We start from the raw sequence: 57,452 nt of genomic DNA on the forward strand, positions 1-57,452 counted from the left end.
CCAAAACCCGGCAATCGGGGGTCGATGCGGCTGTGCAGTCAAAAAAGTGTATAAGGGTAAACGCGTAAGTGATCCAAATTACTTGCTTTCTTCTCCCGCTTGCTCTTTTGTTTCAAAGAGCGATTCAGTGCGACGGGAGGCGCATTTGCATCTACTTTAAAATCCACTGATTTCACGCTGATGGTGGTCTCCTTTGCGGGGCCGGCCCAATATTGACGACAAGAAACGACTACAACAGAAAACTCGGAGGAGACTAAATGGAACGTCGTAAGTTTTTGAAAGGCGCCGCTCTTGGAGCTGGCGCAACCGCATTGGCAACACCGGCGCTGGCGCAAGGTGGCAAGCAGATGACAATCGTGTCGACCTGGCCGCGGGATTTCCCGGGTCTGGGTGTTTCGGCCCAGCGTCTGGCGGCCAATATCGCAAAAGTTTCCGATGGCGCGTTCAACGTTGAATATTTCGCAGCCGGTGAGCGCGTTGGCGCGTTTGACAGCTTTGACGAAGTGGCCAGCGGCAACAGCCAAGCCTATATCGGTGCTGACTACTACTGGGGCGGCAAGCACCCCGGCTGGAACTATTTCACATCCGTGCCGTTCGGCATGTCGACACCGGAATGGCAAGCATGGATCACCTTTGGTGGCGGTCAGGAACTGTGGGACGAGCTGGCGGGTGAATTCGGCCTCAAGAACGTGATGTGCGGTTCGACCGGCACGCAGGCCGGTGGCTGGTTCAACAAGGAAATGAACAGCCCCGACGACTTCAAGGGTCTGAAAATGCGTATGCCGGGCCTTGGCGGTCAGGTTCTGACCAAAATGGGCGCGTCGACTGTTTCGCTTCCGGGTGGCCAGATTTATGAAAACCTTGTGTCGGGTGCGATTGAAGCGACCGAATGGGTTGGCGCCTATAACGACTACTTCATGAAGTTCTATGAAGCGGCCAAATACTATTACACTGGCGGTATGCATGAGCCGGGTGGTGGTCTTGCGCTGGGCATGAACAAATCCTGGTGGGAGTCGCTGAGCGAAACCGAGCAGGCGATCATCACAACCTGTGCACAGGAAGAGCAGCTTCTGTCGCATTCCGAAGCATGGGCGAAAAACGGCGAATACATGGGCAAGCTGGTCAATGACCACGGTGTTCAGGTTCGTGCGTTCAACGACGACATCTGGGATGCGTTTGGTGACGCGGCTGCGGAAGTCTTTGAAGATGTGCGCGACCATTCGGATCTTGCCAAGAAGATTGACGACGGCTTCCAAGGCAAGCTGAAGGAAATCGGTGGCACGCTTGCTGCGTTTGAAGGCACGTTCATCAACCAGCGTAACCGTGTGCTTGGGCTGACATAAGTCGGCTTTGCACGAAGACTATGAGCGGGGCTTTGCATTGGCCCCGCTCTTTCTGCATATAGACGCCATAAAATTCGGCGCGATTGCCTTTTCAGGTTTGCAGCAGGGACGGGAGATTCAATGACAACCGCAAGTGATGTGTCGGCCATACCCAAAGAGGGAGACCCGGCGCCGATTGCCAGGCTGTTCGCCTGGTGTATGTTAGCGGTTCTTGCCGCATTTTGTATTAACAACGTGCTGATCATAGGCTGGGGTGTGCCGAGCCTGAGAGATGTGTTTGCAGGGAACGCAGGCGCGTCCGGGATCATTCCCGCTGCAAGCTATGTGATCTGTCTTGTGGTGGCGGCGGGCTATGTCCTTGGCACCGCGACGCGGGCGATGCGATGGGACGCGATGCTGATCCATCGGTTCAATTGCTATATCATCCGGGCGTGTTTCTGGACCGTGTTGCTGGTGGGGGTTACGGATGCCTTTATCGCCGTGATGCGGGTGGAAAGCCTGTTTGACGGGTTGCTGAGCGAACAGGTCGTGAAAGACATGGGCCGGGTGCAGTTCGTGGCGCCCAATATTCACATTCCGCTGGTGATTGTTGCGCTTGTCGTGGCGCTGTTCACGCGGACATTGGGATTTCACTGGCTGGCGCTGATGATTGTGGCGGCCGAGCTGGCGATCGTGATTTCGCGCTTTGGCTTCTCGTATGAGCAAGCTTTGATGGGCGATCTGGTGCGCTATTGGTATGCGGCGCTTTTCCTGTTTGCCAGCGCGTTCACGCTGTTTGAGGACGGCCACGTGCGGGTTGATGTTCTTTATGCCGGGTTTGGTCCGACCAAGCGCGGTTTTGTTAACGCTTGGGGGACGATCCTGTTGGGGATGTCGACGGCGTGGGTCATCATTTACATCGGTTTCAACGGCAAGCAGTCGATCATCAACAGCCCGGTGGTGAATTTTGAAATCACCCAATCGGGCGCGACCGGGATGTTCATCAAGTATCAGATGGCCGCGTTTCTGGGCATTTTCGCAATCACCATGCTGATTCAGTTTGTCAGCTATTTTCTTGAATCCGTCGCCGATTGGCGCGACCAGCCGGGGCACCGCGAAGTGACCCCGACAGGTCACTGAGGGAGGAACAGGACAGATGGAACTTTATTTCCTCGCTCTTTTGATTTTTGTCATGGCGATTGCGCTTGGCTCGGGCTTTCCGGTGGCCTTTGCGCTGCCGGGGGCGGCGATCATTTCGATCGGTGCAGCGGCTGGGGCTGGCTATCTCTTTACCGGGTCGACGGACGCGTATTTTCATTCCGGCGGGCCGCAGCAGTGGCTGTCGGCGGGTGTGACCAACCTGAGGGGGGTCTATTGGGAGGTTGAGCGAGATACGCTGATTGCGATTCCGCTGTTTATCTTCATGGGCATCATGCTTCAGCGATCGAAAATCGCGGAAGACCTGCTTGTCACTATGGCGCGGCTGTTCGGGCCGGTGCCTGGTGGGCTTGGGATTTCGGTGGTGTTTGTGGGCGCTCTCTTGGCCGCGACGACCGGGATTGTGGGCGCGACTGTTGTGGCGATGGGGTTGATCTCTCTGCCTGCGATGTTGCGTAACAACTATTCGCCCAGCCTTGCCACCGGCACGATTGCGGCCAGCGGCACCTTGGGGCAGATCATTCCGCCGTCGATTGTTTTGATCATCCTTGCTGACCAGTTGGCCAGCGCGACAGATCAGGCATCGACCGCCCGTAAAGCCTTGCACAAGGTGTCGACCGGCGAGTTGTCGATGCCATCCGAATTTGATGTGGCCTCGACCAGCGCGGGCGAGATGTTCCTTGGGGCGTTTGTGCCGGGCATCCTGCTGGTGTTGATCTATATGGCGTATATTCTGGTCTTTGCCATGTTGAACCCCAAGGCGGCACCGGCGGTGCGGACCTCGGGCGGGTTTGACGGCAAATTCTGGGCGGAAGTTGCGCTGACGCTTATTCCGCCGCTGACGCTTATCTTCTTGGTTCTGGGGTCGATCATCACCGGTGTGGCCACTGTGAATCAGGCGGGTGCGATTGGTGCGGCAGGTGCGCTTGTCATGGCGGGGTACCGGCTGACCGAGGATAGCGGCAAGCTTACTTATGTTCCCGCTTTGCTGGGCATGGCGGCATTGGGTTTGCTGTCATTCGCGCTGTCGAATTATGACATGAACCTTAAATCCGCGAGTTCCGCCGAGGATTGGGCGGGCATCTGGATCGGGCTGATTGCCAGTGCGATGCTGCTTGTCTCGTTGGTGTGGAGTGGTTTGCGGGTTCTGAAGATCGAGAACACCATGCACGGTGTGATGATGGAAACGGCGAAGACGACATCGCTGGTGTTCATCATTCTGCTGGGGGCTGCGATGCTTACGGCAGCGTTCCGGGCGTTTGGTGGCGAAGAGCTTGTGCGGGACTTCCTCAATAGTTTGCCGGGCGGGTTTTGGACCCAGTTCATCATCGTGATGCTGGTGATCTTCGTTCTGGGCTTCTTTCTCGATTTTATCGAGATTGCGGTTGTTGTGGTGCCGATTGTTGCGCCGATCCTATTGATGGATCCGAGCGCGAACATCACCGCGGTTTGGCTGGGTGTGATGATCGGTCTGAATATCCAGACGAGTTTCCTTACGCCGCCCTTCGGCTTTGCGTTGTTCTATTTGCGAGGGGTTGCGCCGCAGAGCGTTAAAACCGTGCAGATGTACAAGGGCGTTATTGCATTCATCACGCTGCAGCTTGTTGCGTTGGGAATTGTCGGGGCCTATCCGCCGTTGGTGAATTACCTGCCGAGCCGGGTGTCGTTTCTTTCGGAGACGGCTCCGCCGCCAAGAAACCCCAAGCTTCAGTATTGCATCGAAGAATACACCGGTGGTGTTTTCGCGGATGGGGCCGGACCGGGTGCTGCGATTGCGACAGCGCGGGAGCTTGATCTGAGTGTTTTGCCGAAGAATTTGGCGAAAGACCTGACAAGCAGCTTTGACAGCGGTGACGTGGCGATTGCGAGCCTTAACGAAGCATTCGGGGCTGAAAAGGCTGTGAATGCGGCGGCGGTGGAGTATCGCCCGCTTCAGATCGAAGTGCGTGCGCTTGAGAAAGTGGTGCGTAAGCTTGAGGAAGAAGCGGATGAGCTGCGTGTGATCATTGGGCGGATGCACGATGACTCGCAGGCGGAGCGTCGCGCCGAGCTTGAGGCGAAGCGCGAGGCATTGCTTGCCGAGGCGGAGCAGCTGAAGGGCGAGATTCCGGGCAACTGGGAAGAGGTGCATAAGGTCTTTGCCGAGTTGACCACCAAAGAGCAAAAGGCGCGCACGACCTATCGTCGTCAGGCGGACCAGTCATGGCAGGCCGCTGATGAGGTGTTGCAGGTGTTGCAGTCGAACGAGGCCTATGCCGCGTTGGAAGGCGATTTGACGGCGATGGGGGATTACATTCGCACCGTGCCGGATGCCGACCCCCAAGCCGAGGACACGGTCAAGGCGCTTGAGGCCAAGTTCAGCGATGTGGCCGGGTCCGGGGACGTGAAGTCGGCATTGGGCAAGGCGCGTCGGGCGCTTCGGGCGAAACGCTTCGATCGTGAGAAGGCGCTTGCGGAGTTCGCCAAGGCCGAAGCGGCATATGCCGAGCAAAAGGCGTGGCGCGCAGATGCGGCCGGGTTGATCCCCGGTTTGCAGGCCTATCACGATGGTATCCGCAGCACCTTGGGTATCCGCTCGCAAGATCGGCTGAACCGCGAGCAGGCGCTCTATATGGCGGCCTGTAGCGCGAAGCACCGCGATATATCGCTGAACTTCTAAAGATGCGTTGCGGCCCCGGAGAAATCCGGGGCCGTTGCCTTTTTGGGCGGGCCCAAAAGCAATTTTTTCGTGAAATCGAGGGTGGTTTGCGGTCTAGCCGTCGGTGCGGAAGGCGGCGGCGAGGGGCTTTGGCAGGTCGAACTCTTGCAGAACACGCGCCCGGCCTTGGGCGGACATTTTGAGGGCTGTGCGATCAACGATCCGCTGCAGCCCCTCGGCTGTTTTGTCCGCAGCGAAGGGCGAAAAATACCACGTGAGAAAGGTAAAACAAATCACGTCCTCAAGGGCTTGGACCTCAGGGTCGCGCTTGATGCCTTCTTTACGCAGGAGCGTGGCAACGCGGGCTTGATCGGCGTCGCAATAGCCCGCGTCAGCCATTAGCCCGGCGAGGCGTTCGCCGTGCCGGCGCCCTTGCTCTTTGCGCCATGCAAAATAGCCGGGGCGCGTTTTGGGATAGTCGGCACGAGGCAGCAACCAGCGTTCGATATGCTGTCCACGCGCCGCGATTTGCAGCACCTCGGAGGCGTCGGGAAAGAGGCGCGACAGTTGGGAAGTCATCCGCTCGCCATACAGGAGCGCGGCTGGGCGGCCGTCTTCTGTATTTGGGTCGGCGGCGTTTGCCGCGTCGATTGCGGCGATGACATTGCCCAACGGGTCAGACATCAGAAATCGAGGTTCTCAACCGACAGGGCGTTTTGCTGGATGAACTCGCGCCGGGGTTCGACCACGTCGCCCATAAGCTTGGTAAAGAGATCATCCGCTTCGACCATGTCGTCGACCCGCACTTGGAGGAAGGTGCGCGCATCGGGGTCGAGCGTGGTTTCCCACAGCTGTTCGGGATTCATTTCCCCCAGACCTTTATAACGCTGGAGCGCGAGCCCTTTTTCACCCTCTTCGAGAATGGCTTTGAGCAGGTCAAGCGGCCCTTGGATCAGTTGTTCGCGCTCTTTGCGCTGAAGCCGGGCGGTGGTGCCGTAGATCTCTTGCAGGCTTTCGGTGAAGGTGCCGGATTTGCGGGCTTCACCCGAGCGGAGCATGGGGCCATCAAGCGTGCGCACCTCTTCGACGCCGCGCAGGATGCGGGCGAGGCGGATGCCGTGGTCTTGGGTGATGCGGCCTTGCCAGCCTTGCTCATACTCCAGCGCGATCAGGTCGAGACGGGCCGCGACCTTGTCGGCGACGCCTTGGAGGTCGGCATCGACCGCGCCGGGCACGAAGGCCCCGGCGATGGCGGCCTGTTCGAGGATGTGGCGCGGGTAATGCGTTGGGAAGGCTTCGAGAACGCGGCGCAGTTGGCGGGCCTCGTCCACCACGCGGGCGAGGTGCCCTGACCGGCGATTTCCGAGCCGTTGCCGAGTTTGAGCACGGCGCCGTCGATGCCTTGTTGGATGAGGTAGTCATCGAGCGCGGCCTGATCCTTGAGGTAGACCTCAGACTTGCCGCGCGACACTTTGTAGAGCGGCGGCTGGGCGATGTAGAGGTAGCCGCCTTCGATGAGTTCGGGCATTTGCCGGTAGAAGAAGGTCAGCAGCAGCGTGCGGATGTGCGCGCCGTCAACGTCGGCATCGGTCATGATGACGATCTTGTGGTAGCGCAGCTTGGAGATGTCGAATTCATCCCGCCCGATCCCGGTGCCGAGCGCCATGACGAGGTTGCCGATTTCCTGACTGCCGAGCATTTTGTCAAAGCGGGCGCGTTCGACGTTCAGGATCTTGCCGCGCAGGGGCAGGATGGCCTGGGTCTGACGGTCGCGGCCGGTTTGGGCAGAGCCGCCGGCGCTGTCACCCTCGACGAGGTAGAGTTCGGTTTTGGAGGCGTCCTTTTCCGAGCAATCCTTGAGCTTGCCGGCGAGGAAGTTCACGTCCATCGCGGTTTTGCGGCGGGTGAGTTCGCGGGCTTTGCGGGCTGCCTCGCGGGCGAGGGCGGCTTCGATGATCTTGCCGACGATGATCTTGGCCTCGGTGGGGTTCTCTTCGAACCACTCGCTGAGCTTTTCGCCAACCAAGCTTTCGACTGCGGGGCGGACCTCGGAGCTTACCAGCTTGTCCTTGGTCTGGGACGAGAATTTCGGGTCGGGGACCTTGACCGAGAGCACGCAGGAGAGCCCTTCGCGCGCGTCGTCGCCGGTGAAATTGACCTTCTCTTTCTTGGCGATACCGCTTTCTTGAGCGTATTTGCCGATGGTGCGGGTGAGCGCACCGCGGAAGCCGGCCATATGGGTGCCGCCGTCACGCTGTGGGATGTTGTTGGTAAAGGGCAGAACGGTTTCGTGGTAGCTGTCGTTCCACCACATCGCCACTTCGACGCCGATGTCATCACGCTCGCCTTTGACATAAATCGGCTCGGGCATCATCGCGGTTTTATGGCGGTCAACGTATTTGACGAATTCTTTAACGCCCCCCTCATAGAACAGCACGGATTCGAGCGGTTCGGCCGGGCGTTCATCGCGCAGGATGATGCGGACGCCGGAATTGAGGAAAGCCAGTTCGCGCAGACGTTTTTCCAACGTCTCAAACGAGTATTCGAGGTTGGAAAACGTATCGGTCGAGGCGAGGAAGCGGACTTCGGTGCCTTTGCGGCCATTGGCGTCGCCTACGACGCGCAAATGCTCGGATGTGTCGCCGTGTTCGAACTTGGCGTAATGTTCTTTGCCGTCGCGCCAGATCCGCAGTTCAAGCCAGACGGAGAGCGCGTTCACCACCGAGACGCCAACGCCGTGCAGACCGCCGGAGACCTTGTAGGAATTGCTGTCGAATTTCCCGCCAGCGTGGAGCTGAGTCATGATGACTTCGGCGGCGGAAACGCCTTCTTCTTCGTGGATGCCGACGGGAATGCCGCGGCCATTGTCCGAGACAGAAACGCTTGAATCTGCGTGAATTGTGACGCTGACATGATCGGCGTGACCGGCCAAAGCTTCGTCGATGCCGTTGTCGACGACTTCGTAGACCATGTGGTGCAGGCCGGAGCCGTCATCGGTGTCACCGATATACATGCCGGGACGCTTGCGGACCGCTTCTAAGCCTTTGAGAACTTTAATAGAATCCGCACCGTATTCGGGGGAGTTCTGCTCGGTGTCTGACATGTTTGCTGACCTGTTCTTTTTCCTGTTGATTTATACAATTTCCGGGGGGGATGTCACGCGTGGACGCCATGTTTTGTGGGCCAGCAGAAAATGAAAATGCGCCTTAGTTTTCACGCTATCGCCACATTGTTTCCCCGGTTCAAATTCATAGAGGTTGGTAAGATGCGAAGACGAAAAAGGGCGACCGATATGGCACTGAAGAACGCTGGTGTGAGCAACCCTGCATTTGGCGCGACGGAACAGCTTTCTGGCGAGGCGCCAGCGCAAGGCAAGGTCAAAATGAGCCGCACGGAGCGATTGGGCCATGCGTGGCGCGTGCGCGATGATGCGCTTTGGAACCCGTTTGAAGTGATCGCCTTCCTTGTGAACATCATTTTCGTGTTTGGATTTGTTCTGGGGCAGAGCCACTATTTGTTCGTGGCGGAGTTGTTCTTTCCGGTGATCCTTTTGTCGGTTTGCGTGCTTGTCTATCAGGCCATCGCGCGGCGGCGTTCCGGCGAAAGCGGTGCGCTTGAAGTGATGCGTGACAGGATCGGATACTAGCGGGGCTAAAAGGCTGTGCGTGTCAGCCGGTAAGCATCAGACAGCGGGTTTGTGCGCGGTTTCAGAGAGGCCATTGGTTTCGGTGACTTCGAGGTATTGCGCCTTGTCACCCAGCTCTGCGAATAGCTCCAATCCGGTGCCGGTCATCCACGCCTGGGCGCCGAGGGTGCAAATCTCGTCATAGAGCGCCGCGCGGCGGGTGGCGTCGAGGTGGGCGGCGACTTCATCAAGCAACAACAGCGGCGGCGCGCCGAAGTCTGCGGCAAGGGCGCGGGCGTTGGCGAGGATCAGGGAGACAAGCAGCGCCTTTTGCTCTCCGGTAGAGCAATCACGGGCGGGCACGCCCTTGGCCGCGAAAACGCCGTAGAGATCGGTGCGGTGGGGGCCGACGAGGGTGCGCCCGGCGGCAAGGTCGCGAAAGCGCGACTCGGCCAGTGCTTCGGCAAGGTCGGTTTCGGTCTGGGGCATAGCGCCCTCGCTCTGTGTGAGCTCGAGATCGGCGGTTGGAAAGGCGGTTTCGGCTTGGGTTTGCGCATCGGTGAGTTGGTCCAGCGCGGCGATGCGGTTGGCGTGAATGGCGGCGCCAGAGGTGGCCATTTGGGTTTCGAGCGCGCCATACCAATGCGGGTCGCGGACCTGATCCTTGAGCAGGCGATTCCGCTCGCGCATGGCTTTTTCATAGGTGAGCGAAAGCTCGGCGTGGGTGGGAAAGAAGCTGAGCGTCATGCGGTCAAGGAACCGGCGGCGGCCTTCGGCGCCTTCGATCCAGAGGCGGTCCATTGACGGAATGAGCCAGAGCACGCGGGCGATGCGCCCTAGGGCGGTTTGCGGGGCTGGTTTAGAGTCGATCCGTGTTTGGCGGGCGTTGCCGCCTTCGGACCAGATTTCGACCTCATGCGTTTGATGCAGGCTGGTGAGTAGGCCGGTGAGTTTCCAACCCAGAGACTCAGGTCGGCGGGCCATGTCCTGTGCCGCGGCGCGCCGTAGGCCGCGACCGGGGGAGAACAGCGAGACGGCTTCGAGGATGTTGGTTTTGCCTGCGCCATTGGGACCGTAGATGGCGACGGGGCGGGTGTCACATTCGATAAACGCGTGTTTGTGCGAGCGGAAATGCGAGAGGGTGAGTTGCGAGAGTGACAGCGTCATGACGGCCACGCAAACTGTGGGCGGCGCGGGCAGAAGCGGGGGGCCAGCCCCCGCACCCCCCGGAGTATTTCCGGCAAGATGAAGGGGGCGGCTGTATTGGTTGCGGCAGCGGTTCTGTCAAACCCGCATCGGCATGACGACATAGACGGCGGAGGTGTCATTGCCTTCGCGCATCAGGGTCGGGTCGCCGGCGGAGTTGAACATGAAGACCGCATTTTCGCGGTCAACCTGACTTGCGATTTCCAGCAGGTATTTCGCGTTGAAGCCGATTTCGAGACGTTCGTCGCCATAGGCGACCGCGAGTTCTTCTTCGGCGGCGCCGCTGTCGGGAGCGTTGACCGAGAGCGTGAGCTTGTCCTCGTCGAGGGAGAGTTTCACGGCGCGCGACCGCTCGGAAGAGACGGTGGCCACACGATCCACCGCTTGGGCAAATTCGGCGGCGTCAACTTCGAGGCGGCGGGTGTTGCCGGAAGGAATAACCCGGGTGTAGTCCGGGAAAGTGCCGTCGATCACCTTGGATGTCAGGGTGATTTCCGGCGTGGCGAAGCGGATCTTGGTTTCGGAGACGGACACAGCGATCTGGGTTTCGTCATTGTCGAGCAGTTTGCGCAGCTCGCCCACTGTTTTGCGGGGCACGATGACGCCGGGCATGTCGGCGGCGCCGTCGGGCAGGTCGGCGTCAATTCGAGCGAGGCGGTGGCCATCGGTGGCGACACAGCGCAGCACTTTGCCGCCGTCGGAATCGGAGATATGCATATAGACGCCGTTGAGGTAGTAGCGCGTCTCTTCGGTGGAAATGGCGAATTTCGATTTGTCGAACAGGCGGCGCAGCATTGGCGCGGGCGCGGAGAAGTTCGAGCTGTATTCCGAGCTTGCCATGACCGGGAAGTCTTCTTTCGGGAGGGTGGCAAGATTGAAGTGCGAGCGGCCTGCTTCGACCGAGAGGCGACCGGCGGTGCCATCATCGGAGAGTGTGACCAGAGCGCCATCGGGCAGCTTGCGCACGATCTCGTGCAGGGTGACGGCGGACACGGTTGTGGCACCGGCGCGTTCGACCTGAGCGGGGGCTTTGTCGACCACCTCGATATCAAGGTCGGTGGCGCGGAAATGCACGTCGGAGCCTTCGGCCTCGATCAGCACATTGGCGAGGATAGGGATGGTGTTGCGCCGTTCAACGACGGACTGCGCCTGAGCGACAGCCTTCAGCAATACGCTGCGTTCAATGCTGAGTTTCATGCCCTCTCACTCCTGATCGTGTGCCGGGAGGGGCACCCTAGCGGGTTCCGCCTTTGACACAAGTGTTTTGTAGAGTTTTCGGGCCTAATGCGGGGGAGGTCAAGGGGCTGTTCGGCCTTTGCCGGTGACCCTTCGTAGATTGCGGGGGCCTGCCGACAAAATGGCCACGTCTCAGGCTTCGAGCGAGCGGCGCAGAAGTTCGAGATCTTCTTCGATCTGGGCGTCCTGGGCGCGGAGTTCTTCGATCCGGCGCACGCCGTGCATCACGGTGGTGTGGTCGCGGCCACCGAAGCGGCGACCGATTTCCGGCAAGGAGCGCGAGGTCAGCTGTTTGCACAGATACATCGCCACCTGACGCGGGCGGGCAAAGCTGCGCACGCGTTTGGGGCCGACCATATCCGACAGGCGGATGTTATAGTGGCTGGCGACCTGCTTTTGGATTTCATCAATGCTGATCTTGCGATCGGAGGCGCGCAGGATGTCGGCGAGACAATCCTGGGCCAGGTCGAGGGTGATTTCGCGGCCAACGAGGGAGGCGAAGGCAAACAACCGGGTGAGCGCCCCTTCGAGGACGCGGACGTTTGTGCTGATCCGGTGGGCGAGGAATTCGAGCACGCCATCGGCGAGTTGCAGCGTCGGGTATTGCTCGCGTTGCTGGACCACTTTGGATTGCAGGATACCGAGGCGCAATTCGTAGTCGGTTGGGTGCAGGTCAACCACGAGGCCGCATTGCAGGCGGCTCTTGATGCGGTTTTCGAGGTCCTTGATTTCACCGGGCGCGCGGTCGGCCGAGATGACGATCTGGCGGTTCTGATCCACGAGAGCGTTGAAGGTGTGGAAGAATTCTTCCTGAGTTGAGTCCTTGCCGGCGATGAATTGCACGTCATCGACCATCAGGACATCGACGGAGCGGAACAGTTCCTTGAAATCCATCATCTTGCGTTCGCGCAGGGCCTGAACAAAGCGATACATGAATTGTTCAGCGGATAGATAGAGCACATTGAGATCGGGGCGACGGGCTGAAAGCTCGTGCGCTATGGCGTGCATCAGGTGCGTTTTGCCGAGGCCAACGCCGCCGTAGAGAAACAGCGGGTTGAAGGTGACCGGGCCACCTTCGGCGACGCGTTTGGCCGCGGCGTGGGCCAGTTCGTTGGGTTTGCCGACGACGAAGCTTTCGAAGGTGAAGCGGGAATCGAGCGGGGCGGCGGGCAGGAGATCGTCGCGCGCGGGAGACTGGAACGCATTGGAGGCGCTGGCGGTGGCGGCAACGGTTTGCGGGGCGGGTGTTGCATTCGGCTGGGCCGCTGGCGTGTTCTTGTTCGCCGGTGCCTTGCCCGACATGGCGGGCACGTCAAAGCGGATGCGGCGCACATCGGCGCCTGCGGAGGTCATCTGATAGAGCATCACCTCGCCAAAATTCTGGCGCACGTAATTTCCCAGAAAGCTGGTGGGGACATGAAACGTCGCGACGCCATCACTGCTGATGTTGTCGAATTCAAGCGGTTCGATCCAAGTCTTGAAATTGTTCTTGCCGAGCGAGTTAAGCAGAGCTTCTTGAACCTGACCCCATTGTTCCTGCGTCATCTTTTCCCCGTTTCACTTTCATCGTTCTAACGCCTAGGCCAACAACACGTCACGGATGCCATCCCGGACGCGGCGTGCTTTCACGATCCAAACAGCAGCACGCCACCATCATCGTTGATGACGTGTGTTGCTGCCCCCAAAAGGACCGCCTTAAACGGTGTTTGCATCCCCAAGTGGACGCGCCGGACCTTCCCAAAGGGTCAGGCGCAGGGAATGCGCAACCGCACAAAAACTAAGATGGACAAGGCAGCGCCGACAGATCGGCATAGCGATTTCGCGACCTCAAAAGGTGAGGCGGAAATTAGCAGTTTCTAGGTCTTGTCCCCCAAGTCGAAGCGACTCGCAGGATCGAAATTAGCAACTGCTTGCGGTGCTGGGCAATGAAACTTCGCGCTTGACTCGGATTTTTACGACAAAGAATCTCTGAAGTGCTTATGGGCCAAGGAAATAAGGGGTCACACAGAAAAAGAGGCGCTCTGGCTGGAGCGCCTCTTTTTTATAGCTTTAACAAGAATCGCTTTAGCCGAGGCTTTTGACCCGTGCCGAAAGACGCGACATTTTGCGCGATGCGGTGTTCTTGTGGAAGATGCCTTTGGAGACGCCGCGCATCAGTTCTGGCTGAGCTGCGCGAAGCGCGCTGGTTGCGGCTTCTTTGTCACCAGAAGCGATTGCTTCTTCGACGGTGCGCAGGAAGGTGCGGATACGCGAACGGCGCGCTTTGTTGACGGCGAGGCGACGCTCATTCTGGCGTGCGCGTTTCTTGGCCTGGGGCGAATTTGCCATGGGTGGCCCTTTCTCTGGTTCGGTTCAAACGGTGTCGCACGCAATACCCCGAGCGGGCCCCCGTCGTACGGGGCATGATTCTTGCCTAAGCGGGCATCACGCGCATATCTGGGCCGCTTAATAAGGATTTGGCGCGGAAATGCAATTGAGAATATGCAACGCGTCAGAGTTTGCGCGCGCGGGGTGGTGGCGTTTGCGAAGGTGAGTGTGGTAGCGAGAGGAAAAGCCGGGCAGGAAGGCAGATGTTGCATAAAGAGATCATCGTCCAATCGGCGGCGTTGCTCAGGACCTTGAACGAGGCCGGGTTTGATTGCGAAGCCGAAGATGATTTTGCGCGCATCACGCGATGGCTTGCGCAGGAAGAGAAGCTTTCCCAGAACCCGAAAATCTCGCTTGTGCGCAACGATTTCGTCGCGGGGTCGGCGTTCTGGACGTTTCTGCTTCAGGGGGAGGACCGCGTCGGGCGGCTGGCGGCGCGATACTATGATCTAAATGGCGAGACGCTTGGCAGCTATCTTGAGCGCACAAGCAATGCGCAGTTTGGCGGCGGGCGCGAGGTGGTTGATTACATTGCCCCGTCGGTGTCACAGCTTATTGGTGGGCGGCTGATTTTTTTTGGCGATCTGGAAGTGTCGTTGCGGACGCGCACCAGTCGCAAGACCTTGTCGGCCTATGCGCGGCTGACCATGGTGCTGTCGGGCATGACGTGGCCGGATTTTGATTGGATGTACGGCTTTGTGACCAAGCAGCACGCGCGTCAGGCCGAGCTTTATGGGTTTACCTATCGCGTGCCGCGCGTGGTGACGTGGAAAAAGCCAATACCGGAAGGGCGCGAGGATACGCATGTTCTGGTCGCGATCCCGGCGGCGGACTTCTGGCATATGCTACGCACGGGGGAAATGAGTGAGCTTTGAGAAGGAAAGCGTGAGCTTGCGCCCGTCAGTGTCGGTCACCGGTGCGAGCAGGCGGCGGTAGGTGCCCTTGACGCGAATGCCTTTGGAAACGGTGTCCACCTTGCGATCGGTGATCAGGTAAGGTTTGTCGGCGCAATCGAGATGCGCCTGAACGATGGCGCGGCGCGTGTCCTCGTCATAGCATTGTATGATCTCGTTATAGCTTTCGACGCTGAGAATGCTAAAGAACTTGGCCGAGAGGCTTTTGGGGCCGATGCGGTAAGGTGTTGGCGCCGTGTCGCCCGGCTTGATGGGCAGGAACAGGTTGAACCAGTCGATCAGTTCCTTGCAGTTCACCAGTTGGCTGTTGTTGGCCATCAGCCAGTCGAGCATGTCATCAATGTTTATTTGACGGCTTCGCTTGGTCGGTCGCGTTTGTTTGAGCACAAGATCGGACATGATGCGCGCCGTTTCGATCTGCTCGTCGTTGAACAAATCGACGGGCTCAAAGGTGAAGGGCGCTGCGTTTTGTGAAAAGTGGCTGATCGGGAGCGCCAGAGCGGTGGCGAGCCTGTCGATTGTCGAAAACGGAATTTCGCGGCGGTTGTGAATCTGGGCGTGCAGAGTAGAATACCGCAGGTCAGCCTTCTTACAGGCCGCTGCGAGAGACAGGTCGCGCATTTTGCATGCGCTCAAGATATGCGTGCCAAGATCCAATCAGCTATCCACGTCCGTGTATTCTCGCTTTGGTTGAATTGACAAAATTGAATGTGTCGGCCAATCCGGTTCAGGACATGATGTTTTTCATGGAAGTTTGTGTTTTTTAGGCTGAAAAAGTGACAGAATTGAACGACATTGGCGAACAGGTTGGCAAAATTCTGACGGAGGAAGATCCGCAGAAATGCATCGCACTATCGCGGCGGTTGCGCTGTGATCTGTGGTATCGACTTGATCGGGAAGACCGTAAAAAGCTGTGCGATCTAGGCGTTGACCTGTCCATATTGCAAGGCGGCTTGCGCGAGGCGTGATGGGCAACTTGTAAAAAAAACACCCGGTCTCTGGTGAGCGCCGGGTGTTCTTATTGTGGCAGAAACTTGTGTTTAGCGGTCGCGGAACTGGGCTTCGCGCTTTTCCATGAAGGCGGCCATGCCTTCTTTTTGATCTTCGGTCGCAAACAGGGAATGGAACACGCGGCGTTCAAAGAGCAAGCCTTCGCGCAGGGTGGTTTCATAGGAACGGTTAACCGATTCCTTGACGGCCATGACGGTGATCACGCTTTTCTCCGCGATTTTGGCGGCGGCGCCCATCGCTTCTTCCATGAGCTTTTTGGCGGGAACCACACGCGAGACGAGCCCGGCGCGTTCGGCTTCTTCGGCGTCCATGAAGCGGCCGGTCAGGTTCATGTCCATCGCCTTGGATTTGCCGATGAGACGGGTGAGGCGCTGGGTGCCACCAATGCCCGCCATAACGCCGAGATTGATCTCGGGCTGGCCGAATTTCGCGGTGTCGGCGGCGATGATGAAGTCGCAGAGCATCGCCAGTTCACAGCCGCCCCCAAGCGCATAGCCAGCAACAGCAGCGATAATGGGCTTGCGCACGCGGCTGATCGTGTCTGTTTCGTTGGTGAAGAGGTCTTCGGTGAATACGTCGGCAAAGCTCTTTTCGCTCATCATCTTGATGTCGGCCCCGGCGGCGAAGGCCTTTTCGGATCCGGTCAGGACGATGCAGCGGACTTTGTCGTTTGCCTGTGCTTCGGTCATCGCCCGAGCCAGTTCGCTGAGCAGCTGATCATTGAGCGCATTCAGGGCATCGGGGCGATGAAGTTTTATGAGGCAGATATGATCTTCTACTTCGACGATGATCGTCTCAAAGGCCATGATGATAGCTTTCGGCTGTTTCGCATGAACCTGATTCCTTACCATTGTCGGTGATTGGTTCAAGCTATCTTTGGCATTGCGGGCAGTAGAAACTTGATCGTCCGGCTTGGACGATTCGGCGAATCTCTCCGCTGCATTGGGGGGTGGGGCAGGGTGCGCCTTGGCGATCGTAGACGTCAAAACGGTGTTGAAAATACCCCAGCTCGCCGCTTGCCTGGCGAAAATCCTTGAGGCTTGAACCGCCTGCGGCGATGGCTTGGGTCAGCACGTCGCGGATGATCGGGACAAGGGTTGCAACACGCGGCGCACTTATGCGGCCAGCCTTGCGGGTCGGCGAGATGCGGGCACGGTAAAGTGCTTCACAGACATAGATATTTCCCAAGCCGGCGATGATGCGTTGATCCAGAAGGGCCGTTTTGATCGGAGTGTTTTTGCCGGCAAGAGCGCGTATGAGGTAGGGTTCATCGAAGCTGTTGCCCAAGGGTTCGGGGCCAAGTTTGGCGAGAAGCGGATGGCGTTCAGCGTTGTCGGTTGAGATGAGGTCCATCGCGCCGAAGCGGCGGGGATCGTTGAAGGTGATGCGCGCGCCGTTCGCCATATCGAGAATGACGTGATCGTGTTTTTCCTGAGCCGGGTGGTGATGGACAAATTGCCCCAGAGGGTCGCCCGAAACGGTCATTCGGCCGGACATTCCGAGATGGATCAGGAGCGATTCTCCCTGATCGAGATCGGCGAGGATGTATTTCGAGCGACGGCGCAGACGGGCGATGTGGCGTCCGGTCAGGCGCTCTGCGAAATGGTCGGGGAACGGCCACCGCAGATCGGGGCGGTTGACCGTGGCGGTTGCAATTACCTGTCCCTCCATCGAAGGGGCGAGGCCACGGCGAACAGTTTCGACTTCGGGCAGTTCGGGCATCGGAAATTCCGGTCATTACGGCGCATTGTGTGCGTCTTGCACCCGTTATAGAGAGGGGCATGGACCCGGTAAGGCAAGACCCATGAGCGACAAGACCACACATTTTGGATTTCAGGACGTTCCCGAAGCGGAAAAAGCCGGGAAGGTGCAGGGTGTTTTCGGCTCGGTTGCGTCGAAATATGACGTGATGAACGATGCGATGAGCATGGGCATCCACCGCATTTGGAAAAATGCGATGATGGATTGGCTTGCGCCACGTCCGGGGCAGCGGCTTTTGGATGTTGCGGGGGGCACCGGCGATATTTCGTTCAAGTTTCTGAAACGTGCGGGGCAGGGTCATGCCACCGTGCTTGATCTGACGGAGCCGATGTTGATCGCGGGGCGCAAACGGGCCGAGGCCGACCGCATGGCCGATAGTCTGGATTGGGTGGTTGGGGATGCGATGGCTTTGCCGTTCCCTGACAATACGTTTGATGTTTACACGATCAGCTTTGGCATTCGGAATGTGACGCGCCCGCAGGAGGCCTTGAACGAGGCGTTCCGGGTGTTAAAGCCGGGCGGGAGGTTGATGGTTCTGGAGTTCAGCCAGATCCCCAATGAGTTGATGCAGAAAGTGTATGATTTGTATTCGTTCAACATCATTCCGCAGATGGGGAAGATGATTGCGAATGATCGGGATAGCTATCAGTATCTTGTTGAATCCATTCGCAAGTTTCCTGACCAATATACGTTCCTTGGGATGGTCAGGGACGCGGGTTTTGAGCAGGCGAAATATCGCAATCTGTCGATGGGCATTGCCTGTTTGCATTCGGGTTGGAAGCTGTGAGGGGGCCGCATAATATCATCCGGCTGATCCGCACGGGGGCCACTCTGGAGCGGACCGGAGCGATGAAAGTCATCCTTGATGCCTATCAAGCGCCACCGTTGCTTAGGATGGTGATGCGCGGGCTGGTCTGGCCGGTGCAGTGGCTGGGCGACAAGGGGGACGCGTCGATGCCGCCTGCGACGCGGGCGTTGACGGCTCTTGGGCCGGCTTATGTAAAATTCGGGCAGATATTGAGCACGCGGCCAGATGTTGTGGGCGACGAGCTTGCTGTGCAGCTTAGGGTCTTGCAGGACAAGCTGCCACCGTTTCCCACCGAGCTTGCCAAGGCCGAAGTGCGCGAAACGCGCGGCGTGGAAGTTGACGAAATTTTCGAGGATTTCTCGGATGCGGTGGCGGCGGCGTCGATTGCACAGGTGCATCGCGCGCGGTTGAAGGAAACGCAGGAGGACGTGGCCGTCAAGGTGCTGCGGCCCGGAATCGAGCGCGCGTTTCAACGTGACATAGACGCGTTTTACTTTGCGGCGGATGTCATCGAATTTCTGAGCCCGGCCTCGCGCAGGTTAAAGCCGCGCGATGTGATCACGCATTTCGAAGGTGTGGTAAAAGGCGAGTTGGACCTGAGGCTGGAGGCGTCGTCGGCCAGCGAATTCGCTGCCAACACGGTAGACGACGAAGGGTTCCGCCTGCCTCAGGTAAAGTGGGCCTATTCGAACCGTCGGGTCATGACGATGAGTTGGGCCGAGGGCATTCCGCTGGGCGACAATGCCGCGCTTGAGGCGGCGGGGCATGATTTGACTGCGCTGGGAGAGCGGGTGTTGCAGCTTTTCCTGAGCCATGCCCTTCGGGACGGATTTTTTCATGCGGACATGCATCAGGGCAACCTGAAGGTCGCGCCGAATGGCGATATCATAGCTTTTGATTTCGGTATTATGGGGCATATCGACGAATACACGCGGCGGGTTTATGCAGAGATCCTGTTCGGCTTTATCCAGCGTGATTACAAGCGCGTGGCAGAGGTGCATTTCGAGGCGGGATATGTGCCTGCTGATCGTGATGTTGATGATTTCGCGCGTGCTTTGCGGGCCGTTGGTGAGCCGATTTTCGGCATGGACGCCAGCCAGCTTTCGATGGGGCGGTTGTTGTCTTATCTGTTTGAAGTCACAGAGCGTTTCGGGATGGAGACGCGCACCGAGCTGATCCTATTGCAGCGCACGATGGTTGTCGTAGAGGGCGTGGCGCGGTCATTGTCGCCGCATCTGAATATCTGGGACGTCGCCAAACCGATCGTTGCCGATTACATCAAAGGGTCAATCGGGCCACGTGCCTTTGCGCGGGACATGGCGAAAACGGCGCGTGTTCTGGCGCGGTTTGGGCCGCGGCTTCCTGGGATAGTGGAGCAGGCGTTGGTGCGGCAGGGACAGGTCCGGATCAAACAATACACAAGCGGTCGCGCTTTGGCTGGCTGCTTTGGCTGGTGTTGGGCGCAGGTTTGGGCGGCGGGGCGGTGGCTCTGTCGATGATGGTTTGAGGCTGAATGGCGGGCGCTAAGAATCCCTATTACGAGGGGCCGGTAAGCGACCATTTTGATGGTGTTCGGTTTTTTAACCCCGGTGGCGTTCAGCCAAAACAGCTGCGAGACGTTTTGAAATGGCAACTGCAAGGCGGGCGTGAGCGATGGCCGAAACATCACCCCAGCCCGTTTGAAAGTGCAAAGCCTGTTGCGCGATTGGGCAAGGGCGATTGCGAGGTGACGCATATTGGCCATGCGTCGTTTCTTTTGCAGGCGGGCGGGCTGAATATCCTGATTGATCCGGTGTTTTCAGAGCGCGTTAGCCCGTTGAGCTTTGCCGGACCCAAACGGGTGAATGCGCCGGGAATTGCAGCCGGTGATCTGCCTGAAATTGATCTGATCCTGATCACGCATAACCACTATGACCATCTTGATCTATTGGCGCTGAAAGCGATTTGCGCCCAGTTTGATCCGAGGATCATAACCCCGCTTGGCAATGATACGATCATCCGCAAGGCCATTGGGGCGGCGCGTGTAGACGCGGTGGATTGGGGCGATGTGATTGAGGTGAAGGGCGTGGCCATTCACACCGAGCCGACGCACCATTGGTCGGCGCGTGGGGTGGGTGACAGGTGCATGGCGCTTTGGGCGAGTTTTGTTATCGAGACTGCGACGCACCGGATTTACCACGTTGGGGACAGCAGTTTTTTTGAAGGGCGCAATTTTAAGGATGCGGCGGTGCGTCACGGGGCGTTTGATTTGGCGATCTTGCCGATCGGTGCCTATGAGCCGCGCTGGTTCATGAAGGATCAGCATATGAACCCATTGGAGTCGGTAGAAGCGTTCCGTCTGCTTGGCGCGGAGCGCGCCGTGGGGCATCATTGGGGCACATTTCAGCTTACCAATGAAGGTATTGAGGTGCCGCGCGAGGCGCTTGTGCAGGCTTTGGATGAGGCGGGCGTGTCGCAGGAGGCGTTTTTGCCGCTCTCTCCGGGGCAGCAGATACGCATTTGAGGGACGTCATGCAATATTGCGACACTGACTAACGGGTTGCATGCCCGCTTGGTATCGGCCCTGTTCAAATGGGGTAGAAGCCCATAAAATCGACACAAAGAGGCTTATAAGGCAGGCGGCAGACAGATGCAGTTGATCAGAAAGTCAGCACTTGGCGTGCTAATTTCAATGGTTCCGGGGGCTGCTTTGCCCGAAACCCTGCTGACCTATTCCAAGAATATGTATGGCACGCCCGGTGGTCTTGTGGATATGCCGTCCGCGGAAATGGCGCGGGATGGCGAGTTGAGCACCACGATCTCGCATTTTGGCGGCACGACGAAGACCACGCTGACGTTTCAGATATTGCCGCGCCTGACCGGGTCATTCCGCTATTCGGCGCTTAAGAACTATAAGCCGGGCCGGGGTGGCGCGAATGCCTATCCGAACTCAAGCTATTATGATCGCTCGTTTGACTTGAAGTATCTGCTTGTGACTGAAGGAAAATATCGCCCGGCTGTTGCGGTGGGTTTTCGCGACTTTATCGGAACCGGGCTTTATTCTTCGGAGTATTTGGTGGCGACAAAATCCATCGGTCCAAGGCTTAGGCTGACGGGTGGTTTCGGCTGGGGCCGACTTGGCAGTTTTGACAGCTTTAGTTCGACCGGCACGCGCCCTGCATCAGGGGCGATCGGGTCGGGTGGGAACCTGCGGACAGACCGGTGGTTTCGCGGCCCGGTTTCTGCCTTTGGCGGGGTAAGCTATCAGGCGACTGATCGATTGAAGTTTACGGCCGAGTATTCGACCGATGCCTATGTCGAGGAACAGGGCGGCGGGCAAGACCCGGGCGCGACCATGTTTCAGCGCAAGAGCCCGTGGAATTTCGGGGTCGATTACAAGCTGGGCGATATGGTGAATTTCGGGGCCTATTACCTGTATGGGTCTGAAATTGGCATGCGGGTGACGTTGGCTTTGGATGCCAAGGGGTCGCCCGTTCCCGGTGGGTCCGAAACTGCGCCTTTGCCGGTTGCGGTAAGGCCTAAGTTTTCGGCGCGTGATCTGGGCTGGACCACGACGCCGGGGCGCCCCGAAGCTGTGCGCACGGATGTCGCCAAGGCGTTGTCAAACGAAGGTATGGTTCTCGAAGGTATGAAGCTTGACGGGAACCGAGTTCGGATTGTGATGCGCAATCCACGCTATGATCGGGACGCGCAGGCGTTTGGACGTGCGGCACGGGTTTTGACACGGGTTTTGCCAAACTCTGTCGAAGAATTCACCATCGCGCAGAGCTATAACGGGATGCCCACTGGCGCGGTGACCATGACGCGCAGTGACATCGAAAAGCTTGAAAATGCGCCAGCCGTAAACATGCTGGACCGGGTGACATTCAGCGGCGGTGCGGGGTCGTGGGACGGAATAACCCCAGTTGAGGGCGCCTATCCCAGATTGGCGTGGAGTTTTGGCCCCTATACCAAGTTGAGCGTATTTGACCCCGACAACCCTGTGCGGGTTGATTTGGGATTGAAGCTGGACGCGGATTACCACATCGCGCGGGGTTGGGTTTTGTCAGGTGCGGTGACCGTGAAGGGCGCAGGCAACGTGGGCGATCAGGTGCCGGGGCGAAACACGACAGGTGCGGGACCGGGAACGCTTCCGCCTGTGCGCTCTGATGCGGCATTGTATTCGCGCGGCAACGACCCGCGGATCGAGTATCTGACCTTGGCCAAATACGGACGGTTGGGCGAAGATTGGTACACTCGGGTGACAGTTGGATACCTCGAGTCGATGTACGCTGGGGTCTCGGGTGAGGTTTTGTGGAAGCCGGCCAGCAGCCGCTTGGCCTTTGGCGCAGAGCTTAACTATGTGGCCAAGCGCGATTATGATCAGTTGTTTGGCGTGCAAAGCTATAACATCGCGACCGGCCACGTATCGACCTACTACGATTTCGGCAACGGGTTTCATGGTCAGCTTGACGTGGGACGTTATCTTGCCGGGGATTGGGGCGCGACCGTTGCGATTGATCGCGAGTTCGGCAACGGTTGGAAGGTTGGTGCCTTTGTAACCAAGACGAATGTGTCCGCCGCCGCCTTTGGCGAAGGATCGTTTGACAAGGGTATCCGCTTTACGATGCCGATGAGTTGGGCGATTGGCTCGCCGTCGAAGAAAACCAACAAGATTATTGTCCGATCGCTGTCGCGAAACGGCGGGGCGCGTTTGAGTGTAAACGGTCGTCTGTATGAGGCGGTGCGTGGCACCCATCGGCCGGAAATGGCCAAAACATGGGGGAGGTTCTGGAGATGAGCAGCATGTTGCGAGCGATTACTGTTCTTGTCGCGCTGGCTGTGCTGGCCGGATGCGGGAACCGAACGGATCAGGGCGTGTTTCTGAAAACGGCACGCGGTGGCGGGCTTAAGAAAGCCGGTCAGGGAAGTGCACCCAGTCAGGAACAGTTGGCGGCGGCGATACAGGGCGCTTTGACAGCGACCGACCTTCCGGTGGCTCTTGCGGTGGTGGAGGGGCGCAATGCGACCGCGCTTTTGACCCGGATTGAGACGAATGGGGCCTATCAGACATGGGGCACGCCGGACCGGCGGACGGTGACAACGCGCGGCGGTGTCGTGACGGCGACGCGTGGGCTGGGCAACGATATTATGTCGTCTACGGTTTCGGACAGTCTGGCCTTGATCTCGGCGCGCAAGGCGGGCTCGGCGACGCGGATTATGCGATATCTTGACGGTGGGAATGCGACCGTGGAGTTGGTTGCCACATGTCAGTATTCAAAAGGCGGTACGCAGCGTATTTCAGCCGGTGAATTGAAGAACGTTGCCACGACCAAAATCACCGAAACCTGTTCCGCCGGAGAGCGGAGCTTTACCAATACATATCTTGTGGATGGTCGAGGGACGCCGGTTCAGTCGCGCCAGTGGCTGAACCCGGTCAGCGGACACATTCTTTTGCAGCGCCTGCGGTGAGTGTTCATAAAAAAATGGCGGCCTAAAGGCCGCCATTTTCATAGCTTAAACACATCCGGCAAAAGCCGGTGTGAAATTAGCTGTCGTCCGACGTGGTGATCGCGATGGCGAGGGCAACAGCAGCAACAGCTGCAACGCCAGCACCAGCCGCGCCCAGACCCAGGGCACCCTGTGTCGAAACGAACGGATCTTGAGTTTTGGTTTCAGCAGCAACCGGTGCGGCGGTTGCCACGGCCAGAGCAGCAGCAGCTGCAATGATCGAAAGCTTGTTCATAATAATCTCCAAACCACAGTTAAGCCGACCAAAATCGGCACGACCGGCACCTGTATCGCACAAATTGCCCTCAGTTGAAATAGAAATTGAGGTAATCCTGTAGAAATGGGACCTGCTGAGCGAGGCCGAACCCGCTCTGTGCAATCCGTTGAAAAGCATGGACATTGTGTGCTTTTGACGCGCGCTCGCGGTTGCACTTGTTGGAATTAGGATCGTCTTGTTGCTGCGGTGCAACATGGACTTGAAATGGCAAAACGAGGGAGGGCTTTGTGCCGGTGCCGCGGTGTGCGGCCTTACCGATTCGCGCCGGTGGCTGCGCTAAGCCTAGTCTTGAAGGGCAGCTAGTTCGAGCGTCATTGCGGCGTGATACTCCTCTGCTCCGTTTTCGTATCGCCACAAACAATAGGCCGCCATGCGCCAATGATACCAAGGGGTAAGGGCATGGTGGCGTTGGATCAGGTTTGCATCGGTGAAGCTTTTGAGGAAGGATTCCTCTTGGGCTTTGGTCAATACGGCGCCGCGATAGATGAGTTGCATTGCGGGCGACAAAAAGATCGCCAGATCATTCACCGGGTCGCCGCGCATAGGACATTGCCAGTCGATGAAAACAATCCGATCAGTATTGGTGATCAAGTTGCCGGGAACCGGATCGCCATGCAGCAGGCAATCTACCCCGCTCGCGGGAACCTGAGAGGTGGGTCTTAAGTCTGCGATGGTGTGCGCTTTAGCGTGTTTGCAGGCCTTTAGAATTGCCAATGTTTGTTTGGTTAACTCTGCGCTGCCATCGGGCGCGCGGGGGAGTGAGGGCAGCAGGGGGGCATCGTGCAGTTGTTCGAAGGCGCGTGCCGCTTTGCTTGTCTCGTCATGCCAAGTGCTGCCGTCAATATGTGAGTAAACCAACACAGGCCCATGCGGGAGGTGTAGAAAATCCAGCAAGTCGGGCGCAAGCGCCGTGCCGTGAAGGTGGCGCAGAACCCGTTCCTCATCATCGGGCGAGTTTGGGAAAAGTGGGTTGTTGCCCGGTTTTGTGTAGCTTTTGATCACGATAGGGCCGTTGACCGTATCGGCGCGCCAAAGGTGATTTGTTCGTCCGCCAGTCAGGGGAACAACCTTGGATGTGGGAGAAATGATTTGCCGCGAGAAGAGAGCTTCACGCAAGGGAGCGGGCATATTCGGGGAGCCAGCAATTGGTGCTTGTGAAGGCCCGGGCATTGCGGCGTTTCCCTACGCATATCTGGCGACATTGATGCAAGGCGGCGCACGGCCGTTTTGCGAACCTGTATCGACCTACTTGAGTAAGAGGGGCCAATCAATAGCGGGCTTGGGTATGCGCATTCAGATGGGATTGCGAAGTGCGGTGACATCGGAGGCATAAACGGGCACGCCGCCATCCAGCATCAGGACCATAACACCGTCGACGTTTTGCGCCTCGGTCACATTGGCATAATGCTCTACCGGAGTGGTGCCAATGGCTTCACCCTTGGCGAAATTTTCCACCTCGAAGCCATAAACGCCATTCGCAAGAGGGCTGCCATTGGCGCCGACACCGGCCCAGACGATGTCATCACCGCTGAGGTTGATTGCTTCGCGAGAGACTTCTGTGCCGGTTGCGTCGCGCACCACGAGCCATGCTTCGTCGGCAAGCACGGCGGAGCGGGGAGAGAGCGTAACGGGGCTCCCATCGAAGTTGATCGGCGCGGTGGTGCGGGCGTCCATACCAACCCATCCGGCAAGTTGGGAAATGCTTGTGCTGGACATCTGAGAAATCATGCTGGTCAGCAAGTCGTTGGTTAGCACCTGCTGTTCCACCGAAGAGAAGGTGGCGAGTTGCACCGCGTAATCAGAGCTATCAATCGGATTGAGCGGATCTTGGTTTGTCATTTGCGCGGTCATCATTTGCAGAAAGGTCTGGAAATCTGAGCTGATGACTTTTTGGCCCGAGGTCGTGGCGTTAGCAGCGGCGGCTGATTGGGCTGCGGCTGCGGAGGCGGCGGAGGCTGTTGGGGTGACGATGTTGGCCATTTGAGGAGGCTCCTTTCAGGTCGGCTTAGAATCGCAGATCCAGCCCGCTTTGGGTGGGCGATTGAGGGTGAGATCCGCTGATCGATTCTTGTTGTTTGGACCCGGACAGTTCCGGTTTGGGGGTGCCTTGCCCGTCGTCATGCTGAGGGCTGTTCTGATCGGCGTTACCCTGAGGAGATGATCCGAAGGTGAAGGTGACATCATCATACCCAAGCTCTTGGAATTCAGTTTCGAGCTGGCTGATGTGGCGGCGCATCAAGTCGAGAGTTTCGCCGCGTTCTGCCACGATTGAGACAGTCATCGCAGTTTCACCCGGCGACAGAAGCAACCGCACGCGGCCAAGCTCTTCTGGGTGCAGGCGCAGTTCTATAGCGCGGTTTTCCTGCTTCGGGGTGGATGCAATTTGCATCGCTACTTGGCGCGCGAGCTCTGTTTGGCGCGTTGGCAGGGCGCTTGGCTGTGATGGGGTGGGCGTTTCTGACCTAAGTGGTTCTGAGGTCGGTGAAATGCTGAATTCTAGCTGGCTTTGGCTGTCCTTGTTGGGGATGGCGAGAGGGCCGGGGTTCGGGAACGGATTGGGTGGCGTTGTCTCCTTGGGGGTTGTCGTCGCATTGGCCGTTTCCAAACTTCTGCTGGAGTTTGCCATGGGAGAGGGAGAGCTCTTGGACGCGTGGCTACTTTCTGCCGCTACACCAGTTTTTGCGGAAGGTGTCATGCTTGGCAGGGTTGGCTCTGCAAGTAGCGGCAGTTTCTGCGGCTCGACTTTTGGAAGGGGGGCAGCCGTATTAGGCGTGATACTGGCGGGCTGTGGTGTGCTTGGGCCTGATAGCGTTGTTTCGAGCGTGGCGGGCGCATGGACAACGGGTGCTGTTTGCGGGAGTTCAGGTTTGGCTGCGTCGTTTTGAGCGACAATGCTTGTCAACGGCGTGTTCAAGACAGGCGTATTTTGGACGGGAGTATTTGGGACGGGAGTTAATTGAGCTGACGCATTTGGCTGTGCGGCCTTGCCATCGGCAGAGGTGGGCGTTTGAGGGGTGGATTTGCGGGAAGCTTCCAATTGGTTTGGAGGCGGGCGAAGGGCCTTTTCTGTAGGAAGGTTGGCTTGGAGATCGGGACGCGCAGTCGCAGCGTGTGTTTGGCCCAGCTCTAGTGTCGCGGACTGCGGCGCAGAGGTTTTCTGATTGGTTTTCAATGCGGGTAAGTCGGCTTCTAAGAGTTGCTGCGCTTGGGGTGCTGCGGGCGTATTTGCTTTGCTGAGCGGAGTAACGGCAGCGCTAAAGCTCTCACGGTGGTTATTGTGGTGTGCTTGGTCTGCATTGGGGATGGTGATTGGGGGGGCGACGATTGCGGGCTCAACGATCTTCGTCAAAGGAGGGGCTTGGATTTCAGCCTCAAGGGGCTGCTGTAAGGTGGTGTCAGCGTCTTCGATTTCGGAGGGCTGCAAGGCGGTTTCCTGCAGACCTTCAGTGTCCTGTTGATCTGGCTCTGGTGATTGCTCTGAGGCAGATGGCGCCAAAGGCTCAACCTTAGGCGCTGACGAAGGTGCAGTGTGCAGGGCTGCAAAGATTTCACCAAATGCATGTGCAGTCGCCGAGCGTCCGGAAACCGCCGCCAGAGCAACAGGTTGCTTGGCAAGAGTATGCTGTGCATCGGTGGTTTGCAGTAGCTGGATATCGGTCATAGCGGCCTCGAGAATTCTTCCTCAACTTCTCTACTATCGCTGTTTCTGGTTACCGGTTCTTTACCGATATCTGCGCTTATTGGGAAAAGTCCCTTGAATTGGAGGTATTCCCGTGACCGTTTTTTCACCAATCCCGGCAACGCCACCGGCACAGTATAACGGCCAGGGGGCGAGCCCACGTGATTCAAAAATCATGGCGGCAGCGCAAAATTTGGAAGCGACGTTTTTATCGGAAATGCTGAAGGCGGCTGGGTTTGGAAAGTCGCGAGGAGCGTTTGGGGGCGGCGCTGGCGAAGACCAGTTCGCTTCCTTCCTGCGCGATGCGCAGGCGCAGGAAATGGTTAAGGTGTCTGACGTCAGCACCTATGGGACAGATATGAGGATTTGAATAACGGAGGGTTTCTGGTTCATCGTAGCCTTTAAGGAGCGAAGATGAACAAGAAGCCCGGAACATCGAAAGGCGCAGCTGACAAGCTGGTCAAAAACATCCGCCGCAAGACCCGCCAGACCTACTCGGCGGAGGAGAAGATCCGCATTGTTTTGGCCGGATTGCGCGGGGAGGAAAGCATCTCGGCGTTATGTCGCCGCGAGGGTATTTCTGACAGCCTGTATTACACTTGGTCGAAGGAATTCCTTGAGGCTGGAAAGCGTCGTCTTTCCGGCGACACGGCGCGTCAAGCGACATCGCCTGAGGTGAAGGAGTTGAGATCTGAGGCCATGGCCCTGAAGGAATGCGTGGCCGACCTCACCTTGGAAAACCGTCTGCTCAAAAAAAGCATGACAGGGGCTGGGGAGTTCGAGGAATGAGGTATCCAGCAACCGAGAAGTTGGAGATCATTCGCACAGTTGAAGGGTCGCATCTGCCAACCAAGAAGACCCTTGATATGCTGGGCATCCCGCGCACCACATTTTACCGATGGTATGACCGATATGTCGAAGGTGGCTTGGATGCCTTGGCAGATCGTTCGCCACGTCCAAAGTCGGTCTGGAACCGCATCCCTGATATCCGCCGTGACGATCTGATCGAGTTTGCGTTGGAGCATGAGGCACTGACCACACGCGAGCTGGCCGTTAAATATACCGATGAGAAGCGATATTTTGTCTCTGAATCATCGGTTTACCGCATCCTGAAAGCCGCTGATCTGATTACTGCGCCGGACTACGTGGTGATCAAGGCCGCCGATGAGTTCACGGACAAGACCACCGCCATCAACCAGATGTGGCAGACTGACTTCACCTACTTCAAGATCATTGGCTGGGGCTGGTATTACCTGTCCACCATCCTCGACGACTACAGCCGCTACATCATCGCCTGGAAGCTCTGCACGAACATGCGGGCCGAGGATGTGACCAGCACGATCGAGCTGGCGCTTCAGGCATCGGGCTGCGACCAGGCCGTGGTCCGACACAAACCCCGTCTGCTCAGCGACAACGGATCCTGTTACATCTCTGGCGATCTGGCCAAATGGCTGGAGGATCAGAAGATGGACCACGTTCGCGGAGCGCCATTCCACCCGCAAACCCAAGGCAAAATAGAACGATGGCATCAGACCATGAAGAACCGTGTTCTGCTGGAGAATTACTACCTGCCCGGTGATCTCGAGCGACAGATCGGGGCCTTCGTCGACTACTACAACAACCAGCGCTACCACGAGAGCCTGAATAACGTCACACCCGCCGACGTCTACTTTGGACGGGACAAAGCCATTCTGAGAGAAAGGGAGAAGATCAAGAAACTGACGATCCGACAACGCCGCTTGCAACATCAAAAACAAGCCGCATAATCAATCACGCAACCGAACCAGAGCCTCCAATGTTCAAGCCGCTCTGATGTCCCATTTTATATGACGACTGACAATGCGTATTTCGAAGAACTGGAACATTCCGTGCCAAAGGAGACGAAAAATGCCGGTTGAAGAGGGTGCAAACGAGGCGAACAGCAAGGGAAATGGCGGTCTTTTCTCGTCAGTTCCGATTGAAATTACGATTTCCGTGGGCAAGGCACGCCCGCTCATCCGAGATTTGTTGTCTCTGGGGGAAAATGCGGTGTTGCCACTCGACACGAAGGTCGATGATCCGGTGGAACTTTTCGTGGGCGATCAATTGATTGCGCGCGGCGAACTTGAGGAGCTGGAAGGGGAAAGCGAAGGGCAATTGGCAGTCCGGTTGACTGAAGTCATTGAGCTGGGAAATGGGTTGGAATGAGGCCCGGCTTTTGCGTTGTCCGGTTAGGTATGTTGTTCGCGGTGATCGCAGCTGCCTTAGTGCTTCCTCAGGTGGCTAATGCGCAGGAAATAGCGATTTCTCTGGACGAGGGTGGTTCGCTTAGCGGGCGGACGGTTCAGCTGATCATGTTGATTACCGTTCTAAGCCTCGCTCCCGGGCTTGCTATCATGGTCACTTGCTTTCCCTTTATTGTGACGGTTTTGTCAATCCTCCGTCAGGCTATCGGATTGCAACAATCCCCGCCGAATATGTTAATTATCAGCCTAGCGCTGTTTTTGACGTATTTTGTGATGGAACCAGTTTTCGCCGAGGCTTGGACTCAAGGAGTGGCGCCGCTTGTCGCGGAGGAAGTCGAGATTGCAGTGGCTTTCCCCAAGATAATCGCCCCGTTTAAGGTCTTTATGTCCGACCGGCTGGACCCAGAAACATTCGCGGCGATGGCTGCTCTTCGTCCAGACGTGACGGATTTGACCCCTAGTCCCGATGCGGACCTCTCTGTTCTTGTTCCGAGCTTTCTTCTGTCGGAGATTTCCAGAGCTTTCCAAATAGGCTTTTTGATATTTATGCCATTTCTTATCATCGATCTAGTTGTTGCTGCTATCTTGATGTCGATGGGTATGATGATGGTCCCACCGGCCATCGTGTCGCTTCCATTCAAGCTGTCGTTTTTTGTGATCGCGGATGGGTGGAGTTTGATCGCGAGCAGTCTTGTGCGCAGTTACTTTTAGGCTTCCAGGCCGCGTGTCGCGCGGCGTGGTTAACGGCGCCCTTCGCGCAACCACGCCATAATAGTGAGCATCCCGACAAGGACAAAAACCAGCCACTCGGGCAAAAGTGGAACTTGTTCTACACCGGTTGTTTTGTAGGCGCTGCGCGGCGTTAGCCCGAGCCAATTTCGCCCAGATGCGGGCCGGCCCCTGCGCACATGACGTAGGTTTGGAAGGTTGTCGGAAAGGCGCGCGATGCCGCCCCCTGTTTTTTCAACGACGGGTTCGAGCTGGACGGCGCTTGCGACTGTCTGAATGAATTCCCGAGGCGCGCTTGGCCCCAGCCCAATGACCGCCGATGTGTCGCCATTCGTCAATCGGAAGAGGCCGATTTCATTACCCTTATAGGTGCCTTCAAACCGACCCGGCTCAACTTCGGATAAAGTAAGCTCAGTTTCCACACCGGATGGTGAGGTCACGGTTACTGTACCGACCTCGCTTGAAAGAGTTCTACGGATGATGCGCAGCGTTTGACCATTTGGCTCTGCCCACAAGGCTTCTTCTTCGAGTTCGGGCTCTTTCATCATCCAGTGGGCCAAGCGCCGTAGCAACTCTAGCTGAGGCCCGCCGCTTTCAAACCCACGGCTCCAAAGCCATGCGTGATCTGATGCCAGAAGCGCAACGCGACCTTCACCGACTCGATCGAGCACGAGAAGGGGGTTTCCTCAAAGCCTGACATAACCACATTGCCACTCTGCGCAGTGACTTCGATTTGCCGCAACCAGCGCCCCCAAGTTGCTGCATCCCGTCCCGGACTCAGATTGGAGGTGACCGGGTGCCGGTCGCCAAGATCTGTTACGGTGGGGCGAAACCCTTGCTCGATAACGCGCGCTGTGGGGCCGGCTGGAATGATCTCGGCCAAGGGAGATCGGTAGATGCTGTCTGCACTCGCAAAATCTGGCCCGGCAGCGATGAGGATCGCACCGCCTTTCTCCGCATATGATTTGACGTTTTCCAAGTATATCGACGGCAAAATGCCACGGCGCTTGTAGCGATCGAATACGATCAGATCGAAGTCGTCAACCTTTTCGAGGAAGAGTTCGCGCGTGGGAAAGGCAATGAGAGATAGCTCGCTCACTGGAACGCCGTCTTGTTTTTCGGGGGGCGGAGAATGGTGAAATGGACGAGGTCAACGGAGCTGTCAGATTTGAGCAGGTTGCGCCACGTGCGCCCGCCGGGATGTGGCTCTCCTGAGACCAACAACACGCGCAAACGATCACGTACACCGTTGATTTGCACCAATGCGGTGTTGTTGCGCGAAGTGAGTTCGCCTTCGGATGTCGGCACGGTGAATTGCAAAACGTTGCGTCCGCCGTGTGGGAGAGTCACGGGCAGATCAATTGATTGTCCTATCGGAACTTGGAAAACCATTGGCGCACCGCCATCAACCGCGATTTCGAGCGGTGTGAGCGTTTGGCCCTCAGGCACCTTCCCCTGATCCTCAACCCTTAGCGTTAGCGAGATTTCCTCGCCAAGAATGGCGAAGGCTGGTGCGTTTTCGATGACGATACGGCGGTCCCAATCGTCCGGTTCTCCGGTCAGAATTAGGTGCAATGGTGCCGGAAAGGTAGGGGCGGCGTCGATATCGTGCACGCGTCCATCACTCAGCATAATCAGCCCGGAGATACGCGATGCGGGTTCTTCGGCCAACACATCCGACAATGCAGCGAAGGCAAGAGTGCCTAAATCGCCAGCCCCGTCAGGGAGATTAATCCGTCGCAATTCCGTATTGGGTAATGCCTCGATCTGTTTTGCAATCTCGTCGGCAGCGTCTTTGGTTTGTGCCGCGCGATCACCGAGCTGCTGGCTTGAGGATTGGTCGACCAGTAGAATAGCGATATCTGAAAGAGCTTCGCGTTCCTCTTGCTGCCATACCGGGCGCGTCAACGCCAAGAGGACAATCAACGCGGCGAGCCCGCGCAATGCCCAACCGGACAGCCCCTTGAAGAAGGCAAAAACCGTTGCCGCGAACATCAGGATGCCGAGCGCGGCGATAAACCACCAAGGCATCAACGGGTCGAAGAGGATGGTCGAAGTCATTGGCCTAACCTCTCGAGAAGTGCGGGAACATGAACCTGATCAGATTTATAGTTACCAGTTAACGCGTGCATCACCAGATTGACCCCAAAGCGATAGGCCAATTCACGTTGTCGCTCACCTGCCATGCCCCTGCCGACGGGAAACAGCGTTTTGCCGCTTGCATCCATTGCCCAGGCAGCGGCCCAATCGTTGCCGCCAATAATCACCGGTGTGACGTTGTCATTTAGATTTCGAAACGGCATTCCTTCAACACGCTCAGCGTCGGCAGGGGCGGCTTCGACCCAAACGTCACGCCCATTGTACCTTCCTGGGAATTGCTGAAGCAGGTAGAATGTTCGTGTGAGAACATGATCGGACGGAATAGGCTCAATCGCAGGGATGTCCAAGGGGGCTGCGAGCTGTTGCAACTTGCGACCATTCGGGCTTGCCGATCCAAACCCAGCGATATCTGCATCCCGTGTATCAAATAGGATCATCCCACCGGACCGCAAATACCGGTTAAGCTTGTCATAAGCGGCGGCTGAGGGTGTCGCTTGATCAGGCGTTATTGGCCAATACAGCAGCGGAAAGAACGCCAGTTCATCGGTTTCGATGTTAACCGCCATAGGGGTGGCTGGTTCGATTGAGGTTCGAAAATAGAGGGTTTCGGAAAGGCCAAGCAACCCTGCTTGTGCGGTGTCATCAATCTGACGATTGCCGGTAATGACATGGGCAAGCACCACCTCTGCGGCGGCATCTATGGCTCGGTTGTCATCGGCCCTCAGGTCTGCGGGTGTGAGGGCCAGCGCGAGTAGGATCGTTGCGGCGCGCGCTGCGACGAGGCGGCCCGACAGGGCCAGAGACGCGACAATATCAAGGGCAAGCAAACCAAGAGCGAGCGATAAAAGCCAGCCGCCCAACGGAAGCTCTTTTGCTTCAGTGAAGCCGTTGATGGGTGTTGAGGAGGGCCAAGCCGCGCGAGAGATTTGCTCATCCGAGCGCAGAACGTTTCTAGCGATTTGTCGGTTTGTGCTGCCATATAGGCCGGGTTGTAAAGCGTTACTTATAGGTGCTTCGGCGAGCAGCTCTCCGGGGACGCCGGAAAGAGACGCTCCATCTAGCAATGCGCCAAACCCATCGAGCACTTTGAGCGGTTTCCAGATCGATCCTGCCAGATCTTCAGCAGTTGGCGTGGTTGTCATGGCTGATACGGCCAACCTTTCGAGCATAGACATGAAGAGACCGGACAGCGGCAGGGAAGACCATTCGGCGTTTGCAGTGACGTGGAACAGCACGACCTGCCCCTGACCGATTTTCTTGCGGGTAACGAGCGGGGTGCCATCGCTGAGTGTCGCTATCACGCGGTCCGCGAGTGTCGGATCAGGTTGCGCCAAAACCTGTGCTGTGATGCGCACTTCTTCGGGAACGCTGAGACCAAAAAAGGGGGAATCTTTGTCGAAGGGCGCGAGGGTTTTTGGTGCTCCCCAACTCATTGCACCGCCAACGGTTCGCCCGCCCGCTCGCAACCGGACAGGCATAAGCGGGTCTTCGGTGCGGCGGCTGATTTCGCTTGCAGCGATACGAGGGCCCGCAAAGCGTAACACCATCCCGCCCGCTTCAGCCCATTCTAGCAACGCTGCGTCTTCAGCGGCAGTAAGCTTTGCGATGTCCGCCAATACAATGACGTCGGGGTTCGCGGGCAGCACATCAAGCAGCGAACCTTCGATCAGTTCCGCAGAGGGAGCGAAAGCTTGCCGCAAATAGTGCAAGGGGGACAACAGTTCCAACCCCTCACGGTTTTCCCGACCCGTGATCAGCGCGATCTCGCGTTTGCGGAGGCTGTCATCCGTGAGAGTGACGCCTCCTGCGCCATCAAGCCCTTTGATTTGAAAGCGGGAAAGGCGGTTGCGAAGTTCTGCGGGAAGAACAATTTTGCCTTCCGCTGCAATTGAAGAAGGCGCGAAAACAAGCGGTAATTCTGCCAAAATACGTTCGGTGCCGGATGGATCACGGCCAACGGCTTGCACGACAATATTGCGTTCATGAGCGGCATTGTCGCGTCTGGCGGTGAGCTTCACTGCGCCTTCTGAAAACACGGCGGGTGCGAGCGCCAAAATGGGCTGATCGCTTTGCATTACTGTGAGCGGCCCGGCCTTGGTCAATGCTTGATGAAGCGCTGCGCGCCCGTCGCGTGCGAGCCCGTCTGAAAACCAAATGGTCTCGATAGATTGGTCAACGGGTAGGTTCTGGGCAAGTAGTTGCATGGTGTCGGTGTTCGGAGCCCACGATTTTGGAGTAAGCCCCGGAAGGCGCGCGCGCCAAGCTTGGGCGGCTTGGAATACAGGTGCTTCAAGGTCTGTAAGCATCGCAATGGCAGCGGTGCGCCCGGTGCGGCCAGATTCGTCAAGGATTTGTTCGAGCGCCAACACGCGTTGGTTCCAATTGCGTGCGCTTGCCCAGCTGGCGTCCATAACGATGAGAAGCGGATCGCGAGATGTTGTCGCGCTATTTGAAGGGTTGAGGACCGGCCCTGCAAGGCCAAGGATAACCACCGCCATCGCAAGCATTCGCAACAACAAGAGCCACCATGGTGTGCGATCCGAGACGCTGTCGTCATCGCGCAATCCGAGCAGCAAAGTTACCGCCGGGAACATTCGGCGAATGGGCGCCGGTGGGATTGCGCGTAATAAAAACCACAGAATTGGCAGCGCCAGCAAGACAGCCAACAGCCACGGTGTCGTAAAAGCTACGGACCCGGCGATCATGCCGTTCCTCCTTCGAGTGCTCGATACAGCCAAAGCAGCGCAGCGGTCGCGCTTTCGTTGGTGTGATGGCAGTGGTAGCGCCAGCCTGACGCTGCGCAGAGGGACGTTAATTCGTCTTTTCGCGACGCCAGTCGTTCGAGATATCGTTGGCGAAGGTCACCGGCTTTGAGGGTCTCATGCGATAAAGAACCGCCGACGCTCTGAAAAATGGTGCGACCTCGGTATGGAAACGCCTCCTCGCTTGGATCGAGTACCTGGACCAAAACGCCTTGGACGCCCCGGTCAGAAGCTTTGGTCAAAGCCGTGACAATGTTTGAAATGTCCGAAAAAAAGTCAGAGACAAAGATCGCTCGGGCGTGTGGCGGTAGGCCGCGTGCATCGGGCGAGAGGTAGTCATCTGGCGATTCTTTTGAAAGAAGCTCAGCAAGACGTGATATCTGTGCCTCGCCGCTGCGCGGCAGCAATGCGCCGCCGGTCAGGCCTACGCGCTCTCCGCCACGGATCAAAAGTATCGAGGCGGCCAAGGCAAGGATCCGGGCGCGATCTGCTTTTTCGGGGAGTTCGTCAGAGCTCTTGAAGCGCATGGAGCTGGCTGGATCGACCCAAAGCAGCACGCTCTGAGCGATTTGCCATTCCTTTTCTCTGACATATTGCGCGTCTGATTTGGCCGAACGACGCCAGTCAATCATGCGCCGCGAGTCGCCTGGTTGCATTGGGCGATACTGCCAAAAATCATCGCCGAGCCCGCTACGTCTCCGCCCATGTTCGCCAACAAGAACTGTTGAGGCCAGTTGTTCTGCGTGGGCCAAGAGCGGAGGCAGCGTGGCCGCCTGCTCTTCGGCGCGAACCCGCAGATGAAGGGGAGGGGTGCTCACGCAGCGGCCTCTTTCACCAAGATAGATTGCAACGTGTTGTTGATAAGCCCGGTCAAGTCTTCTCCTCGGGCGCGTGATGCAAAGTTAAGCGCCATGCGATGTATCAATACGGAATGTGCCATAGCAATTACATCGTCAGTGTCCGGCGCCAAGCGCCCTTGGATAAGTGCGCGGGCCCGCACCGATAGCATCAATGCCTGCGCTGCGCGCGGGCCTGGGCCCCAAGCAACGGATTGGCGCACGATCTCGCTTGCGCTTGGATCTTCGGGCCGGAATGCGCGCACCAGATCCAAAATCTGTTCGGCGATTGCATCACCGACAGGCATTCGGCGCAAAAGCTTCTGTGCAGCGAGCAAGTCAGCGGCTGTGAACACTGCATGCGCCTGATCTTCGGTCTCGCCGGTTGTCGCGATGAGGATGTTTTTCTCGGTTACGCGGTCAGGGTAGGTGACATCAATCTGCACAAGAAAGCGGTCAAGTTGAGCCTCGGGCAGTGGATAGGTGCCCTCTTGTTCGATTGGGTTTTGTGTCGCCAAGACGTGAAAGGGCGCATCGAGCTCTCTATCTTTGCCTGCGACTGTAACTTGCCGTTCCTGCATGGCCTGCAAGAGGGCCGATTGCGTCCGAGGGCTGGCCCGGTTGATTTCATCTGCCATGAGGAGCTGACAGAAAACCGGACCGGGAATGAACTTGAAGGTTCGGCTTCCATCAGCGCCAGTTTCCAAGACCTCTGATCCCAGAATATCAGCGGGCATCAGATCTGGCGTAAACTGGATTCGGTTTCCGTTTAGCCCCATAACGGTGCCAAGCGTTTCAACCAGGCGCGTCTTGCCAAGGCCGGGCAATCCGACGAGCAAAGCGTGACCGCCGCAAAGCAGGGCGGAGAGAGCGAGGTCAACGACCTGCTCCTGACCAATGAAACGCCGCATGATCGAAGCTTTGGCCTGCACCAATTTTTGCTCCAGTGCTTCAATGTCCTGCACTAACTCTGCAGCCTCGGTCATGGTGTCGCTCCCTTTTTTGCGCTAGGCTTTGAATGAGTGTAACGCGGCTGACGGGAATGGCAAAAGCTATGAGCGGGCAAATGAACGTGAAGCCATCGGCAGAGGGTCTTGCAAAGACAGCGCGAGCAGCGGCCAAAGGCAAGGGTTTGCCGCCTGTTCACCTATGGAATCCGCCGTTTTGTGGCGATTTGGATATGCGGATCGCGCGCGACGGGACGTGGTTTTATTTGGGAACACCCATTGGCCGGCCAGAGCTTGTGCGACTTTTTTCAACGATCTTGCGCAAAGATGGAGATGACTACTTCCTTGTCACGCCGGTTGAGAAGGTTGGAATCACCGTTGACGACGCGCCATTTGTTGCCGTGGATTTCGAATCCGACGGGCAAGGCGATGGTCAGAAGCTTGAGTTTGAAACGAACGTAGGTGACAAGGTTGTTGCGGGTCCAAACGCGCCGATCCGGGTTGAGCGTGATCCGGTGACAGGGGAACCATCGCCATATGTGCGCGTTCGTGCCAACCTTGAGGCGCTTATCGATCGTAAGAGTTTTTATCGTTTGGTCGATATCGGGACGCATCATCCCGTTGATGGTGAAAACTGGTTCGGTATTTGGTCACAAGCCCAGTTCTTTCCAATAATTCCATCTTCTGAACTGGCTTAGTGGACCACAAACTCTGCGTGCAACGCGCCTGCTGCTTTGATGCTCTTGAGGATGTCGATCATATCGCGAGGAGAAACGCCAAGCGCGTTCAGTCCGGCGATGACTTCCGAGAGGGATGTCCCCGACGGAACCTCTGCCAAATTGATGCCCGGTTCTTCATTTAGGTTTGCCTGTGTGCGGGGAACTACAACTGTTTGCCCGTCGGAGAAAGGGTTGGGTTGGACAACCAATGGGGTTTCCTGAATGCGCAGGGTCAAATTGCCTTGGGAGACCGCGACTCTGGAAATGCGAACATCCTCACCCATGACAATAGTACCGGAACGTTGATCAACGACCACTCGTGCTTTTCGCTCTGGTTGGACGAGAATGTTCTCAATACGCCCAAGCGCATGGGCCGGTGATCTCATCCGAGTTTTTTCGATGTCGAGGCGCACTGTCCCGGAATCGAGCATCACGGCGACAGCGCGACCGAAATCGCGATTGATCTGGCGCTCGATCCTTGCTGCAGTGGTGAAATCCGGTTCCCTCAAGGCTAGACGCAAAGTTCTGAGCGACGACAGCTCAAACTCAATCTCTCGTTCAACGCGTGCTCCAGACGGAATTACTCCGGCAGTGGGAACGCCTTGCACCACGCCGCCTGCATCACCTTCTGCGGCGACCCCTCCTGCGATTATCGTTCCTTGAGAAACAGCGTAAATTTGTCCATCGGCTGCATTTAGTGGCGTCATGATCAAGGTGCCACCTAGCAGGCTTTTAGCGTCACCGATTGCGGAGACAGTTACATCGATTTGGGATCCAACGCGGGAGAACGGTCGCAAATTTGCAGTTACAAATACGGCCGCGACGTTCTTGGGCCGAAATTGTTCTCCGGTGACATTGACGCCAAGCCGCTCGAGAATGTTCGACATTATTTCTTCGGTAAAGGGTGCGTTGCGAATGCCATCGCCGGTGCCGTTCAATCCGACAACAAGGCCATATCCAACAAGATCGTTGCTTCGCACACCGTCGAATTCAACCAGGTCTTTTATCCGCACGGGGGTTGCTTCGCCAAGAGACGGTAGTGCCAACAAGAGAGTGAATAGCAGTGCAAGAGCACGTATCATCTTAAATACTCCACCAAGGAGAGCCCGGATAGACGCGCGGTTGCTGTATACAGGCTCTCCAGTTGAAATTGCACAGCTTTAAGGCGCGTCGCGGTGTCGTACAAATCGACGCCCAGCAACTCGTTGCGCGAAATCTCAAAGCTGGTTTTTTCGGCGGAAACACGGGTTTTGCTTTCTTCGATGCGTGCTTCAGCATAGCCGAGGTCGGCGCGCACGCCAACGAGCTCACTTTGCGAAGTGATCAGACTCTCCCCGGCGGAGACAATCATCGCACTTTGCAAGTTGGTCGAATATCCGAGCGCAGGGTCAGCAGCGAGTGCCGCCATGGCGGTGCTTTTTAGTAAGTCGCGGATAACTTGTGTGTCGCCGCGCAGGGCGAGGGTCACTGTTTCGCCTTCTCCGACAAGAAAAGGTGAAAGGTCCGTGGTCGCACCGAGGTATCCGTCAGTTTCAAATCCGCCTCCGGAGGTATCAAACCAAGCGTCGATAGCGGTTTTTATGTCGTGCAGAGACGTCAGCCCAGAAATCTCTGTGCGAAGGTGCGAAAGGAAGTCATCGGCAGAAGCGAATGTCGCGGTGTCAGTTGACGCGCCCGAAAAAAGCGCGCGTCCTGCAACGTTGGTGTTTAGCGCGGACAGGATGGCCGACAGTTCGCCACGGGCATTGTTTGAAGCAGCCTCCATACCTTGAGGCAAGTTGGTATTGCCGGCGAGGATCAGATCGGATGATAGAGTGGTGGTTGTTTGCTGAACTTTTTCTAGGGCTGACTGCATAGCGCTCGTAAAGCTGGAGGCCTCTTTCGCGGCCGTATCAAAGCCTTCAAGCAGGCGGAGATTTCGTTCAACATCACCCAAATAGGAGTAGTTTCCATTGAGGTGTTTGGAAACATCGGCAGCTTGACCGCTTGCCATTTCTTCAGTCAGTTTTGCAAGCTCGGCATTCATGCTTACATTCTGGCGCCGCAGCATAAAACTGGAAGCCATATCGCCAATAGAATAAAGGGGCATGTATCAAATCCTCATCAGGGCTTGCATCATTTCATCGAGCACCTGCAACATTCGTGCATTGGCGGCGTAGGCCTGCTCGATAAGGATCAGGCGCTGCATTTCTTGGTCCGAATCGACGCCATTTTCCAACAGTTGGGTCGTGGCAGAGGCGTAGCGCGCTCCGGAGAACGCTAGGGTCTGGTCGCTGACCTCTCTCGCGGTACCGATTTCGCCCAAGAAGGTGGCTTGTAGCTGCGAGGTGCTTTGCGCTGTTGGCCCAAAGTTCCCCGAGGCAGGCACCCGCAAAGCGGTCAGCGCGTCTTTCATATCCTGGAGGAGTTGGGAACTACCCACGGGACCGGGCGTCGCGGCGCCGAGGCCATCGCGCAAGCGCCATGTTTCACCGCCCGATGCCGGGTCAACGGCCGCGTTAATGGACATGCGTGAAGCCAGTCCAACCTCATCAACAACTGCAAATGCCGCGCCTTGATCGGTAAACAGCCCCGCAGCACCGGGCGCGCGGGTCGCGTCAAGCGAGGCATCCTGAAAGCGTTCCACGAGGTCACGGGCCGTTGCATCCAGTTGGGTTTGGGACTCCACCGCTAAATCATCGCGAATATGAAAAAGCGCGGCGAGTTTCCCGCCTGCGAGAGGGCCGGTGCTGACATCGCTGGATACCGCGACCCCGTTGATTTCGATGCCTGATATGTGGCCACCGGCTTGAGTCAAATGAGGCACGACGACATTGGTCGCGGTGAAGCTTAACTCTGCCGCGTCGCCATCGACAAGAATAGCACCGTTGGGCGTGAAGAGGGCGACGGCCCCAAGGTCTCGCGGGACTTCGTTCACAGGGACAATTTCGGCGACCCTGTCGATGAGCAGTTGGCGTTGGTCCTGAAGGGCCGAGGAGTCGTGGCCCAACACCGTTGCCTGCGAAATTTGAATGTTGAGCGTTCGAACTTGCGATAAGGACGTGTTCAATTGCTCTACGGTTGCCGCGATTTCACGATTGGCTTCGCCACGCAGAGCCTGAATGCCGTCGGAAACCGAGGCGAAGGTTTGCGCGACCTCGCTCGCATCATTGAAAACCTGGGTTAGGCGGTCCTGCAAATCGGGGCGGCTTGCGGCGGCGACAAGGCTTGCTTCGAAGTCCGCGAGTTGCGCAGTCAGGGAGCTGCCGTCTGCCGGGGTGCCGACAAGACCCTCCAAACGATTGTGAAAGTCTGACAGCTGCGTGTTGAAGGCCTGATCGGCGCTGGTTGATCGTCGGAGCGATATCAAGCTCGGATCCGCGCGTCGCACGATGCCGCTCACAGTGACGCCGCCACCGCTGCCCAAGCTGCGCGAGCTCAGCTCCAACTCGCGCCGGGCATAGCCATCCGTCATGACATTGGCGAGGTTGGACGCGGTCACCTGTGCATTGCGCGAGGCCGCGGTAAGCCCGGTAAGAGCATTGGATAGGGCTCCGGAAAGACTCATCTTTTTTCCCTTTCTTACTGGTGTATCGCGGCCTTAGTCAGGGTTAGCGTTTGATGTTGGTTGTTTCCTGCAACATCTCGTCCACGGTCTGAATGACTTTTGCGTTGGACGAATAAGCCCGTTGTGTCTGGATCATATCGGTTAATTCACCGGCGACATCGGTTGTTGATTCTTCGCGTGCGTAGGCGACGATATCGCCGGTTGGGCCGTCGCTTGCATCCCAGAGAAAGTAGGAGCCGCTTTCCGGTGAAGGCAGATAGGTTTGCTGATCAAGCGCGACGAGCCCGTTCGGATTGGGCAGATCCACAAGTGGAATTTGATAGATCGTGCGGGATATTCCGGTATCGAAGAAGGCGTGAACAAATCCATTTGCGTCAACTTCAACTGAGGTCATGTTGCCGACTGGATACCCATCTTTGGAAATGGAAACCGGTGCAAAGGTGTCGGAAAGTTGGGTCAGCCCATCCGACGCGCCAACCAGCCCGATATCAACTTCGATCGGCCCACCTGCGACATTGACGATCAGGCTTCCCGTGACCGGATCATAAGCGCCGCCGCTAACCGTAGCGACAGATTGAAGAGTGCCGCCCGTGGTACGACTGTCGTCGAAGGTGAGCGTGTATTCGCCAATCACCGCGCCGGCCGAAGCCGTGTCAGTGATTGTCATGGTCCATTCATTTGATGATCCGGTGCCAGGAACCGTTGGAGTAAACTCGATTGTCAGGTTCTCTGATGTGCCGAGATTATCGTAGTATTCGACCGAAAGTTCAGAGGCGGCTCCCGCGGCCCCCGCCTCGGTTTCCGTCGCAGGTAGGTTGACACCAAGGTCGATTTGCGTTGTGGGTTCGCCCGAGAATTGGTTGACGTTTATCTGAACAGGTTCAAGCCCGTCTGAGGTGTCACGCGGGTAAGTAGGCACCGTGCCATCGGGCAAGGCCGGCCAGCCCATTAGGACCAGACCGGATTCGGTGACAAGATATCCTTCGTCATCAGTGCGGAAAGATCCGGTTGTCGTCAGGTACATCTGTGGAGACCCATTTGCGGTGCCCACTTCGGCGATTGAGGCGACGGGAAGCATTCCGCGGCCCCGCACGGCAAGGTCAGTTGGGTTTGATGTTGCGACGAGCGCGCCACCCTGATCAACCAACCGTTGCGTTGTTGTACGCACACCCCCCGCAGAATAAGTGCCGCCGGTCGACGAGATCACCATTGAGTGGAAATCTGCTTCGATGCGCTTGTAGCCAAAGGTGGCCGAGTTCGCGATGTTGTCTGAGATAGTTGCCAACCGTGTTGCGTTTGCGGAAAGGCCCGCAACCCCGGCATTTAGTGAAGAAGAAATTGTCATGGATACGCCTTTTTGCTGCATCGACATTCACTGCTGCTACAGGCATAGCGCCCCACCACTTAACACCGCGCTAACAATTAAAATTGGTCGGACATTCCTTATTTCGTTCTGAGTAGTATAACTTCTAACCGATTGTTTCGCGTTGCCATTGGATTGCGCACAGCGAGGGTTTTGTCGGCGTGGCCGGAGATACGTTGAATCCGGTCCCCGGTGAGGTTTTCGGCTTCTAGCAAATGGCGCATTGCATGAGCGCGTGCGGTTGACAGGTCCCACACCGGGTTGTCCACCAATACGATGGGCTGCGCGCGCGTATGCCCGCCGATTGCGACGTTGTTTTCGACCAGTGAGATGATCCGCCCAAGCATTTCAGCAAGATCGCGCAAAGCCGCTGTAGGCTTGGCAGTGCCCGGTTCAAAAATTGCAATGTCATCAAGATCGAAAATCTCGATGATCAGGCCTTCATCCGTTACGCGTGTAATGATGTGTTTGAGAATTCCGTCTGAGACCGTGCTTTCGCCGGCAAGGCCGCGCAAGGCTTCCTCGACAGTTTTGAAAGCCTCGGAGTCACCGCTTTTGCCGTCGCCGGAAGACGCCGCTCCATTTGTGTCCACGCCATTTTCGCCACGGGCTTGCCGGGCTTCAGTTGGTCGCAAACTTGTCGCGCCGGTGCCGTTTTGCGGCAACGTCATTTCCGAGAAAACGCTATCGCCGCCAAAAGATCCCTCACCGCCACCTGAGACACGATTGATTGCCACCGTGGGGCTGAAATAATCAGCAACACCCTTGCGTTGTTTTTCTGTTGTCGCGTTCAGCAGCCACATCAGCAGAAAGAACGCCATCATAGCGGTTACGAAGTCGGCATAAGCTACTTTCCAAGCACCGCCATGATGCCCATCGCCGCCAACGACTTTCTTTCGTTTGATGATGACCGGAGCCGCATTGTTTTGTGCGCTCATATCCACCACCTAAGTACTCACCCAGTTAAGAGGGTTAGCACAGGGCTCTTACTGACAGATTAATGGTGGCGAATTGGCAAGGCTGCAGGTTCTAGTGGCGGAGCATGGTATTGCCGGGGGAAAACGTTGGCGTCAATTCGACCATGTCGATCTTTGGCTCTGTTCCTGTTCCACGGCTTCGCTCAAGAATGATTTCCGCTGCTTTTTGGCCAATTTCAAAGCGGCATGCGTCCATTGTGCTGAGTTGTTTTGGCAGTCCCTGAAGCAACTCAACGCCATTGAAGCCCGCGAGGCCTATGTCGCCGGGAACATCAATTCCCTTCTCCAACAGATAGAGCAAACCACCGGCGCCGATCATGTCGTTCGAATAGTAGATAAAATCCAGATCCGGTGAGCGTGACAAGACGGCCTCGGTCATCTCGCGCCCTTTTAGGAGCGCGGAGCCGCCGGAATAGAATTCCTGATCGGCGATTTCCACACCGGCTTTTGCCAAGGCTTGAGTGAAACCTTCAAAACGTTTGCGCGCACGGTGATCCAACGGCATTTTCGTGCCGAGAAAGGCAATCTTGCGATAGCCTTCGGAGGCAATCGTTTCGCCAATCCGGCGTCCGGCGGACCGATGCGAAATGCCGACCATCGTATCAATCGGCATACCATCAACGTCCATGATTTCCACGACGGGGATCCCGCTGGCGCGCAGCATGGCGCGCGAGGCGTCGGAATGTTCCAGACCCGCAATGATCACCCCAGAAGGGCGCCATGACAGCATCTCATAGAGCACCCGCTCTTCCTTTTCCGGGAGGTAGTCGGTGATCCCCACAACCGGTTGCAGGTCGGTGTCTTCCAGAGTTCGGCTGATCCCGGTCATGACCTCGGGAAATACCATATTCGACATGGACGGTATGATTACGGCGACAAGATTGACTCGTTGGCTCGCCAGCGCCCCGGCAATTTTGTTGGGCACATAGCCAAGTCGCTTTGCGGCCTGAAGTACCTTTTCGCGCGTTGATTCAGAGACGTCGCCTCGGTTTCGCAAAACCCGACTTACGGTCATTTCAGATACACCGGACGCTTCGGATACGTCGCGGAGAGTTAGTGGGCGCTTTTCATCAATTGTCACGGAGTCTCAACCAGTTGAGTGCTTCCTGAGAATGCTACATCAAAAATTTGCCAAGACGCAAGGCGCGGCGCTGGCGGCACATCGTCTTTGCGGACATCCGAACACAGATGAGATGCGTTTTCAGTTAATTGTGGGCTGACAGGCGAATTTTGACGGGGTATGGGAAATCAATGGCCCCGTGGCTCAACTGGATAGAGCAGCCCCCTCCTAAGGGGCAGGTTGCAGGTTCGAATCCTGCCGGGGTCACCAAAAACACCTGAAAAATATGACTTATTTACAGTGCTTTGTGCAGAAGCGTGCAGAAACTCCCGCGAGCTTTCGGGCCGAATTCTACTGAAACGGCGGAAATCTCGTACAAAACCTGTACAAATTTCGCACGTCTTTGCGCCTTTTAGGGCCATTCAATGAGCTGGCGGGTGGCAAACACATGCGCGGAACGGAAGTTCGGCAGCGCGACGCGCAAGCAGATCATCATGTTTCTGGCCGATAAGGCGAGCGATGACGGCTCAGGCATCTGGTGTTCAAAGGGTACGATCCAGCGGCACACCGAGCTGGGAGAGACCACCGTTAAGCGAACCGTCCGCGAATTCCTGAAGGAAGGCATCCTGGTCGAGACCGGCGCACGGACCTGCAAGAACGGTTTCACCGTCGTTTACCGGATCGATCTTGCCAAGGTCGAGGCCCTGGAACCCACGCTGGAACCCGAAATTGAGACGGGGTCCACAGTGGCCCCCGTCCAGTCTGGCCCCGGTACGGGGGCCACTGTGGCCGGGGTACCGGGGCCACCACGGCCCCCAAACCATCCTAAAACCATCCATAAACCACCTACGCGCAAGCGCGAGGCGGTAGAGGTTGAAGACGCCGAGAAGATTCTGGCGGTGTATCCACCGGATCGCCTTCGCGGCAAAGCTTCCTGCCTTGCCCAGATCGAAGAGGCCATGAAGGAAGGGATCAGGCCGGAGGACCTGCGGCAAGCCGTCCAATCCTACGCGACCGACAGCGCAGGTTTCACCCGCTCCAAGGTCTGCTTTTCTGACAATTGGTTTCAGTCACGGCGCTGGCAGGCCTATATTGAGAAGCAGGCAGAAGACCGGGAAAAGGCGGCAGCGTTGGCGGCTGATCACCAAGCGCGACTCGCCTGTTGGATCAGTGATCGCAGCCCGATGTGCAAACACATCACGGGCACCCAAGTCACAGCCTTGCTTGCGTCGAAGATGGTTTCCGAGGCCCAAATCCAAGCCGCAGGCCTCAGATCATGACCGCAACAGATCCGACCGAAGAGCAAACAGCAAGGCGACCCATGTCATACGCTGGCGCTGCTGACACGGGACCTTGCGAGGGGCGGCACGCCTCCCCTTCGAACCCCACCGGCGCGGGAAAAGCCCGCACCAAAGAGCCGCTGACTGAGACCTTCGTCTTCCGGTGTGGCGCCGCCGAGAAGGCCCAGTTGCGCGCCAAGGCAGAGGCTGCTGGCCTGCCCGCTGCGACCTTGCTACGCGAGGCGCTTGGCCTGACCGAGGCCCGCCGACGCAAGCCGATCCCCCGCGTTGATCCCGCGCTGGTATTGGCAGTCGGGCGCATCGGCGGCAACCTCAACCAGATCGCCCGCTGGCTGAACCGCGCGATGCTGTTGGGCCGTGTCGACCTCGACGCGCTCACCGTTGCCCGCCGTCTGCTGACCATCGAACGCCAGCTTGCGCAGATCATCGAAGCCGCCCGCCGATGCTGATCAAGTTCTTCCGCAACGGCAAAGGCGCGGGCGCAGGCCCCGTCGGCTACCTCGTCGCGGACAAGGTGCTGGCCTATGACGAGAACCGCGACCTGATCCGCGATGCGGACGGCCAGCCCATGACCGTCACACGGGAACCCTCGCCCGAGGTTCTGCGTGGCAACCCCGACCGCATCGAAGCCCTGATCGACGCCAGCCGCCACCAGTGGACCTACCGCGCGGGTGTGATCAGCTTTGCCGCCGAGGATGCCCCGACCGAGGAACAGCAGGCCGAGGTCATGGACGGCTTCGAGCGTCTGGCCTTCGCGGGGCTGGACCCTGAGCAATATGAGGTGCTCTGGGTCCGACATACCCACGAAGACCGCGTCGAGCTTCACTTCTGCACACCGCGCTTGGAGCTGACCTCGGGGCGGAGCTTGAACATTGCGCCGCCCGGCTATGAGAAAGCCTTCGATTCCTTGCGCGACGTGATGAACCAGCGACACGGCTGGGCCGATCCGATGGAGCTTGAGCGGGTCCAAGAGGTCCGCGACACCATCGAAGCCCCAGCCCGCGCGCAGGGGCGTGACGAGCTGCATGCGTGGATTTTGGACCAAGTCAGCGTTGGCTTAATCACTGACCGTGGGAGCATGCTCGACGCCCTTACAGATGCGGGCTTTGACATCCCGCGCACAGGCAAAGCCTACCTCACTGCCCAAGACCCCGACACCGGCGAGCGCTGGCGTTTGAAAGGAGAAATTTTCCATGAAAACTGGCAAGCCGACACGGCTGAGCGAGAAACTGAACGCGGAGCTGGACACGATCCGGCAAGACTACGCCGCCTCGATGGAATCCCAGCTGGAGAGCTTCAGGAGCGATTTGGGCAGCATTGCGACCATCGCGCATCGTACAATCGAGAGCGATACCCGCAACTTTCTGCGACAGAACAAGAGCTGGCTGACGATCTCGCCCTGGCTGATCACGGGGACGTTCTTGGCGGGGATCGTCTCGATGATGGCCGCGAGCTTGCTTTGGACGCTGATGCTGGCGAGTTCAGAACTGACGGACTTGGGCCTGACACGGATCGACAGGGAGGACGGGACATGGCTGGTGCTGGACCCGACCAAGACGCGGCTGAGGACCTGCACGCTGGGCGGCAGGTCAGTGACCTGCATCAAGATCGAGGAGGATTAGATGACGACACCCCTGACAGCCTTGGAACGCGACTTGCTCGCCTGCGTCGAGCGGTTGGTGACGGCCTGCGAGGTCTCAGCAAAGGAATTGAGCGGGTTAGAGGAACGCTCAACGACCAGGATGCAGAACCAGATGGATGGATTGGCCGCCTGCGTGTCAGTGCTCATTCAATCGCAAGTGGCGTCCGTAGCTGCGTTGCACGGCTTGCTGAACGAGGGCTCGAACTACGGGAAGCTGCGCACGCAACTCGAGACCAGCTTGAAATTAGTGAAGGCCGCCGAAGAGAGGTTGAGACAGAGCTAGAGGAGCGGGAGGTCGAGATGGACCGAGGGATGACGCATTAGGGGATAGTTACCGTCGGAGGTGCAGAGTAAGTCGCAATTCAGAATAGTTGTGCGGCCAACTCCAGAATGCTGCCAATGAATCCACGGACGTTACCCCAAGCAATTACCGCTGATGCACCTGCTGCCGTAGCTGCGCCCTTGATGGCGGCATCAACTCCAACAGTAGCGCGCGTGCCAAGCCAATTGGCAACCCGGCCCGACAGGTCAGTCAAATACTGGATTGCAGACCTCGCTTTATCTGTATTTGGTTCAGGCTGCTTCAACTCAACAATGAACGCTTCGACAGACCGGACGGCTTTCTTTGTTTCTTCAAAGTCAATTGGGCGCTCGCGAATATGCTCTGGGGGATTGTTATGCCCCATCCCTGCATGCGGAAGGGTTTCAATTAATTGATCCCTCAAATCACCAAGTTGGGCGACCAGATCTGTGGTTAGCTTTCTCTCTAAGGTGCCCTTGAGCACCTCTACCTGATCCTGTTCTTGCTTTGGCAGCCATTCCCGCCCAACTTCCTCGACCTCAGCTAGGGCTAGTTCGATCACATTGTCAGACAAGAAGTCTCCGAATTGATCAAAAAGAATGGTTCTCGCGTTTAAGAACCGGTCACTTTGCCAACCTTCGTCATGCACTGCATCCTGAAAGACTCGTGAGGAGGGTCTTTTGAAATTTTCTAGAAGCCAATGTACCGCTAAGTTAACCTGCTCGTCAGTCGACATTTTCTCGAGGTCTAGGTCAGTGTAAGGCCTATCGCCATCGAAGCGCGAATAAAGTCGATGGGCCATGTCTATGAACCTTTGTTGGAGCTTTGGAAACTAAGCTTAGATAAAGCAGTTTTTTGTAAACTTCTTCAAGTGCAGCATGGATGTGTTCCCAGCCGAACGTTAGTGGATCGGGCAGCATTTGTTTTCTGGCTTTCCACGGACGCTTTCCGTGCCAAAGAAGCTAACTTGGTGTTAGCGCGTGGAGTAGGTCCCATACCAACTGATCAACATTAGGCGGCGACCAGCGGTTCGATGTCGGAAACGTCGATCTCTTTGGCCGCGACGGCCATATCGTAATTAGTCTGCAAGTTGACCCAATAGGCCGGCGACGTGTTGAACACACGGGCCAGACGCAGTGCGGTGTCAGGCGTGATCCCAGTGGTACCCTTGATCAACCGCTCGATTCGTGTCCGTGGTACACCCAGACGCCGCGCAAACGCGATTGCCCCCATGTCCAAGGGATCAAGGTAAAGCTCTTTCAGGACTTCACCAGGGTGCATCGGGTCTTTAAACAGGCTCATCAGCATATCCTCTCAATGGTAATCGACAATCTCGACATCGGCGGGACCGTTCGGCGTCCAGACAAAGCAGATGCGCCATTGCCCGTTGATCCGCACGGAGTGTTGCCCAGCCCGATCACCTTTCAGTTCTTCTAAGTGGTTGCCCGGCGGAAAGCGTAAATCCTCCACAACAACCGCAGCATCTAGCGCCGTGAGCATTGCCCGCGTGCGCTTAACCAAGTCACCGGGGAAGCCTTTGCCATATTTGCCTTTTACGGCACTGGCAGCGAGTTTGCCTTTGGTGCTTTGGATCATAATGATTGTGTATCATGAGGTGATACGCGTGTCAATGGATGATACATGGCCGAGTATTCTAATGAAAAGATATTGTGCCAATTCTTGAGTTGTAAGCCGAGAAGCGATGTATCCAGCTTTGCAGCAAACTTTCCCGAATCCGAAGTTTTTTCGTAAGCTGGAGTTCATCAGAGATAATTAACTTTTCAGACAATGCTGTTATGTATTTAGACGAAAATCCTAGCAGGTAATTTGTGCCATCCAAGACAATCTTGACTACAATCGTCGAGTCCGATTCTTTCAAATTAACCTCATTTGTTATGCTGTCCACCGGAACCAAAACGCCCAGTGCTATCGTCTTAAGCGGCTTCTTTTGATTGGCAAAATCACACGCTGGGCTGATTTCAATCAGCGCTATCTGACAAGCTCGCTTCGCATCGCGGAGCGGTGTCGAACATCTGTCCTGATATTGAGTTTGCAGTGCAGCTTTAGCCTCGGGGTCTTGCTCAGCCCGAACCTGAGCGTCGAGGTCGTGACCTACTAGCGAGAGAGTTAGAAATTCATCTTTCATTCGTTCTGACTGGTTGTGGGCTTCTTTGCCGACATCGACTTTTTGAAATAACATTTTCGGCTTGGAAGAAATCCAGACGTCCCCAGGGCAGATGATTTTGTCTTGAGGTGACGTTTCAATATGCAAAATCGTATTGAGTTGATGCTTAGAGGTTTCTTGAACTTCGCCGTCAGCGTTAGCAAACACGTTGTCCCAAACCTCTTGCGTGTAGTCTGTGAGGCTTAGAAGGCCCAGTTTGTCCTTGAGAACGTAGGAAAAGGCTTCATTGATCGCTGTTGCCTCAAAACCCCTTAGATTGCTACCGGCAACGCTGACGGCAAGAGACCTCAAGCTCTGAGGAAGTGTATCTTTATCAAATCCTGCCAGAGTATTCACACTTTCTATCGCAGCCTGCAGAACACTGCACTCCCAGTGCATAAGGGCTCTAACTGATGCCTCGCCAGCCAAATGTTCTTGGAACTGTTTAAGGATCTCTGCCGCTGAATATTCTTTGTCACCAGTACTGCAGTCGTTTTTGCAGATTCGATCAAAGTACATTGGCAATCTGATACCAGCTTTTTCGAAATACTCGGTAACTCTGTCTTTTAACTCATCGAGAGCCTCCGGCTTCGAAGTCCAAGCCAAGACAACATAGGGCCCCTTCGTTGCACTAACGATGTTTGCAAGACAAGCAGCGACGGTCGACAAGTCGGACTTTGTTGGAGCCGCACCGCCATCTCTGAGTTGGATGTCGGTTATTATAACTCGTGGCGAAGCTGCCGCCATTTTCTGGCACAACGCTAGAGCAGCGGTCGGTTCCCGGTAGTGCACCGGAAGAGTAGATATACCCAACTCTGCCAGTGCTGTTGTGACGCCAATGATATCTTCAATCTCATTGTCGATTACTACGGCGTTAATCACTTCTTGCAAGGCGTACCCCCATTAAAGACCAGCGCGACAATCGCGCCGTCTGCTTGCTCAGGCACACCGTCAATTTCTCCCTGATCGAGCAGCACAAGCTCGCCGCCTAACATCTGCATCACGGTATCCGTGTAGTACAATCCAATACCCATCCCACCAGATTTGGTGGTCTTAAAGGGTTTGACCATTTCGTCTTTGCTAATGTCGCGCCAGCCGGGCCCGTTGTCAGCGATTATGATAGCTGGACCTTTGTCGAACTCTTCACTGACACCTATGTGGATGTACTTTTTGCCAGTTTCCCCGCCCCACCGCTTGTCCAACCAGTAAATAGCATTGTCTATGAGGTTATTTACTGCGCTGACAATGAGGTTCCGTTGCGCCTTCACAATATAGTTAGGATGTTCACCCGTCAGAACTGGGCAACTATGAATGATATCGTGCAGTGTGAAACGGACGTCCGCCAAATCTACGTTGGATTTCAGAATAGACTTAAGCTCCCATTCACGAGCTTTTTCCTGCTTCAGCAGGTTGGCATAGGTATCCAAGAGCAGTTCAAATCGGTCAAATTGCTCTATCACAATGCTAATGTCTTTGCCCGCAAGCAGGTTCTTTTTTGCGTCGGATATGCCATGTTGTATTTCATGGAATGCTAAGGTCATATTCAGACCCGCCATGCCAGATGTAAGCATGATATCTTGCATGTCGTTGTAGCGTTTTTCGGTGCGTTCGATTGCTGGAGCCAACTGCTCTTCCCAACCGTTTTCTATTGCGATTTGTTTTAATTCATCTACGGGATTGTCCAACCCAGCATGAGATACGGAAGGGGACTTCTTTGTAACCTGGCGAAGTCTGTCTTTGTCATTGTGCCGAAGGCTCTCGAGCTTCCCAAGGGCAGAATTGATGACCTCCTTAAGCTTGAAAAACGTGTCATTTTCTATGAAGCCTTCCCTGTTGGTTTTCTCAACAAGGTTGGGGCAGTTCTCTAGTTCCAGCGAGATTGCTCCAACGGCAATTCTTCGATTAATGCCTTTGCCCAGTCGGTTAACCCGACGGCTGTCCATCTCGAGCCAGTCGTCATTAGGTTCACCATAGTTGTAGACACGGATACCATCACGATAGACACGTATCCCCTGGTTTTCGCTCAGCCATCTCTTGATGGCATTTTGCTCACCAAGCGCGGCGTCAAAATCAAACACATACACTTCGCCTAGGATTGGACCGATATCGTTCAGGAACCCTGCACGATCAGCTTGGTACATTGCGTGGAAGTTTGTTTCGGACCCAACGTTACCTTTCGGAAGCTCAAGGTAGCTGTTGGTCTCAGAAGTAGTGCGACCCTCAATTTTGAACTGCTTCTTCAGTTGTTCGCTGGGCACAAATTTATAGTCCCAAGACCAAGTATCTCCAGCAAACAAGAACGAAAATCTGAACAGGGATTGTTCAATGATCGCTTTCAGATCAAAAAGATCTGTCGTCCATTCTTCGTGTCCTGGAACGCTCAATGAAACATCAAATGTTGGCACCTCTTTGTCGAGCCGATATGTCTCAAATTCAAACGGGGACTTGATCGATTGAATATTTCGGTAGAGGCTTCTGACATCCCCGCGTGAAAGGCTCGAGTTCAGTTCTTTTATGATGATCTGGGTTCCGGTGCTTTCGCCTTTAAAAACCTGAGGCACTTCCCGCTCTTCGATCTCAATTTCGGCATCTTCAATGTACTTACAGTGTTCAAGGATAGCCCAATCTATCCTCAAAAAGACTTCACGGGCGTCTTTAGTTTTGGTCGTTAATTCAATAACTTGTCCCAATTTATGCACAGCAAACCTACCTACACCTTTTTCCCCTAGAGGTAGTCTGTCATGCTTGGCTGTTCTCTTCCCCTCAATGCGAGAAGTTTGCTTGTGGTCGGCGCCCGGTTCGAGCCAAATATTCAGAATTGTGTCCAGACTCATCCCTTCGCCACCGATGTCGGTCACTTCGATGCTTGCTTTTGTGACGTCTTCAGGGTTTGAGATTATTATCTCAACACTATCAGCATCGGCGTCGTAGGAGTTCTTCACTAGCTCAAACACCGCTAGTTGCGGCGTACCAATTAACTGGTCCCCCAACAGCTTTAACAATCTTGCCCGCGGTTTAAATGATGCTTTCATGAAAACTCCAAAACTATAAATATCAGTGGCATAGCCATACAACTTGCGCAAGGATTGCTGAATGCAGGAAGTTGCCGCTCAGCTTGTCTCACGATGATTTTGTGTCCGTTCGGTTGACTGCCTCGGTTAGCCTCGGAGGCTTCGAACATACATCCTTGAGGTTTGCATGAACAAAACGATGGCAGTTGGCGCAGAGACACTGAAGGTCGCTCAACCTTGTTTTGTGACCCGATGTCATTTTGGAAACAGCGACAGCTCTGTGATGAACTTCTATGCATGCCTTCGCCGCTTCATCTTTGTAGGTAGAAACCGGATCAAATTGACACTTTTCGCAGTATAGCTTGCCATGCTCTTGGATGAATGCCGTTTTCTTTGCATCGCTTAAGCCGTTGGCCCGCTCTCGCCTCAAATGGGAAACTAACCGAAAATCACCCTCCGCCCAGTAGAGATCGACTGAAGACAGATCAGTGCGATCAGCAGAAGCATTGATGGGTGTATCTCCATTTGCAATCTGCACGAGATCAGTGAGAGAGGCATTCGAAAAGGTGAAGCGGATTCGCTTGTTAGCATTTCCGGTGTGGCGCTCGGTGGTGGGCGGCTTGCCAACCGCCTGCATACGCCGACTCATAACCGTAAAAATCTCTTCAAGCGATCTGGAAAGATCAGTTTGATCCAGAACTTGCCTGTCTACCTTGGAGATTTTTTGAACTCGATTGCTATCCACGAAACCGTTGACGAACAGGTCTTTGTTCTGTTGAAGGCGTGCTAACAAAAGCCTCAAGGCCGTTGAGTAATCAGTGTTTTTTGCCTGTTCGGTGCCCTTTGTTCCGCCCCGGCTTTGCAAAACAATTGAGCTGTCAACGATTTCGACCGCTGCGTCAACCGGGTCTCCGTTTTCGTCACGAACCAAAAATTCCAACTTCTTTAATCCTCCAAAATGCCAATTTACTCCAACTTAGGCTGTAGCCTGTCGATATAGTCAAAGACTGGTAGAAGCGCCTCAGCAATCTGTTTAGCCAAGTAAGGTGGTACAGCGTTACCAACCTGCACAAACTGTTGAGTGCGGTTGCCGAGAAAATGGTAGTTGTCAGGAAAAGTTTGAAGTCTTGCGGCTTCCCTGACCGTGAGGCTCCGACACTGTGTAGCATCTGGATGGATATAATAGTGTCCATCTTTTGAAATATGACTGGTAACCGTTGTAGCAGGTGCATCCCAACGCTGGACCCGAAACCGATCGCTAAATTTGCCCGTCCCCCAATTCGCATGATTTGGGGCTAGGTCTTTTGGAAACTCATCTGCTTTCGGGCTTCTACCTTCCGCCGTCGCAAAACAGCTTGCGAAAAGGTAGCGCGCAAGGTCGGTGTCCATGTGCCCACGGGTTTCGTTACTTGATAAAGCTTTAATTCGCTCATCAGTTAGAAAAACCTTCAGGTCTTCTGAGATACTCTTCGGGTATGGTGCTCTTGCTTTAGATGCACGTTTTTTATTTTTGTTAAGGACTGAGGTTTCCACCCTACCCAGCTCACTTAGAAATTTCGACTTGTTGCTTCCCTTGTAGTTGTCGAGACAGCTTTTAACGCTTTCGATAGCAGCAACCAGCGCACCATACCAAGCTAGGACATCATCATTTTTGCTCAGCCCGCTCCTCAGTTTAGGCATTCCACTAAGGACGTCTCTTACTGTCGATTTTAGTTTCTTTTTCGGAAGGAATGGCAGAAATTCCTCTGGAATTTTTTCTGCAATGGAACGCTTTATCCCAACGATAATAACTCTGTGCCGAGACTGTGGCACGCCAAAATCTTCTGTCTTCAACACAAAGCTGCGGGGCGCGGGACGATCAAGGTCACGCTCTGTTCCGGACAACGCAAAAAGCCGGTATCCTTCGCCTGCAGACTCTAAGTCATTCATGACGGTTTCAAAGATCGCTAGGCCTTCGACGGACGATGAGAGCATTCCCTTCACGTTCTCCATAACGAACACGCTTGGCGAGTATTCGGTAAGAACTCTGCAGTATTCTTGGTACAGAAAGTGCCGGTGGTCTTTTTTCGGCTTGTAGGTCTTGATGCCCGAATTGCGGGATCTGCCAACCAAGGAATATGCCTGACAAGGAGGGCCGCCGATCAGCAGGGTTCGTTCGCCAGCTAGACCTTTGATCTCTTGAATTTTCTTCGAAAGTTCAGCAGATGTCGAAGCCGTCCCAAGTTCGGCATTCCATGCCTCGTCCTGTGCTAGCTTCCATTGATCAGGATAAAGTTCTGACCAGTTTGGTTCTTCTAACTTACCTGCTAGCCAAATATAATATTCAGGAGGAAAAGTGTCGAATTTTCTCAGAAAAGCGCGCAGTGCGAGCGTGTTGTGGGCGGCAACGTCCTTTTCGACTGATACGTCGATACGGTAGCTCAGCTTGCCTTCTGTCGCATGCGACGCACAAAAGCCTTCACCCAGCCCCCAGGTCCGGAGAACAAATCAACTATATGAATATCGGTACCCAAGTCGACATCCTTAGCTAACGTCATATTTCCACTGAGCACAGAGATACAGCTTACCTCGAAGCACTTCCAGGCCGGAAATCAGCAAGCTCCCCGACCTTTGAGGAGTAGAGTGCAGACTTCCTTGCGCATAACATTGTGAATTTTGATCACTCACCAGCCAATTTTCGCAAACGGCGGTGGGCGAAATGTATGGTAAGCACTGATCCTGTGAGCACAGGTATGAGCGCACCGCAGATTGCAGCAATCAGCAAAATTAAAACAGACGAAAATGTATAATCACTTCCTACGTCAAAAAAATTAAATCGTGCGAATCCAAAAAGATAGCATAGGCAAACGCTAGCGTAGATCGTGTATAGTGGTTTAAACGGTTCAAATACTGAACGTTCCGCCCTATTCAGCACTGCCAGACGTAGGCTCTGCCAGTTCTTAGTTGGCTTTTCCATTAGTCACTCCCTTACTAACTCGATCCATGTGTGAACGTCATCATCGGTAACCTCTCGCCCTTCTACGTGTGATTGATACCAGCGGGCGATGATGGCCCCGCGTTTTTCGCTTTTGATCTTGATGGCTTCTTCATTGAGATGCTGATCGAGCGAGGTCTCGATCCTCTTTAGCGCGTCGAAGTCATGGGCTGCGCGGACCGCTTTTGTTCCTAACAGTATCCACGCTGCGTCGACGTTGAACCGATCGGCCATAGCGACCAGAGCTTCAACCGGCAGGCCACGCTGGCCTTTTTCGTAACTGTGATATGCGCGATGTGAGACACCAATCGCTTCCGCCATGGCGGTTTGAGTCAAGCCGACTTCATTGCGCGCAATCGCAAGACGCGCACCCATGGAAGTGAAGACAGACTTAGAATCCTGCGCCATGCAAGGTTTTCCATTGATCAAACTGCCAATTCGCGCGAAACTGCACAAAATGACGTAAAATTACATTCAAATTCATCTGACCACGTCAGAAGGTGCGGAACAAGCGATTCCATGCGTACAGCAAATTCAACTCAACGGACAAGGATGACTGAAATGGCAGAAATTGACAAAACCGACAGCTCACAAATCCTGGGGCTTGGAAAGACGCCAGCTCAATGGGTTGAGATCATGGCTGAGCGAGAGATTGAGATTTCCGAACGCACATTGCGTGAGCGGGCAAATGACACGGGTGCGTTTTATCGGCTGGGGCGGACCATGCTGATCACACCTGCACAGATCGATACGATTTTTGAAGGAGGTCAGGCATGCCGCTCAAAATCACCGAGAGGGACGGATACTATTACGTCTACGGCAAGATCGAATACAACGGCCGCCCGATCACCGGTACATACCGAAAAAGCACTAAGTCGACTACAGAAGCAGGCGCACGGGACTGGGTAGCCCGTGAGACCGAAAATCAAATACGTCAGTATTTGCTTGGCGATGAGCCGAGCAAAACATTTTCGGATGCGATCATGCTTTACAATGCGTCCCCGAAAGCGGCCAAGCAGTTGATCCCAATCGTCGAAGAAATTGGGAATACGCCGTTGCGAGTGATTTCCGGTGCGCTGCTGAAAGGGTTAGGGCCAAAATTAAAGCCGAAGGCGTCTACCGACACGTGGTGGCGCGAGATCGTGACACCCGCCAGCGCGGTCATCAACAACGCGCATGAGTTGGAAGGCACACCGCTGATACGGGTGAAACCCTACGACAAGTTCGAACGGATTGCCCAAGACCGGCGACGTGGGAAGGTTAGTAGGGTGGAACGAACTCCATCGGACAAGGAATGGATCG

At 56.1% G+C, this 57,452-nt stretch carries 50 protein-coding genes, 1 tRNA gene and 2 pseudogenes (1 of these 53 running past the window's edge); 21 read left to right on the top strand and 32 right to left on the bottom strand.

What is annotated here, in order from left to right; genetic code table 11:
• Positions 1-257 precede the first annotated feature (257 nt).
• The 3 genes from N4R57_00005 to N4R57_00015 all read left to right on the top strand — a co-directional run bounded on the left by N4R57_00005 (position 258) and on the right by N4R57_00015 (position 5,139).
• Positions 258-1,343, top strand: coding sequence for a TRAP transporter substrate-binding protein (locus tag N4R57_00005; GenBank protein UYV37553.1), 1,086 nt, complete (start codon positions 258-260; stop codon positions 1,341-1,343).
• A 120-nt stretch (positions 1,344-1,463) separates the two neighbouring features.
• The gene (locus tag N4R57_00010) at positions 1,464-2,462 is read left to right on the top strand and encodes a TRAP transporter small permease subunit (protein ID UYV37554.1); all 999 of its coding nucleotides are present in this window, start codon (positions 1,464-1,466) and stop codon (positions 2,460-2,462) included.
• Between the two features lie 16 nt (positions 2,463-2,478).
• Positions 2,479-5,139: an SLC13 family permease gene (locus tag N4R57_00015; GenBank protein ID UYV37555.1), complete on the top strand. Its 2,661-nt coding sequence runs from the start codon at positions 2,479-2,481 to the stop codon at positions 5,137-5,139.
• Between the two features lie 93 nt (positions 5,140-5,232).
• Here the strand turns inward: N4R57_00015 and N4R57_00020 are convergent, their stop codons facing one another.
• Positions 5,233-5,802, bottom strand: coding sequence for a DUF4202 domain-containing protein (locus N4R57_00020; GenBank protein ID UYV37556.1), 570 nt, complete (start codon positions 5,800-5,802; stop codon positions 5,233-5,235).
• Positions 5,802-8,221 (bottom strand): annotated as a pseudogene (gene gyrB, locus N4R57_00025) (DNA topoisomerase (ATP-hydrolyzing) subunit B). Before gyrB ends, N4R57_00020 begins: the two are co-directional and overlap by 1 nt.
• A 189-nt stretch (positions 8,222-8,410) precedes the next feature.
• On the opposite strand from gyrB, the gene N4R57_00030 reads away from it, so the two are divergent.
• Positions 8,411-8,764 (top strand): hypothetical protein, encoded by a 354-nt coding sequence (locus N4R57_00030; GenBank protein ID UYV37557.1) that lies wholly within the window; start codon positions 8,411-8,413, stop codon positions 8,762-8,764.
• A gap of 36 nt (positions 8,765-8,800) precedes the next feature.
• Here the strand turns inward: N4R57_00030 and recF are convergent, their stop codons facing one another.
• From recF to rpsT, 4 genes are all read right to left on the bottom strand, one after another.
• Positions 8,801-9,910 carry a DNA replication/repair protein RecF gene (recF, locus tag N4R57_00035; protein ID UYV37558.1) on the bottom strand — a complete coding sequence of 370 codons (1,110 nt, stop codon included), beginning with the start codon at positions 9,908-9,910 and terminating at the stop codon, positions 8,801-8,803.
• A gap of 117 nt (positions 9,911-10,027) precedes the next feature.
• Positions 10,028-11,146, bottom strand: coding sequence for a DNA polymerase III subunit beta (gene dnaN / locus N4R57_00040; protein UYV37559.1), 1,119 nt, complete (start codon positions 11,144-11,146; stop codon positions 10,028-10,030).
• A 171-nt stretch (positions 11,147-11,317) separates the two neighbouring features.
• On the bottom strand, positions 11,318-12,730 hold the full coding sequence (gene dnaA, locus N4R57_00045) for a chromosomal replication initiator protein DnaA (protein ID UYV37560.1): 1,413 nt from the start codon (positions 12,728-12,730) through the stop codon (positions 11,318-11,320).
• Positions 12,731-13,249: 519 nt separating this feature from the next.
• Complete coding sequence (rpsT, locus tag N4R57_00050) at positions 13,250-13,513, bottom strand: 30S ribosomal protein S20 (GenBank protein ID UYV37561.1); 264 nt, start codon at positions 13,511-13,513, stop codon at positions 13,250-13,252.
• A 242-nt stretch (positions 13,514-13,755) separates the two neighbouring features.
• Between rpsT and N4R57_00055 the strand changes: the two genes are divergently transcribed.
• Positions 13,756-14,427: a hypothetical protein gene (locus N4R57_00055; GenBank protein ID UYV37562.1), complete on the top strand. Its 672-nt coding sequence runs from the start codon at positions 13,756-13,758 to the stop codon at positions 14,425-14,427.
• Here N4R57_00055 and N4R57_00060 read toward each other — a convergent pair.
• Positions 14,398-15,087 (bottom strand): hypothetical protein, encoded by a 690-nt coding sequence (locus tag N4R57_00060; GenBank protein ID UYV37563.1) that lies wholly within the window; start codon positions 15,085-15,087, stop codon positions 14,398-14,400. The two genes, N4R57_00055 and N4R57_00060, sit on opposite strands and share 30 nt — an antisense overlap.
• A gap of 155 nt (positions 15,088-15,242) precedes the next feature.
• On the opposite strand from N4R57_00060, the gene N4R57_00065 reads away from it, so the two are divergent.
• The gene (locus tag N4R57_00065) at positions 15,243-15,434 is read left to right on the top strand and encodes a hypothetical protein (protein UYV37564.1); all 192 of its coding nucleotides are present in this window, start codon (positions 15,243-15,245) and stop codon (positions 15,432-15,434) included.
• A gap of 72 nt (positions 15,435-15,506) precedes the next feature.
• On the opposite strand, the gene N4R57_00070 is transcribed toward N4R57_00065, so the two are convergent.
• A complete protein-coding gene (locus N4R57_00070) occupies positions 15,507-16,283 on the bottom strand; it encodes an enoyl-CoA hydratase (protein ID UYV37565.1) in 777 nt (258 codons plus the stop codon).
• 64 nt (positions 16,284-16,347) lie between these two features.
• Entirely contained in the window at positions 16,348-17,199 is an 852-nt protein-coding gene (gene mutM, locus N4R57_00075) for a bifunctional DNA-formamidopyrimidine glycosylase/DNA-(apurinic or apyrimidinic site) lyase (GenBank protein ID UYV37566.1), read from the bottom strand.
• 82 nt (positions 17,200-17,281) lie between these two features.
• On the opposite strand from mutM, the gene ubiE reads away from it, so the two are divergent.
• From ubiE to N4R57_00100, 5 genes are all read left to right on the top strand, one after another.
• Positions 17,282-18,025, top strand: coding sequence for a bifunctional demethylmenaquinone methyltransferase/2-methoxy-6-polyprenyl-1,4-benzoquinol methylase UbiE (ubiE, locus tag N4R57_00080; protein ID UYV37567.1), 744 nt, complete (start codon positions 17,282-17,284; stop codon positions 18,023-18,025).
• Positions 18,022-19,545 (top strand): 2-polyprenylphenol 6-hydroxylase, encoded by a 1,524-nt coding sequence (ubiB, locus tag N4R57_00085; protein UYV37568.1) that lies wholly within the window; start codon positions 18,022-18,024, stop codon positions 19,543-19,545. Before ubiE ends, ubiB begins: the two co-directional genes overlap by 4 nt.
• A 14-nt stretch (positions 19,546-19,559) precedes the next feature.
• Entirely contained in the window at positions 19,560-20,549 is a 990-nt protein-coding gene (locus N4R57_00090; protein UYV37569.1) for an MBL fold metallo-hydrolase, read from the top strand.
• A 126-nt stretch (positions 20,550-20,675) separates the two neighbouring features.
• Positions 20,676-22,826 carry a YjbH domain-containing protein gene (locus tag N4R57_00095; protein UYV37570.1) on the top strand — a complete coding sequence of 717 codons (2,151 nt, stop codon included), beginning with the start codon at positions 20,676-20,678 and terminating at the stop codon, positions 22,824-22,826.
• A complete protein-coding gene (locus N4R57_00100; GenBank protein ID UYV37571.1) occupies positions 22,823-23,497 on the top strand; it encodes a YjbF family lipoprotein in 675 nt (224 codons plus the stop codon). Before N4R57_00095 ends, N4R57_00100 begins: the two co-directional genes overlap by 4 nt.
• 76 nt (positions 23,498-23,573) lie before the next feature.
• Here N4R57_00100 and N4R57_00105 read toward each other — a convergent pair whose 3' ends face one another.
• The 4 genes from N4R57_00105 to N4R57_00120 form a co-directional block, all read right to left on the bottom strand.
• Complete coding sequence (locus N4R57_00105; GenBank protein ID UYV37572.1) at positions 23,574-23,936, bottom strand: hypothetical protein; 363 nt, start codon at positions 23,934-23,936, stop codon at positions 23,574-23,576.
• A gap of 159 nt (positions 23,937-24,095) precedes the next feature.
• Entirely contained in the window at positions 24,096-24,929 is an 834-nt protein-coding gene (locus N4R57_00110) for an aminoglycoside phosphotransferase family protein (protein ID UYV37573.1), read from the bottom strand.
• A gap of 177 nt (positions 24,930-25,106) precedes the next feature.
• Positions 25,107-25,793 carry a hypothetical protein gene (locus N4R57_00115; GenBank protein ID UYV37574.1) on the bottom strand — a complete coding sequence of 229 codons (687 nt, stop codon included), beginning with the start codon at positions 25,791-25,793 and terminating at the stop codon, positions 25,107-25,109.
• Positions 25,794-25,818: 25 nt separating this feature from the next.
• Positions 25,819-27,474 carry a flagellar hook-length control protein FliK gene (locus N4R57_00120; GenBank protein ID UYV37575.1) on the bottom strand — a complete coding sequence of 552 codons (1,656 nt, stop codon included), beginning with the start codon at positions 27,472-27,474 and terminating at the stop codon, positions 25,819-25,821.
• A 193-nt stretch (positions 27,475-27,667) separates the two neighbouring features.
• On the opposite strand from N4R57_00120, the gene N4R57_00125 reads away from it, so the two are divergent.
• From N4R57_00125 to fliP, 4 genes are all read left to right on the top strand, one after another.
• Positions 27,668-27,862, top strand: a complete 195-nt coding sequence (locus N4R57_00125) for a hypothetical protein (GenBank protein UYV39649.1) — start codon at positions 27,668-27,670, stop codon at positions 27,860-27,862.
• A gap of 44 nt (positions 27,863-27,906) precedes the next feature.
• Positions 27,907-29,258 (top strand): IS3 family transposase gene (locus N4R57_00130; protein UYV37576.1). Its coding sequence is split into 2 segments (ribosomal slippage): positions 27,907-28,243 and positions 28,243-29,258, totalling 1,353 coding nucleotides; the frame shifts between segments, so codons are not numbered across the junction.
• Positions 29,259-29,379: 121 nt separating this feature from the next.
• Positions 29,380-29,679 (top strand): FliM/FliN family flagellar motor C-terminal domain-containing protein, encoded by a 300-nt coding sequence (locus tag N4R57_00135; protein ID UYV37577.1) that lies wholly within the window; start codon positions 29,380-29,382, stop codon positions 29,677-29,679.
• Positions 29,676-30,428, top strand: coding sequence for a flagellar type III secretion system pore protein FliP (fliP, locus tag N4R57_00140; protein UYV37578.1), 753 nt, complete (start codon positions 29,676-29,678; stop codon positions 30,426-30,428). The genes N4R57_00135 and fliP overlap by 4 nt, the downstream gene beginning before the upstream one ends.
• A 29-nt stretch (positions 30,429-30,457) precedes the next feature.
• Here the strand turns inward: fliP and N4R57_00145 are convergent.
• From N4R57_00145 to N4R57_00160, 4 genes and pseudogenes are all read right to left on the bottom strand, one after another.
• Positions 30,458-32,507, bottom strand: a pseudogene (locus N4R57_00145) (hypothetical protein).
• The gene (locus N4R57_00150) at positions 32,504-35,251 is read right to left on the bottom strand and encodes a DUF4159 domain-containing protein (protein UYV39650.1); all 2,748 of its coding nucleotides are present in this window, start codon (positions 35,249-35,251) and stop codon (positions 32,504-32,506) included. The pseudogene N4R57_00145 and the gene N4R57_00150 overlap by 4 nt, the downstream one beginning before the upstream one ends.
• On the bottom strand, positions 35,248-36,126 hold the full coding sequence (locus N4R57_00155) for a DUF58 domain-containing protein (protein ID UYV37579.1): 879 nt from the start codon (positions 36,124-36,126) through the stop codon (positions 35,248-35,250). Before N4R57_00155 ends, N4R57_00150 begins: the two co-directional genes overlap by 4 nt.
• Complete coding sequence (locus N4R57_00160; protein UYV37580.1) at positions 36,123-37,130, bottom strand: MoxR family ATPase; 1,008 nt, start codon at positions 37,128-37,130, stop codon at positions 36,123-36,125. Before N4R57_00160 ends, N4R57_00155 begins: the two co-directional genes overlap by 4 nt.
• Before the next feature lie 68 nt (positions 37,131-37,198).
• Here N4R57_00160 and N4R57_00165 point away from each other — a divergent pair, with 68 nt between their 5' ends.
• Entirely contained in the window at positions 37,199-37,789 is a 591-nt protein-coding gene (locus N4R57_00165) for a DUF1285 domain-containing protein (protein ID UYV37581.1), read from the top strand.
• Here the strand turns inward: N4R57_00165 and N4R57_00170 are convergent.
• From N4R57_00170 to N4R57_00195, 6 genes are all read right to left on the bottom strand, one after another.
• Complete coding sequence (locus N4R57_00170) at positions 37,786-38,892, bottom strand: flagellar basal body P-ring protein FlgI (GenBank protein UYV37582.1); 1,107 nt, start codon at positions 38,890-38,892, stop codon at positions 37,786-37,788. The two genes, N4R57_00165 and N4R57_00170, sit on opposite strands and share 4 nt — an antisense overlap.
• Positions 38,889-39,899 carry a flagellin gene (locus N4R57_00175; GenBank protein UYV37583.1) on the bottom strand — a complete coding sequence of 337 codons (1,011 nt, stop codon included), beginning with the start codon at positions 39,897-39,899 and terminating at the stop codon, positions 38,889-38,891. The genes N4R57_00170 and N4R57_00175 overlap by 4 nt, the downstream gene beginning before the upstream one ends.
• Before the next feature lie 3 nt (positions 39,900-39,902).
• Positions 39,903-41,357, bottom strand: coding sequence for a flagellar hook-associated protein FlgK (gene flgK, locus N4R57_00180; protein ID UYV37584.1), 1,455 nt, complete (start codon positions 41,355-41,357; stop codon positions 39,903-39,905).
• A 43-nt stretch (positions 41,358-41,400) separates the two neighbouring features.
• Positions 41,401-42,723 (bottom strand): flagellar hook-basal body complex protein, encoded by a 1,323-nt coding sequence (locus tag N4R57_00185; GenBank protein UYV39651.1) that lies wholly within the window; start codon positions 42,721-42,723, stop codon positions 41,401-41,403.
• 77 nt (positions 42,724-42,800) lie between these two features.
• A complete protein-coding gene (locus tag N4R57_00190) occupies positions 42,801-43,658 on the bottom strand; it encodes a chemotaxis protein MotB (GenBank protein UYV37585.1) in 858 nt (285 codons plus the stop codon).
• A gap of 91 nt (positions 43,659-43,749) precedes the next feature.
• The gene (locus N4R57_00195; GenBank protein ID UYV37586.1) at positions 43,750-44,778 is read right to left on the bottom strand and encodes a LacI family DNA-binding transcriptional regulator; all 1,029 of its coding nucleotides are present in this window, start codon (positions 44,776-44,778) and stop codon (positions 43,750-43,752) included.
• A gap of 172 nt (positions 44,779-44,950) precedes the next feature.
• On the opposite strand from N4R57_00195, the gene N4R57_00200 reads away from it, so the two are divergent.
• From N4R57_00200 to N4R57_00215, 4 genes are all read left to right on the top strand, one after another.
• A tRNA-Arg gene (locus N4R57_00200) sits at positions 44,951-45,027 on the top strand.
• A 155-nt stretch (positions 45,028-45,182) separates the two neighbouring features.
• Positions 45,183-46,037, top strand: a complete 855-nt coding sequence (locus N4R57_00205) for a hypothetical protein (protein ID UYV37587.1) — start codon at positions 45,183-45,185, stop codon at positions 46,035-46,037.
• On the top strand, positions 46,034-46,507 hold the full coding sequence (locus tag N4R57_00210; GenBank protein UYV37588.1) for a MobC family plasmid mobilization relaxosome protein: 474 nt from the start codon (positions 46,034-46,036) through the stop codon (positions 46,505-46,507). Before N4R57_00205 ends, N4R57_00210 begins: the two co-directional genes overlap by 4 nt.
• Positions 46,501-48,024 carry a relaxase/mobilization nuclease domain-containing protein gene (locus N4R57_00215; protein ID UYV37589.1) on the top strand — a complete coding sequence of 508 codons (1,524 nt, stop codon included), beginning with the start codon at positions 46,501-46,503 and terminating at the stop codon, positions 48,022-48,024. The genes N4R57_00210 and N4R57_00215 overlap by 7 nt, the downstream gene beginning before the upstream one ends.
• Before the next feature lie 38 nt (positions 48,025-48,062).
• Here N4R57_00215 and N4R57_00220 read toward each other — a convergent pair whose 3' ends face one another.
• The 9 genes from N4R57_00220 to N4R57_00260 all read right to left on the bottom strand — a co-directional run bounded on the left by N4R57_00220 (position 48,063) and on the right by N4R57_00260 (position 56,558).
• Positions 48,063-48,803: a hypothetical protein gene (locus tag N4R57_00220; GenBank protein ID UYV37590.1), complete on the bottom strand. Its 741-nt coding sequence runs from the start codon at positions 48,801-48,803 to the stop codon at positions 48,063-48,065.
• Between the two features lie 209 nt (positions 48,804-49,012).
• A complete protein-coding gene (locus N4R57_00225) occupies positions 49,013-49,303 on the bottom strand; it encodes a HigA family addiction module antitoxin (GenBank protein UYV37591.1) in 291 nt (96 codons plus the stop codon).
• A 12-nt stretch (positions 49,304-49,315) separates the two neighbouring features.
• Entirely contained in the window at positions 49,316-49,597 is a 282-nt protein-coding gene (locus tag N4R57_00230; protein ID UYV37592.1) for a type II toxin-antitoxin system RelE/ParE family toxin, read from the bottom strand.
• 58 nt (positions 49,598-49,655) lie between these two features.
• Positions 49,656-51,056, bottom strand: a complete 1,401-nt coding sequence (locus tag N4R57_00235) for a hypothetical protein (GenBank protein UYV37593.1) — start codon at positions 51,054-51,056, stop codon at positions 49,656-49,658.
• Positions 51,044-53,197: an ATP-binding protein gene (locus tag N4R57_00240; protein UYV37594.1), complete on the bottom strand. Its 2,154-nt coding sequence runs from the start codon at positions 53,195-53,197 to the stop codon at positions 51,044-51,046. The genes N4R57_00235 and N4R57_00240 overlap by 13 nt, the downstream gene beginning before the upstream one ends.
• A gap of 88 nt (positions 53,198-53,285) precedes the next feature.
• Positions 53,286-54,116 carry a hypothetical protein gene (locus N4R57_00245; GenBank protein ID UYV37595.1) on the bottom strand — a complete coding sequence of 277 codons (831 nt, stop codon included), beginning with the start codon at positions 54,114-54,116 and terminating at the stop codon, positions 53,286-53,288.
• 26 nt (positions 54,117-54,142) lie between these two features.
• Positions 54,143-55,318, bottom strand: a complete 1,176-nt coding sequence (locus N4R57_00250; protein ID UYV39652.1) for a DNA cytosine methyltransferase — start codon at positions 55,316-55,318, stop codon at positions 54,143-54,145.
• A 517-nt stretch (positions 55,319-55,835) separates the two neighbouring features.
• Positions 55,836-56,132 carry a hypothetical protein gene (locus N4R57_00255; protein UYV37596.1) on the bottom strand — a complete coding sequence of 99 codons (297 nt, stop codon included), beginning with the start codon at positions 56,130-56,132 and terminating at the stop codon, positions 55,836-55,838.
• A 3-nt stretch (positions 56,133-56,135) separates the two neighbouring features.
• Positions 56,136-56,558 carry a helix-turn-helix domain-containing protein gene (locus N4R57_00260; protein UYV37597.1) on the bottom strand — a complete coding sequence of 141 codons (423 nt, stop codon included), beginning with the start codon at positions 56,556-56,558 and terminating at the stop codon, positions 56,136-56,138.
• A 365-nt stretch (positions 56,559-56,923) separates the two neighbouring features.
• Between N4R57_00260 and N4R57_00265 the strand changes: the two genes are divergently transcribed.
• On the top strand, positions 56,924-57,452 hold the beginning of the coding sequence (locus tag N4R57_00265; protein UYV37598.1) for a tyrosine-type recombinase/integrase. It continues 566 nt past the right edge of the window; 529 of the gene's 1,095 nt are visible here — the first part of the coding sequence; the start codon lies at positions 56,924-56,926; its stop codon lies beyond the right edge, outside the window.

The sequence above is a fragment of the Rhodobacteraceae bacterium D3-12 genome, from assembly GCA_025916135.1.
In the GTDB taxonomy this organism is placed as follows: domain Bacteria; phylum Pseudomonadota; class Alphaproteobacteria; order Rhodobacterales; family Rhodobacteraceae; genus JAKGBX01.

Excerpts from the sequence above, each read along its gene's own strand:
- N4R57_00020 (UYV37556.1), bottom strand. The coding sequence starts at position 5,802 with ATGTCTGACCCGTTGGGCAATGTCATCGCCGCAATCGACGCGGCAAAC.
- N4R57_00205 (UYV37587.1), top strand. The coding sequence starts at position 45,183 with ATGAGCTGGCGGGTGGCAAACACATGCGCGGAACGGAAGTTCGGCAGC.
- N4R57_00240 (UYV37594.1), bottom strand. The coding sequence starts at position 53,197 with ATGAAAGCATCATTTAAACCGCGGGCAAGATTGTTAAAGCTGTTGGGG.
- N4R57_00070 (UYV37565.1), bottom strand. The coding sequence starts at position 16,283 with ATGGCCTTTGAGACGATCATCGTCGAAGTAGAAGATCATATCTGCCTC.
- N4R57_00175 (UYV37583.1), bottom strand. The coding sequence starts at position 39,899 with ATGCCCCTTTATTCTATTGGCGATATGGCTTCCAGTTTTATGCTGCGG.
- N4R57_00055 (UYV37562.1), top strand. The coding sequence starts at position 13,756 with ATGTTGCATAAAGAGATCATCGTCCAATCGGCGGCGTTGCTCAGGACC.
- N4R57_00220 (UYV37590.1), bottom strand. The coding sequence starts at position 48,803 with ATGGCCCATCGACTTTATTCGCGCTTCGATGGCGATAGGCCTTACACT.
- ubiE (UYV37567.1), top strand. The coding sequence starts at position 17,282 with ATGAGCGACAAGACCACACATTTTGGATTTCAGGACGTTCCCGAAGCG.
- N4R57_00100 (UYV37571.1), top strand. The coding sequence starts at position 22,823 with ATGAGCAGCATGTTGCGAGCGATTACTGTTCTTGTCGCGCTGGCTGTG.
- N4R57_00115 (UYV37574.1), bottom strand. The coding sequence starts at position 25,793 with ATGGCCAACATCGTCACCCCAACAGCCTCCGCCGCCTCCGCAGCCGCA.
- dnaA (UYV37560.1), bottom strand. The coding sequence starts at position 12,730 with ATGACGCAGGAACAATGGGGTCAGGTTCAAGAAGCTCTGCTTAACTCG.
- recF (UYV37558.1), bottom strand. The coding sequence starts at position 9,910 with ATGACGCTGTCACTCTCGCAACTCACCCTCTCGCATTTCCGCTCGCAC.
- N4R57_00105 (UYV37572.1), bottom strand. The coding sequence starts at position 23,936 with ATGTCCATGCTTTTCAACGGATTGCACAGAGCGGGTTCGGCCTCGCTC.
- N4R57_00170 (UYV37582.1), bottom strand. The coding sequence starts at position 38,892 with ATGATACGTGCTCTTGCACTGCTATTCACTCTCTTGTTGGCACTACCG.
- N4R57_00005 (UYV37553.1), top strand. The coding sequence starts at position 258 with ATGGAACGTCGTAAGTTTTTGAAAGGCGCCGCTCTTGGAGCTGGCGCA.
- N4R57_00210 (UYV37588.1), top strand. The coding sequence starts at position 46,034 with ATGACCGCAACAGATCCGACCGAAGAGCAAACAGCAAGGCGACCCATG.
- N4R57_00135 (UYV37577.1), top strand. The coding sequence starts at position 29,380 with ATGCCGGTTGAAGAGGGTGCAAACGAGGCGAACAGCAAGGGAAATGGC.
- N4R57_00215 (UYV37589.1), top strand. The coding sequence starts at position 46,501 with ATGCTGATCAAGTTCTTCCGCAACGGCAAAGGCGCGGGCGCAGGCCCC.
- N4R57_00260 (UYV37597.1), bottom strand. The coding sequence starts at position 56,558 with ATGGCGCAGGATTCTAAGTCTGTCTTCACTTCCATGGGTGCGCGTCTT.
- N4R57_00160 (UYV37580.1), bottom strand. The coding sequence starts at position 37,130 with ATGACCGAGGCTGCAGAGTTAGTGCAGGACATTGAAGCACTGGAGCAA.
- rpsT (UYV37561.1), bottom strand. The coding sequence starts at position 13,513 with ATGGCAAATTCGCCCCAGGCCAAGAAACGCGCACGCCAGAATGAGCGT.
- N4R57_00150 (UYV39650.1), bottom strand. The coding sequence starts at position 35,251 with ATGATCGCCGGGTCCGTAGCTTTTACGACACCGTGGCTGTTGGCTGTC.
- N4R57_00225 (UYV37591.1), bottom strand. The coding sequence starts at position 49,303 with ATGAGCCTGTTTAAAGACCCGATGCACCCTGGTGAAGTCCTGAAAGAG.
- N4R57_00010 (UYV37554.1), top strand. The coding sequence starts at position 1,464 with ATGACAACCGCAAGTGATGTGTCGGCCATACCCAAAGAGGGAGACCCG.
- N4R57_00190 (UYV37585.1), bottom strand. The coding sequence starts at position 43,658 with ATGAGCGCACAAAACAATGCGGCTCCGGTCATCATCAAACGAAAGAAA.
- N4R57_00060 (UYV37563.1), bottom strand. The coding sequence starts at position 15,087 with ATGCGCGACCTGTCTCTCGCAGCGGCCTGTAAGAAGGCTGACCTGCGG.
- N4R57_00255 (UYV37596.1), bottom strand. The coding sequence starts at position 56,132 with ATGGAAAAGCCAACTAAGAACTGGCAGAGCCTACGTCTGGCAGTGCTG.
- N4R57_00120 (UYV37575.1), bottom strand. The coding sequence starts at position 27,474 with ATGACCGATATCCAGCTACTGCAAACCACCGATGCACAGCATACTCTT.
- N4R57_00015 (UYV37555.1), top strand. The coding sequence starts at position 2,479 with ATGGAACTTTATTTCCTCGCTCTTTTGATTTTTGTCATGGCGATTGCG.
- N4R57_00125 (UYV39649.1), top strand. The coding sequence starts at position 27,668 with ATGGCGGCAGCGCAAAATTTGGAAGCGACGTTTTTATCGGAAATGCTG.
- N4R57_00165 (UYV37581.1), top strand. The coding sequence starts at position 37,199 with ATGAGCGGGCAAATGAACGTGAAGCCATCGGCAGAGGGTCTTGCAAAG.
- N4R57_00185 (UYV39651.1), bottom strand. The coding sequence starts at position 42,723 with ATGCAGCAAAAAGGCGTATCCATGACAATTTCTTCTTCACTAAATGCC.
- mutM (UYV37566.1), bottom strand. The coding sequence starts at position 17,199 with ATGCCCGAACTGCCCGAAGTCGAAACTGTTCGCCGTGGCCTCGCCCCT.
- dnaN (UYV37559.1), bottom strand. The coding sequence starts at position 11,146 with ATGAAACTCAGCATTGAACGCAGCGTATTGCTGAAGGCTGTCGCTCAG.
- N4R57_00030 (UYV37557.1), top strand. The coding sequence starts at position 8,411 with ATGGCACTGAAGAACGCTGGTGTGAGCAACCCTGCATTTGGCGCGACG.
- fliP (UYV37578.1), top strand. The coding sequence starts at position 29,676 with ATGAGGCCCGGCTTTTGCGTTGTCCGGTTAGGTATGTTGTTCGCGGTG.
- N4R57_00095 (UYV37570.1), top strand. The coding sequence starts at position 20,676 with ATGCAGTTGATCAGAAAGTCAGCACTTGGCGTGCTAATTTCAATGGTT.
- flgK (UYV37584.1), bottom strand. The coding sequence starts at position 41,357 with ATGAGTCTTTCCGGAGCCCTATCCAATGCTCTTACCGGGCTTACCGCG.
- N4R57_00230 (UYV37592.1), bottom strand. The coding sequence starts at position 49,597 with ATGATCCAAAGCACCAAAGGCAAACTCGCTGCCAGTGCCGTAAAAGGC.
- N4R57_00090 (UYV37569.1), top strand. The coding sequence starts at position 19,560 with ATGGCGGGCGCTAAGAATCCCTATTACGAGGGGCCGGTAAGCGACCAT.